Genomic DNA, 56257 nt, shown 5'->3' with positions numbered 1-56257 from the left:
GGGAGCTCGTCGCGGCGCTGGCCGCCGAGGGGCGGCCGGTGCGGGCGCTGGTCCGCACGCCGCGGGAGATCCCCGGCGCGGAGACGGCCGTGGGCGACCTGAACCGCCCGGACACGCTCACGGACGCGCTGGCGGGTGTCCGTGGGATGTTCCTGCTGCCCGGCTACGAGGACCTGGCCGGCACCCTCGCGCTGGCCGCACGGGCGGGCGTCCGGCGGGTGGTGCTGCTGTCCGGGGGCGCCGCGGCCGGCGGCGACCTCGGCAACGCCGTCGCCCGATACATGATCGAGTCCGAGCAGGCCGTGCGCGCGTCCGGACTGGCCTGGACGTTCCTCCGCTGCGGCGCCTTCATGTCCAACGCGCTGCGCTGGCGGCCCCAGCTGTCCGCGGGCGACGAGGTGCGGGTGCCGTTCCCCACGGTGCGAACCGCGTCGGTGGACCCGTACGACATCGCCGCGGTCGCGGCGCGGGCCCTGCTGGACGACGGCCATGAGGGTGCCGTCCACGCCGTCACCGGGCCGGAGCCCCTGCTGCCCGAGGAGCAGGTCGCCGTTCTCGGCCGGGTGCTCGGCCGGGACCTGTGCTGTGTGGGCCTGACGGACGCCGAGGCGCGCCGCGACATGGAGGCGGCCATGCCGGCGCCCTACGTCGACGCGTTCTTCAGCTTCTACGCCGACGGCACCCTGGACGAGTCGCAGGTCCTGCCCACGGTCGAGGAGGTCACCGGCCGGGCGCCCCGCACCTTCGAGCAGTGGTGCCGCGTCCACGCCGGCGAGTTCACCCCTCCCGCCGCCGAGTGACCGGCTTCCTGACGAGCCCCCGTTCGCCGTCCCGTCAGGAAGCCGTCACGGCTTCGGTCCCGCCGCTCAGTAGCGGTCGAGGATGAGCTGGGTCTTCAGGATGTCGCCGTGGTACAGCCAGCCGTGTGCGTCGGCGGTCGCGATGGCGTCCGTGTGGAGTTGCGCGGCGTCGGCGTACGTGTCGGTCTTGAACGACAGTTCGACGACGTAGTCGGTGCCGGTCCCGGCTGCGTTCTTGACCGGCAGCACCTCGATGCTCGCGTCGTCGGAGGACTCCCAGGCCCCCGACCAGACCTGCGAGGTCACCGGACCGTGGGCGCCGGACGCCCCCAGGGTGTCCGAGCCCCAGTTCTTGCCCAGCCAGTCGTCGAGCTTGCCGGGGATCTCGTTGACCAGCCAGGAACGGCCGGTGGAGGCGGACGGCATCGATGTGCCCGAGTAACCGCTGCCGCTGTGGCTCTTCTCGTTGCTGAAGCTCAGGGTCTGCTTGGCGTAGCCCCAGTCGACCTCGGCGTCGTCATTGGTGTCGCTGCTGTCGAAGCCCTCGGCGTTGGCCTCGTCGAGCGCCGCGTCGATGTCGCCGCCGGTCACCGGGAAGCGCTTCTTGTAGCTCTCCTCGAAATCCGAGCCGGACTTGTGGCGCAGCCGGACGTCCCAGCCCTCGGCGTCGAGGTCCTGGGCGGAGGTGTCGAAGTACTCGTAGGAGCGTGCCTTGGCCGAGCCGGTGATGCCGAAGGCCGCCTTCACGGCCGCGATGGGGTTGTGCGAGGCGTCGAGCGCCGCCGTCGTGAGGTCGATCTTCACCTCGTAGGTCGGCACCGCGTCGGCGTCGGCGGCGGCCGGCGTCGCCGGGACCAGGACGGCGAGGGAGACGGTGAGCGACGCGGCGACGCCCACCGCGGAGGCGGTGAGCGAGCGGCGAGCCCGCAGTGTGATGGCCATGGCGGAAAGGTTCCGCCGTCCGGTGATCGGCGCGTGATCGCCCGGGGTGGCGTGGATGAAGCGGAGACGTCGGGCAGCCGCCGCGGTGACGACAACGGCGGTTCCGGGCCGTGTTGCGGGACCCGGAACCGCCGTCATGACGGGCTGTCACATCGTTACTGGGGGCGCACGTTGTGGTTGCCGGTGAACAGGTTGCCCGGGTCGTACTGGGACTTGACGGCGGCCAGCCGCTTGCGGGTCTCGGCCGGGTAGACGGAGGCGACGTCCTCGTCGGCCACGGACGAGAGGAAGTTGGCGTAGGCGCCGTTGACGTGCGGTGCGAGCCGGGCCCAGTGTGCGTCCAGCACCGGGCGCGCGGCCGCGAGGACCGGCGGAGGGCCGCCGATGGTGGTGACGATCATCAACTCGGCCTGGCGATGGGCGTAGGCGGTGGCGTCGGCGGGCACCCGCGACACCGCGCCGCCCAGGCTCCGCACCGACAGGATCGGCGATCCCTGCGCCGCCCCGATCTCGGCGAGGACCCGCAGCGCCGCGGACACCGACTCCTGGTCGACGAACGCGCTGCGGGTGACGAGCCCGATGCCGGGCGGCGGGACAAGGCCGTCCACGAGTGTCGCGGCGTAGGGCACCAGCGCGACTCCGTCGGCGTTCACCGTGCCGAGCCGCCGGATCGGGTCGATCGCCAGCGCGGCGCGCTCCGGGTCGTCGCCGTCGAAGGTGACCCGCACCTCGACCGGTGCGTCGGGGCCGCCGGCGAACGGGTTGGCGAAGTCCACGACGGAGGTGAGTTCCTCGGGCGCGGTGCGCAGGTACTCCGCCCAGCCCTGGAGCACGGTGGCCGCCTCCGCCCCGGGGAAGGAGACCGTGCCGTGGAAGACGTCCGTGGTCGGGTGCGCCCGGAACTCGAAGGCGGTGACGATGCCGAGGTTGCCGCCGCCGCCGCGCACCGCCCAGAAGAGCTCCGGGTTCTCGTCGGCGCTCGCGTTCAGCAGTGACCCGTCGGCGGTGACCACCTCCACGGCCAGCAGGTTGTCCAGCGCCAGGCCGTACTTCCTGACCTTCCAGCCGATGCCGCCGCTGAGCGTCAGGCCGCCGACGCCGACGCCCTTGGTGTCGCCCGAGGAGATGCCCAGCCCGTGCGGGGCCAGCGCGGTGGCGACCTCGCCCCAGGTGGCGCCGCCGCCGATGCGGACGCGGTGGTGTTCGGCGTCGACGACCTCCACGCCCGCGAGCGCGCGCAGATCGATCACCACACCGCCGTCGTTGGTGCCGAAACCCGGGAAGCCGTGGCCGCCGCCGCGCACGGCGAGCGGCAGTCCCGTGCCCGCGGCGAACCTGACCGCCGCCTGGACGTCGGCGGCGCTCTTGGGCCGCAGGACGAAGGCGGGGCTCCCCGCCGCCAGGACCGTGCGGCTCGCGCCCTCGTATTCGGGGAGGCCCGGTTCGATGATGTCGCCGTTGAAGCCACGGCGAAGGTGTTGCAGGTTTTCCAGCGGAGAGCTCACAACGTTCCTTCCACACACTGCCGATCATGGTGCTGAACGCGTTCAGCGTCGTGACGACATGGAGACGCTGGGGCTCCGGCCCGTGTGACACAGGGTGTGCGTGATGAACACCACCGTGGCGGGATGTCACAAACCGGCGGCCCCGGCGCTCGGGGGTGAGGCGTGGCGGTGCGAGGCCGTCAGGGTTTCCGGTCGTCGACCAGGCCCCGGCCGGACTGCCCGGCCGCCGGGTCCGCGGCCGTCCAGGAGGCGAGGATGCGCAGGGCGTCGTGCGAGGGGCTGCCGGGCTCGGCGGTGAGGACCATCAGCCGCTGGCCGGAGCCGTCGGGGCTGGCCCAGGTGTCGCAGTCCAGTGTGAGGTCGCCGACCACCCGGTGCGTGTAGTGCTTGGTCCCGTAACTGGCGGTGTTGACGCGGTGTTCGGCCCACCAGACGCGGAAGTCCGTGTCCTGCACGGCGAGTTCGCCGACAAGACGGGCGAGCTCCGGGTCGTCGGGATCGGCGGCGGCCTCCATGCGCAACGCGGCGACGGCGTCCCGGGCGTCGTGCTCCCACTGCCGGTGCATCCCGCGCATGACGGGGTCGGTGAACAGCAGGCGCACGTAGTTGCGGCGGTGCGCCGGGACCTGGGCGAAGTCGACGTACAGGGCAGCCGCGGCGGCGTTCCACTCCACGACGTCCATGCGCTTGCCCAGAACGATCGCGGGGGTCTGCGTGAGCTGGTCGAGGAGGCGTTTCATGGCGGGCCTGACCCGCTGCGGGGGCCGCCGCCGGCGCGGCCGGGCGTCGGCCTTGCCGGCGAGTTCGTACAGGTACCGCTGCTGGTCCTCGTCGAGGCGCAGCGCACGCGCGAGGGTCGCGAGCACCGAGGCGGAGGCCTTGACGCGGCCCTGCTCCAGCCGCGTGTAGTAGTCGACGCTGATCGCCGCGACCTGGGCGACCTCCTCGCGGCGCAGACCGGCGACCTTGCGATGGGTCTCCGTCTCGGGCAGGCCGAGGTCCGCCGGCGCCAGCTGGGCTCGGCGGGCCTTGAGGAACGCGCCGAGGGCGCCGGGATCACGTGCGGAGACCATGCGTCCATTGTGCTGCCGATCTCCCGCCGGACCGGGGCGTGTGAGGGGGCAGGATCCTTCCCAGGCAGAAACGTGCGGCTTTTCCCGGTCGGCGAACCGGCGGACGGTGGAGTCAAGCCCGGCACAGCGCCCGGCCCGGAGCCCGCCGCGACGGCGCGGCACCCGGACATCGCACCGAAACGGAGCATTCCCGTGACGAAGACCGCCATCACCTTCGACAGCGCCGGCATCACCCTCGCCGGCCACCTCTACCTCCCCGACACCGCGGCGGCCGGCCCCCGCCCGGCCGTCGTCGTCGGGCATCCCGGCACCAGCGTGAAGGAACAGACCGCGGGCCTGTACGCGAGCCTCCTGGCCGAGCGGGGCTTCGTCACGTTGGCGTTCGACGCGGCCTACCAGGGCGAGAGCGGCGGTGAGCCGCGAGGCCTGGAGGACCCGGCCCACCGGGTCGAGGACATCAAGGCCGCCGTCTCGTACCTCACCACCCGCAGCGAGGTCGACGCGGAGCGTATCGGCGCCCTCGGCATCTGCGCCTCGGGCGGGTACGTGCTCCCGGCCACGGCGAGCGACCTGCGCATCAAGGCGGTGGGCACGGTCAGTGCCGTCGACGTCGCCCGGCAGTTCCGCCTGGGTGCGGACGGGACGCAGGATCCGGCCGTCTTCGGCGCCATGCTGGCCGCCGCGGCCCAGGCCCGTACCGCCGAGGCGCGGGGCGAGCGGCCGCCGGTTCTCACGCTCTTCCCGGAGACCGCCGAGCAGGCCGGCGAGCTGGGCGGCGAGCACGCGGTCGAGGGCTTCGACTACTACCGGACCCCGCGTGCCCAGCACCCCCGCGCGGCCGGCTTCTTCACCTGGCCGAGCATCGACAAGATGGCGACCTTCGACGCCTTCGCCTCCGTCCCGCTGATCGGCCCGCGCCCTCTGCTGATGATCGCCGGCACCCGTGCCGTCACCTCGTGGATGAGTGTCGAGGCGTTGCAGCGCGCCACGGGCCCGAAGCGGCTCCACTGGATCGAGGGCGCCAGCCACGTCGACCTCTACGACCGCAAGCAGTACGTCGACCCCGCGGTGGAGACCCTCGCCGAGTTCTTCACGCAGCACCTCGCCGCGGCGGAGTGAAAAGCGCTGTCGGCGCCCCGGGACTCCCTGGGAAGCTCGGCCCCATGGCCTCACCAGAACTGAGCGAGACGGACTACCTCCGGGAGATCGAGCGCCTCGCCGAACGGGTCGCCGTGGAGGCCGCGAACGCGGGGTGGCCGGGCGCCCCGGACGGCGCGGACGACACGTCGCCTCTGCGGCGCAGCGTCGCCGCGCTCACGCGGGCCCTTCGCAGGTACCACTTCGACGGCGACGGCTGCCTGGACCCGGACCGGCCCCCGGTGCGGCTCGTCGGAGCCTGTGTACTGAGGCCCGGCGTCATGCCGGCCGGTTCGGAGCAGGGTTATGCGGAGGTGTGCGCGCGCCTGGGCGTCGAGCCGCGGCCGGAGGGCTGGGCGCTGTGGCACACCTGGGCCGACGGAGCCCTGAAGGTGACCATGGTCGTGTCGGCCGTGGACACCACCGAAGGGCTGCTCGCCAACTGGGCCCGGGGAAGGGCGGTCGACCCCGTGACCCCGCTCCCCTCGCAGATCGCCCTGATCCACAGCGGCTGGGTGGGCCCCATGACGTTCTCGCCACGAGGCGTCCGGAGAACGGGACGTGGCGGCCGCCCGCTGGCGTAGTGGCGCTGTCAGCGGGGGAACCAGCGGTGGACGGCCGCTTGCAGGGCGGTGAGGTCGGAGGGGCCGGGGCGGGTGGAGGCGCAGGCCCAGGCGACGTAGCCGTCGGGGCGGACGAGGAGGCCGCCGAGGTCGTCCGGGCCGTCCTGGGCGACGACGAGGTGGACGGACGCCGCGGCGTCCGCCAAGGCCGGGCCGAGCGAACGGTTCTCGGTGAGGTCGATCAGCAGGGGCCGCCCGTCCCGCGCGAGTTCGGCGAGCCGGACCTTCTCCGTCCCGGTGACGACGTCCAGTTCCGGCGCGAAGCGGCCGACGGCGGGATGCGGATCGGTGATGCCCATGTCGTAGCGGACGTCGGTGCCGGCGACGAGCTCGGCGAGGTGCTGGACGACGTCCCGGTGACCGAGCAGCTCGCTGAAGAGCTCGCGCAGGGAGGTGGTGTCGCTTCCCGGCGCGGTGAGGGCGGACTGCGCGGCGGCGTTGAGCACCATCCGGCGCGCGGCCTGGCGCCGCTCGGTGTCGTAGGTGTCCAGCAGGTCCGCCGGTGCGGTTCCGCGGAGTCCGGCGGCGAGTTTCCAGCCGAGGTTGACGGCGTCCTGCAGGCCGAGGTTGAGGCCGGGGCCGCCGCCGGCGGCGTAGACGTGGGCCGCGTCGCCGATCAGGAAGACCCGGCGGTCGCGAAACCGTTCGGCGACCCGGGTGTTGCCGCCGCTCAGCCGCCGCAGGACGTACGGCCCCGGCCCTTCCGGGGGGCCGAGCGGCACGTCGACGCCCAGGACCCGATGGATGCTCGACTCCATCTCGGCCAGCGTCATCGGCTCCTCCGCCACGGCGCCGTCCGGGTCGTCCGCGACAGCCCCGCCGTCGGGATCGGCGCCTGCCGCGGGCCCCGGCTCGTCCCACTCCGTGGTACTGACCAGGGCGGGCCGGCCCGGGAACGGCGCGTAGGTGAATCCGCCGTGCTCGGTGCGGTGCGGCAGGAAGGGCAGGACCGGCCGTTCGTGGCCGGGGACGGTGAGCGCACCGGACACCGGGTCGATCCACTCGGCCGGGACCGTGGCGTGGGCCGTCCGGTTGACCCGCCGGTCGTAACTGACGCCGGGGAAGCCGATCCCGGACATCTTGCGGATCACGCTGTGCGCGCCGTCGGCGCCGACCACGTAACGGGCCCGGAGCCGCCGCTCTCCGTCGGGACCGGTGACGTCGAGCGTCACGCCGTCCTCGTCCTGGCTGACGGCGTCCACCTGGTGGCCGCGGCGCAGATCGCCGCCGAGCGCGCGGGCGCGTTCCTCCAGGACCTCGACGATGCGCTGTTGGGGGACGGCCAGGCCGTGGACCGGGCTGGCCTCCAGCAGACCGAGGTCGAGGGCCATGGCGGCGAACATGAAGTAGGCCGAGTTCGGCCGCGGGGGTTCGGGGCTGCCGCTGAGCGGCTCGTGCAGGCCGCGGTGGTCGACCATCCGCACGACCTGTCCGAGCAGGCCGTTCGCCTTGGGTTCCGCACTGGGTCGGTGGAGTCGTTCCAGCACGATCGGGCGGACGCCGGCCAGGCTGAGCTCACAGGCGAGCATCAGCCCGTTCGGGCCGCCTCCCACGATGATCACGTCGGCTGTCATGGCCGGTTCTCCTTGGCGTCGAACGGGTGCGGACGGCAGCGTGGACGGGTCGTCGCGTGCCGGTGGTGACGGGACCGGGCCCGCGGTGACGGGCGCGGGCCGGCTGCGATCACGGGGAGAGGCCGGGCGGGCCGGCGGTCACGGTTGGGGCAGACCAGCGGAGAGCTGTTCGAAGACCTGGGCAACGACCGTGCCGAGGGGCGCGGGGTCGTCGGCACGCAGGCTGTGCTCGACGGCCACCCCGGTGCCGGTCGCGACGACGGCCGCCACGAGCTTGGGGTAGACATCGCGTTCGGCGTCGGTTCCGGTGCGGCGCGCGACGGCTCGCGCGAGTTCGTGCTGCGCCGCGGCATTGGTCCTGACGATCTCGCCGGCCAGGGCGGGTTCGGCCAGCATCAGCCGCACCCCCGCGCGCCACCGGTCGCTCTGCGACGAGGACTCCGGCGACGGCGAGAACTGGCCCAGCACGGCGTGCAGCAACGCGTCCCACAGCGGTTCGCCGGCCGGCCGGGCGAGGAGGTCGTCGGCGACGCTGAGCATGCGCTCGAGGTGGGCGGCTGCGATCGCCTCCGCCTTGCTGCCGAAGTAGTTGCGGAAGGTGCGGACCGAGACGTCGGCCTCGGCGGCGATCTGCTCGACGGTGACAGCGGCCCAGCCGTGCATGACGCACAGCCGGATCGCCGCCTGGCTGAGCGCGACCCGCGTCTGCCGCTTCTTGCGTTCACGGAGTCCGGGCTGCTCGGACGGACGGACCTGCTCTGCCGGGGTCATACCGGCACCCTAGGAGAATATTGCTGAACCGGCAAGATTGCCGGAACGGCAATTTCCGTGACCCCATCGTCCGGACGACGCGGGGACACAGCCGCGCATGTCGGCACGCAACCGCACGCAACGCCCGAGCTGAGGCGACGTCAGACAGGCCTCGGCCTCGGCGAGTTCGGGCTTCTTCTTGTAGCGGCCATCTAGTGGTCACCCGGCGGGTGCCGGACGTCGAGCAGTCTTTCCCTGCCCTCCCCCGCCCGTCCCTGTCGGTGCTCCCGCACGCCTGCGACAGCGCGCCCGCGAAGGGAACTACCTGACGCGCGACGACCTCCCGTTCCACTACGCGCTGGCCGACGCCTTCACGTGTGCGACGCCTACCACTGCTCCGTCATGGGCCCGACGCACCGAACCGGTACATGCACATGACCGGGACGATCGACCCGGACGGCCTCGCCGGCGGCCCCGCGCTGGACAACGGCGCCGCCAAGAACACCTACTCGTGGACGACGTACCCCGAGCGTCTCGAGGCGGCCGGCGTGAGCTGGAAGATCTACCACGAGCCGTCGTCCGGCCCCGGCGGCGGCCCCACCGGGCTGGCCGTGATCGCCAACATGCGGCAGTGCCAGGCGGCGAAGCCGGGCAGCCCGCTCATCCCCGGCGGCAACCTCCCGGTGGGCCTGGGCTTCCGGGTGCCGTGCGTGATCATCTCGCCGTGGACGGTGGGCGGCTGGGTCGCCTCCGAGACGTTCGACCACACCTCCGTGCTGCAGTTCCTGGAGCGGGTGACCGGTGTGGCGGAGCCGAACATCAGCGAGTGGCGCCGCCGCGTCACCGGTGACCTGACCTCGGCGCTGCGTATGTCCGAGCCGCGCCGGAGCGCCCCCGATCTGCCACAGACCGGGTCGCGCTACAACCTCGCCCAGTACCAGGCCGCGCATCTGCCGCTGCCGACGGTGCCGGCCCGGCAGACCGCGCCCCGCCAGGAGCGCGGCCACCGCCCCCGCACCTGACGCGGGGCCCCGCCCGCCCGGCGGTCCTTCCGGGACGTGCCGGGCGGGTGCCGGGACCGCACGGTCCCTCCCGGGCGCAGGCGCGCTCGGTCTGCGGCGAGACGGCAGGGCCGCCGCGCCGCGTTACGGCTAATTCACGTGCCGCACGAGCTCCCCGTTGTTACCCTCGGGCCATGATCACGCCTTCGCCTCAGCGCCGCATGATGCCCCGTCGACGGGGCTGCTGAGCACGGACGCGTTACGAATCCGAGGCCCCGGGGACGGGGCCTCGGCGTGTGGATACGTCACCGGCCCCGCCGCCCGGCAGGAGGACCGATGACCGCACGACGCCACTTCATCACCACGACCATTCCGTACGTCAACGCCCGCCCGCATCTCGGCTTCGCGCTGGAGCTGGTCCAGGCCGACGCCCTGGCCCGCCACCACCGCCACCGGGGCGGACAGGTGCGGCTGCTGAGCGGCACCGATGACAACTCGCTCAAGAACGTACTGGCCGCCGAGGCGGCGGGCGTCGACGTGCAGTCGTTCGTCGACCGCAACGCCGACGCGTTCGCCGCGCTGCGCGACCCTCTCGCGCTCTCCCTCGACGACTTCATCCGCACCAGCAGCGACCCCCGCCACCGCATCGGGGTCGAACGGCTGTGGCGCCGCTGCACCGCGGCCGGCGACCTGTACCGCAAGGAGTACGAGGGCCTCTACTGCGTGGGCTGCGAGCAGTTCTACACGCCCGGCGAGCTGAGCGACGGGCTGTGTCCCGAGCACGGCACCGAGCCGCAGCTCGTCGCGGAGGAGAACTGGTTCTTCCGGCTGTCCCGCTACGGCGACCGCCTCCACCGGCTGATCTCCAGCGGCGAGCTGCGCGTCGAGCCCGCCGTCCGCCGCAACGAGGTCCTGGCCTTGATCGAGAGCGGACTGCACGACTTCTCCGTCTCCCGCTCCCATGCCCGCGCCCGCGGCTGGGGCATCCCCGTCCCCGACGACCCGGACCAGGTCGTCTACGTGTGGTGGGACGCGCTCGGCAACTACGTCACCAGCCTGGGGTACGGCACCGGCGACCCCGCCTACGAACGGTGGTGGGCGGACGGCGGGCGCCGGACCCATCTGGTCGGCAAGGGCGTGGTCCGCTTCCACGCCGTGTACTGGCCGGCGATGCTGCTGTCGGCCGGGCTGCCGCTGCCCACCGACGTCCTGGTGCACGATTACCTCACCGTCGGCGGCCGCAAGATCAGCAAGTCCGGCGGTGCCACCGTCGACCCGGCCGTGCTGGCGGCGGAGTACGGCACGGACGCGGTGCGGTGGTGGCTGCTGCGGGACGTGCCGCGGGTCGGGGACGCCGACTTCACCCCCGAGCGGCTCGCGGCCCGCGCCGACGCGGACTTCGCCGGCGGGCTGGGCAACCTCGTCCACCGGGTGGTGACCATGGTCCATCGCTTCCGCGGCGGGACGGTCCCGGTGTCCGGCCCGGCGGCGGCGGTCGCGCCGGCGCTGACGGAGGTCTGCGCGGATGTTCCCTCCCTGGTCGACGCGGCGTTGGCGGACTTCGACCTCCGCCGTGCCACTCGCGCGGTGTGGAGTGTCGTGGAGGAGGCGAACCGGTGCGTCGACGCGGTCCGGCCGTGGGAGTCGGCGCGGGCGGAACGGCACGGCGACGCGGAGGCCGGGGCACGGCTGGACGGTGTGCTCCTCGCGCTGGTCACGGCGTGCCGTGTGCTCGCGGACGAGCTGCGGCCCTTCGTGCCGGATGCGGCGGCGCGGATCGCCGCGCAGCTGACGCCGGTGGACGGACGGTTGCCGGTGGCCCGGCCGCTGTTCCCGCGCCTGCGGGAGGAGGTCGGTTAGGAGGCCGGCCGGGCGGGAGGCCGGTCGGGAGGCGGCCGGTCGGGGGGCGCCGGCCCGCCCTGCGGGTCAGCCGGCCTTGCGCCAGGCCAGGGTGGCGGGCCGCACCGCGCCGGGCCCGAACTTGGCGTTCACCTTGTCCATCACCGGTTCCGCGCGCAGCCGGGACTCCCGCACCCGGTCCAGGCTGATCTGCCCGCCCGCGGTGCCGGCCGCGGCGAGCCGGTCGGCGGTGACCGTGATGCCGCGGATGCGCGCCCGCTGCAGGTGCAGGGCTTCGAACATGGTGTAGAGGCCGACGCGCAGGTCGTCGGTGTGATGGGAGGGTTCGGGCAGCCGCCGGGTGCGGTTGAGGGTGGAGCCGCCGGCGAGCGCGACCTCCAGGGTGAGCCCGGTCGCGATCTGGCCGCGCTTGCGCAGCCGGTCGCCGAGGACCACCGCGGTCTCCAGCAGCGCGGCGCGCATCACGTCCGGGTCGAGCGTGTCGGCGTCGAACACCCGCCGCTCGCTGGTGGTGCTGGGCAGACCGGTGGGGGTGACGGGCCGCGGGTCGATGCCGCGGGCCCGGTCGCGCACCAGCCGCCCGGCCCGGCCGCCGAGGATCCGCTGGACCGTCGCCTCCGGAACCGCGGCCAGCGCGCCGATGGTGCGCAGGCCGAAGGAGGTCAGCTGGCGAGCCTGGACCGGGCCGATGCCGTGCAGCATCTCGACCGGCAGCGGGTCGAGGAAGCCGCGGACCTGCCCGGGGGCGACGACGGTGACCGGCACCGGCCCCTTGGAGGCGATCGCGGCGACCGTCCAGGTGGGGCCCACGCCGATGCGGACGTCGACGTCGAGATGAGCCAGCGCGCGGACCCGGATCCGCTGCGCCAGATCGTACGGGGACGCGTCCCAGTACCGCAGGGCGCCGGCGACGTCGACCAGCGCGGCGGACGGCGGCAGCACCTGGAGAACCGGCGAGATGTCGCAGATCAGCGCCAGCAGCGCACGGTACGAGGCCTCGTCCGTCCCCGGCCGGCAGCGCACATGCAGCACGTGCGCGCCTGCCGGTCCGGCCTGCCGCGATGTCGTCACCAGCCACCTCCCGCGTCCCCCTCACCCTACTCGAACATAATTCGAACACGCGACCCCCGCCACGCCGCCGGCCCCCACACCCCGCAGCCCGCCGGCCCCCGCTTCGACGCCTGCCCGCCGAGGCGACAGAGGCCGGAGAGCGCCCCTCCCCCTCATGGCACGAGCCGCACGAATCAGGGGTACGGGAGGCGGGGCCGGTCAGCCTCGGACCGGTCCTGGGCCTGACGTGCATGCGGGCGCCGGCCGCCTGCCCGGACACGCTCGCCGACCCGAGGCCCGGGGACGGGCCGGATGGGCGACAACGCCCGCCGTCGGCGGGAAACCCCACGTCGGCGGCGCGAGCCGCGGGCATACTGATCACCGTGCGTGTGGCAATCATGACGGCGGGTTCGCGGGGCGATGTCGCGCCGTACACCGGGCTGGGGCACGGGCTCGTCCAGGCGGGACACGAGGTGACGATCGTGACGCACGAGCGGTTCGCTCCGCTCGTGCGCGCGGCGGGCGTCGGCTTCCACCCCGTCCCGGTCGACCCCCGCGCCGAGTTGGCGTCGCAGGCCGGCCGGGGGCTGCACCGCAGCCGGAGCCCGGCGGGCAAGTTCACCCGGCTCGTCCGGCTGGCCCGCTCGCTGGTCGGTGATCTCGCCGAAGCCCTCGCCGACGCGGCCGGCGACTGCGAACTGCTGCTGCTCAACGGCGCGGTGGCGCCGCTCGGCCAGGTGATCGCGGAGGGGCGCGGCGTGCCGAGCATGGGCGTCTACCTGCAACCGCTGGCCGGCACACGGGAGTTCGCCTCACCGATGCTCGGCGCGGGCTCCTGGGGCACACCCGCCAACCGCCTGTCCGCGGCCGCCGTCAACGGGTGCCTCGACCTCGTCTTCCCCGGCGCCTGCCGCGCGTTGCGCTCCCGGTTCGGGCTGCCGCGCCAGGGCGTCCGCGCCCACCGGCGGACGATGGAGCGGGCGGACTGGCCGGTCTTCCACGGTTTCAGCCCCCGTGTGGTGCCGCGCCCCGCCGACTGGCGCGCGGGTCTGAACGTCACCGGATACTGGTGGCCGCAGCACGCCCCCGGCGCGCAACTGCCGCAGGCCGTCGAGGACTTCCTCGCCACCGGACCGCCGCCGGTCTACGTGGGGCTGGGCAGTGCGACGGTCCCGGACCCTGGGAAGCTGAGCGCCACCGTGGTGCGGGCGCTGCGGGCGGCCGGGGTGCGCGGCGTGATCCAGCAGGGCTGGAGCGGACTGCGCGCGGACGGCGACGAAATGCTGGTGGTCGGGGACGTCCCGCACGACCTGCTCTTCCGGCGGATGGCGGCGGTCGTCCACCACTCGGGCGCCGGGACGACGGCAGCGGGCCTGCGGGCCGGAGTGCCCGCGGTGCCGGTCCCGATCCAGTTAGACGCCGCCTTCTGGGCCCGGCGGCTGACGTCCCTCGGCGTCGCACCCCGGTCGCTCCCGCTGCGCTCCCTGACCACCGGCGCTCTGGCCACGGCCCTCCGCCGGGCGATCGACGACCCCTCGTACGCCCTCCGGGCACGCGCCCTCGCGGAACGGATCCGCGCGGAGGACGGCGTGCGGCCGGTGCGCGAGGCGATCGACCGCATGGCGGCGGACGCCGGTTCAGCGCGGACCGCCAGGCGCCGCTGAGACCTCGGAACATGAGGATCCAGAGAGGCACCCGCGCTGTTCTGCCGGCGGTGAACACCGGCCGGACCGGGCTCGACGATCACTACGGTCCAGTCTCATGACGACGATGACGACGCGTACGGTCGAGTACTCCGCCGACGGTCTGACGATGATCGGGCACCTCGCGCTCCCGGCCGGTGCCGACCGGCGGCCCGGGGTGCTGCTCGGGCCGGAGGGCATGGGGCTCAGCGACGTCGAGCGCCGCCGGGCCGATGCGCTCGCCGAACTGGGGTACGTGGCGCTGGCCTTCGACCTTCACGGCGGGCGCTATTTGGGTGACCCCGAGGAGATGCTGGCCCGTTGCATGCCGCTGCTCGCTGACCCCGACCGGATGCGGGGCATCGGCCATGCGGCGCTCGACGTGTTGCGCGCCGAACCGCGGACCGACCCCGACCGGATCGCCGCCGTCGGTTACGGCACCGGGGGCGCCATCGCGCTGGAGCTCGGGCGTGATGGGGTCAGCCTGCGCGCGATCGGCACAGTGAACGCAACGACCACGGGCCGACCGGGCGAGACGGCGCGCATTCGCTGCCCGGTGTGGGCAGGAGTCGGGTCGGAGGACCCGATCATGACGCCGGCGCAACGGGACACGTTCACCGCTGAGATGCAGGCCGCGGGCGTCGACTGGCGCCTCGTGGTCTACGGCGGCGCGTTGCACGCCTTCCACCACCCGCCGGTCGACCACCCCACAGTCCCCGGCGTCGGCTACCACCCACGGCACGCACAGCGAGCCTGGCGCGATGTCGTCGGCCTGCTCGCCGAATGCCTGCCCGTGACGGAGTGATCCGGTCAGTCCAGGCTCGGGCGCCCGCTGACCGCCACGAGACCCGAGCTCCCTTGCGGCTGAAGACGATGGCCGACGGCCGCAGGACCGGGCCTCGGCTGCGGGTGTGTGCGCAGGTGGCGCTGCACGCCGTCAAGGCGCCGGCCGGCCGGCTGCCCGCCAGGGTCACCGCTGCCCGATGCGACACCCACAGGCCAGAGCCTTGCTCTCGGTGGACGATCTCGGTCAGGATCCGCCTGTGATCCACGTTCTCCCCCTGACGCTGCTGCTCGTGCCCGTTCTGCTGAACCGCCGCGTCTGGGCTGTACTCCGCGCGCACCGCGCGTCGTTGACGCGCTGGACGCACCCGCTCACCCCGGCCGCCCTCTGGGCGCGGTTCCGGTTCGACCCGGCCGCGTACGGACTGCCGCCCCGGGACGAACTCGACGCCAGGCGGTCGGGACCGCCGCTGCCGGTCTACCGCCGCAAGGAAATGCACGCGCTCGCGGATGCGTGCCGGGAGAAGGACTGGCGTCCGGCCGCGGCCTACGTGGAGGCGGCGGGCCACGACTGGGACGAGCGGTGGTCGCGCGTCGAGCTGCTCCAGGAGATCTCGCGCTCCGGCAGCGCCTGGGTCGACGCGTGGCGCCTGGCCGAGCCCGGCAACTGCGACGCCGCCACGCTGCACGCGCTGCTGCTGGTGCACCAGGCGTGGGAGGTCCGCGGCAGCGGCTACGCCTCCCAGGTACCGGCACCTCGCATGGCGCAGTTCAGGGCGCTGCTGCCCGCGGCGATCGAGGCGGCGCGGCAGGCGGTTCCGCTGGGGCGGGAGAACCCGGGCCCATGGGTCGTGATGATCACCGCGGCCCGCGGTGCCCAGTACTCACCGCGCACGTTCGACGAGCTGTGGTCCGGTCTGGTCGCCCGGGCACCGCACCACTACGTGGCCCACTGGCAGGCCCTGCAGTTCTGGTGCGCCAAGTGGGCGGGTTCGGACGCCGCGATGCTCGAGTTCGCCAAGCGGGCCGTCGAGCGCGCTCCCGAGGGCAGCCCGCTGGCCGCGACGTACGTCCACGCGCTCCGCGAGCTCGAAGCGCGCCACGGCCGGGTCGGGTTCTCCCGCGAGGCCAGGGCGCTGCTCCGGCGGGTCGCGGTGTCGCTGCGTTCCGTCCCGGCCGGCGACGAACGCCTGCCGCCGCTGCGCCATCTGCTGGCGTACTACCTGGGCGACGCCGGCCTGCACGACGCGGCACTGGAGCAGTTCCGGCTGATCGGGCGCTGGTGCGGTGCGGAGCCGTGGACCGACGCGCCCCAGCCCCTTGCGGCGTTCGAACTGGCCAGGGCGACGGCCGCCCGCAAGGCCAAGGGGGCACGGACGAGGAAGGGCCGGGGGCCCGGAGGAGCGGGCAGCGACGTGGATCGTTCGGCGGACGCGGTGGCCTGACGTCCCCTTCCACCCCCTCCCATGGGCGGACCATCCGTGATCCCGGACGGCGTCCCTCGGCACCGCGACCCAACGCCCGCCAATCTTCCAGCTTCATGCCGTGAATTTGCCGTCCTTGCACAGAACCTTGCGAGGTTCCGTAGCGGTCTGTACGGTCGGGGCGCCCGGTTCCCCCCACCTCCCTGAAGGAGTCTCAGATGCGGGCGTTCCTCAGAACTTCGCGTGGCCCAGGCCGCGCCGGGCGCGGGTCAGCGGCGATCGCCCTGGCGGCAGCCGGAGCGCTCTGCTTGTCCGCCGGGTCGGCGGCCGCCGCGTCCCCCGGCGTCCGAAGCGCCGGCATCCCCCGGGCGAACGTGCCCGCGACCGCCGCGCCGGCCACCGTCTCCCCCGCCGCCACCGCCGCAGGCGCAACCGTCCCCTTCACGATCTACGAGGCCGAGGCCGGCACCACCGCGGGCGGCGCCACCGTCACCTCGCTGACCTCGGCTCCGGCGACGCAGTACTCCAGCCCCGCCCTCGAAGCGTCCGGCCACTCCTACGTGCACCTGGGCGGCACCGGAAGCTCCGTGCAGTGGACGAACACCACCGGCGCGCCGATCAGCTTCCTCAACGTCCGCGCCAGCATCCCGGACTCCCCTTCCGGCGGCGGTATCACCGCGACGCTGGACCTGTACGTCAACGGCGTCTTCCGGCAGGCCCTCAACCTCAACTCCAAACAGACCTGGGTGTACGAGGGCAACAACAACTACAACACCAGCGACAACCAGAACCCGGCCGACGGTGACCCGCGGGTGTTCTGGGACGAGTCCCACACCTTCGTCACCGGATCACCGATCCCGGCAGGAGCCACGTTCTCCCTCAAGAAGGACACCGCCAACAGCGCGGCCTCCTACGACGTGGACTCCGTCGACGTGGAGAACCCGCCGGCGCCGCTCCCCCAGCCGGCCAACTCCATCTCCATCACGAGCTGCGGCGCGGTCGCCGACAACAACCCGACCAACGGCGCGGCCGACAGCCAGTCCGTGGACAGCCGCGCCGCGATCCAGAACTGCGTCAACCAGGCGCAGTCGCAGGGCAAGACCCTGTGGATCCCGCAGGGCACCTTCTACGTGAAGGGCACCGCCGGCCTGACCGCGCAGGGGATCACCATCGCGGGCGCGGGCCTGTGGTACAGCACCATCTACCGCGACGTGCCGGTCCCCAACAGCACACCGCTGGCGGCCCTGTTCGACGTGACCTCGTGCACCGTGCAGAACTTCCACATCGACGCCGACGCGGTCAGCCGCAGCACCGTCGGCGGCGACGGCGGCGCGATGGACACCACCGGCACCAACTGGGTGGCCGACGGCATCTGGACCCAGCACACCATGTCCGGGTTCTGGGCGTCCGGCACCGGCGGCACCGTCCGCAACAGCCGGCTGACGGCGATCTGGGCGGACGGCATCAACGTCAACAACGTGTCGCTCGGCGCCGACACGGGCAACAACCTGACGGTCAGCAACAACTTCGTCCGCGGCACCGGGGACGACGCCATCGCCGTCAACTCCGTGCACTACAACACCAACGGCGACGGCTCACAGACGTTCTACAACCCGATGACGAACATCACCGTCACGAACAACACCTCGATCGCGCCCTGGGGCGGCAAGGGTGTGGCGGTCTACGGCGGCAGCGGCCACCTCGTCTCGGGCAACTACATCGCCGACACCGCCCGTTACATCGGCCTGGGCGTCGGGCGGTTCGGGGTCAACGGCAGCGATCTGCTGTCCGCGACGATCTCCGGCAACACCGTCGTCCGCTCGGGTGGCAACGCCTACAGCCAGGGCCAGCCCGCGATGCACATCGGCAACGGCGGCGACGGGCAGAACACCGGCGTGGTCGACAAGGTGACGGCCACCGGCAACACGGTCGTGGACTCGCTCTACGACGGCATCGCCTTCTCCACCTCGACCGACTCGCTGCTGCAGAACAACACCGTCACCGGCCCGGGGCGCAACGGCATCGCGATCTCACCGCCGTTCTACCCGGCGCCGACCGGCTCGGCGGCCGTCACCGGCAACACCGTCAGCGGTCTGCAGGCCGGCGCGACCGCCTACGTCAACAACTCCAGCGGCTTCACCGCGACGCTCAGCGGCAACAACTGGGAGGCCTCCGCACCGGAAGGCCCCTACGGCGGCAGCGCCGCGACGGTGCCCGGCACCGTGCAGGCGGAGAACTACGACACCGGTGGACAGGGCGTGGCGTACAACGTCTCCGCCGTCAACGGGAACGCCAACGGCTACCGTGCCGACGGCGTCGACCTGGAGTCCACCTCGGACAGCGGCGGTGGCTACGACCTCGGCTGGACCGGCGGCGGGCAGTGGTTCCGCTACACCGTCGACGTCGCCACGGCCGGCACCTACACCGTCGGCCTGCGGGTGGCCGCCCCCGCGGCGGTTCCGGGGGCGCTGCACCTGTCGAACGCGGCCGGAGCCGATCTGACGGGCGCCGTGGCCCTGCCCGCGACCGGCGACTGGCAGAGCTGGACGACGGTCACCGCCCAGGTCACGCTGCCCGCGGGACGCCAGACCCTCACGCTGAACCAGGACAGCGGCGGCTGGAACGCCAACTACCTGACGTTCACCGCAGCTGGCCAGGGGAACGTCGACCTGGCCGCCGGACGGCCGACGAGCGAGTCGAGCCACACGGACGTGTATGCGTCGTCGAACGCCACGGACGGCAACCCGTCCTCGTACTGGGAGAGCGCCAACAACGCCTTCCCGCAATGGATCCAGGCCGACCTCGGCGCGGCGCACAGCGCGTCCAGGATCGTGCTGCGACTGCCGGCGGCCTGGGGCGCGCGCAGCCAGACCCTGGCGGTGCTGGGAAGCACCGACGGCGCGACGTTCTCCACCGTCAGGTCCGCGGCCGCCTACACCTTCGACCCGGCCTCCGGGAACACCGTCACGATCACCTTCCCGGCCACGACGCAGCGGTACTTCCGGCTGAACATCACCGCCAACAGCGCCTGGCCGGCGGGCCAGATCGCGGAGTTCCAGATCTGGACCACCTGACCGCCACAACTGGTTCGACCCGCCCTGAGCGACCACCTCCCTCACCATGGCCTCCCCGGCTGTGGACGGCCCGGCTCCCCCACCTCGGGAGCCGGGCCGTCCAGCGACTCGGCCCTTCGCCGGTTCGGTCGCTCCGGCCGCGAGGCCGTTCACCGTGGTCCCAGCCGCCACTTGGGTACGACGAAGTTCCGTCCCCGGCATTGACAGAGAACTGTCAGGAGGGTTTCCTTTCAATCCCCCACACCCGCCACTTCGAAAGAGGTGACGCACCATGATCCGCAAACGTTTCCGGCTCACCCTGGCGTCGCTCGGCGTCGCGGCCGCGACGCTGGTCGCCGCCGCGACGGTCGGCGCTTCGCACTCCGCCGCGGCCCCGGCCGCCGCTGCCGTGTCCGGGCCGACCGCCTCGCAGTTGCTCGCCAAGACGTCGGCCTGCACGCCGGCGTCGAACGGCAAGTACGCGACGGACGACGGCGGTCCGGCCACGGTGTCGATCTGCAAGAGCGGGTCGGCGTACTTCTGGACGTCCGACATGGACATCGACTGCGACGGCATCACGACCACACACTGCAACCCGTCCACCGATCCCTGGTACCAGGCGCAGACGTCCTTCACCACGTCCACCGGTTCGTGGTTCACCTCGGACGTGACGCACTACTTCGTCATCCCGCTGCCGAGCAGCCGCTTCGACTACCAGTCGGCGGGCATCTCGCCGGGCAGCGTGGCCGCGGTCGTCTACAACGGCAAGGTGGCGTACGCCGTCTTCGCCGACGAGGGCCCGGACGACATCATCGGCGAGGGCTCCTACGCCCTGGCCACCGCGCTCGGCATCGACCCCGACCCCGACACGGGCGGCACCGACGGTCCGGTGACATTCATCGTCTTCCCCGGCCAGGTGCCGAACCCGGTGGAGAACAACACCACGATCGACTCCGTCGGTTCCGCGGCGGCCAACGCGTGGGTCGGGGGCTCCGGGACCAGCGGCGGCACCACCGGAGGCAGCACGGGCGGGACGACGCCCCCGCCGTCCGGCACCGGACGGATCGTCGGCTACGGCGGCAAGTGCGTGGACGTCGCCGGAGCGAGCAGCGCCAACGGCACGGCGGTGCAACTGTACGACTGCAACGGCACCAACGCGCAGAACTGGACGGTGGGTTCGGACGGCACGATCAGGGCGCTGGGCAAGTGCCTCGACGTCACGAGCGCCGGCACGGCCAACGGCACCAAACTCCAGCTGTGGGACTGCAACGGGTCCGGAGCGCAGCAGTGGGTCGCCGAGTCCGACGGGCACCTGAAGAACCCCGGCTCCGGCCGTTACGTGGACGCCACGAACGGCAGCTCGGCCAACGGCACGCGGCTGCAGATCTGGGACCGCAACAGCAGTGCCTGGCAGCTCTGGCAGCTCCCCTCCTGACCCGCGCCTCCCCTCCGCCCACCGCTCCCCCCGAATCCCGGGGCCGCCCGCCCACCATCCGCGGGCGGCCCCGTCCGGCCACCCGGCCCCGGTGTGCGGCGCTCGGAGCTCAGGTGGCGCCGTCTTCTCGGGGGTGCGGGGCGCCGAGTCTGGTGAAGGTGGCGGTGAGGCCGCGCTTGAGGCGGCGGGCGAGGGGACGTTCCACCAGGCGGTGCACGAGGTAGCTGAGCAGTAGTGCGGCGGCGATCAGTGCGAGCACCAGCAGGCGCGGGTCCGCCCGGTCGCGAAGGTAGCGGATCGCCGTGGTCCCGGCTGCGTAGTGCATCAGGTAGAAGGGGTACGTGAGCGAGCCTGCCGTGGCGAGCCACTTCCACTGCAGCCGGTCGGTGAAGCCGAGCGCCACCGCCACCATGATCAGCAGGAACACCGTGAAGAGGAGGAACGCCCCGCGCCAGCCGGAGACCTGCTCGACGTGCTGGACGCGCCGCCCGAGCTCGTCGGAGGCCATCACCCAGGACATGCCGAGGATGCCCCACAGCAGCAGGTCGGGCCCGAACCTGTGCATCAGGTAGAGCGCAAGACCGGCGATGAAGTACCAGGTCGAGTCGCGGTCGGCGAGCAACTGCAGCGCAGGGAAACCGGACACCGGCGCGAGCGCGGCCAGGGTGCCCCAGACACAGCAGAAGACGACCACCTTCCGGTACGTCAGGCCGGTGGCGACCACGGCCAGGAAGACCAGATAGAAGCGCAGCTCCGACCAGAGCGTCCAGTAGACGCCGTCCACGTTCGCGATGTGGGCGCCCGACTGCAGCATCGACAGGTTGAAGAGCGTCTGGCGTGCCGACGGACGTGGCCACGCGGCGGGCAGCGCGGTGAGGACGACGCTGGTGAACACGACGGCGAACCAGTACGCCGGGTAGAGCCGGATCACCCGGGAGACGAAGAAGTCCCTGGGCCGGCGGCCCCAGCAGGACATGCAGATGACGAACCCGCTGATCACGAAGAAGATCTCGACGCCGATCCAGCCGTAGGCGGTGATCCCGAAGACGCTCGGCATGATGTGGGACACCGGACGGCCCCAGATCAGGTTGTGCGGCTGGTTGACGCGGTATGTGCCGGTGTAGTGGTGGAGTGCCACCATCAGGGCGGCGCACAGGCGCAGGACGTCGATCGCGTACAGGCGCGGACGGCGTTCGCCCTTGATGGGGGCTGCGGGCGGTTCCGCGCCGGCGGGCCCGGTGGCCCGGCGCCAGGGCGGGACCGCGGCGCTCGCGGGGGCGGTGTCCCATGCGGTGACGGCTCCGGTCGCCGACGTGTTCCTGGTCGCGTTCCCGCTGGCCGCGGCCGGCACGGCCTCCAGGCCCGGGTCGTGTCCGGGCCCACCGCCCGACCAGGGACCCGGACTGGACCAGGACCCTGTGGCCGCCCCCGCACCACCGAGCTCGGCCGCCCGGTGCGACCCGCCCTCCGCACCGGTCCCCGCGTGCCTCATCTGCCGTCCTTGCCGTAGCGCCCGCGGCCCCCATCGTTCTCCCCGAGCCGCCGGGCATCCTGTAACAGGGCTACAAAGTACGTGAGCGCCCCGCACGCGAAAGCGGCCAAATCGGCTCAACCGCCCGCCCGCAGCCCAGAGTTGCCCGCCCGCTCACCTCCGGTCCCAGAACCGTTCACACCCCCGCCACCCGATCCCCATCAGGGCCGGCCTACCCCGTCGGCAGGTCGCGGCTACGCCCCTTCGTCGCGGACTGAGTAAACCGCTACGCCGGGGGTTTGACGCCGAGGACCTGGAGCATGGCCAGGGTGGCGGGGGTCGGGTTGAAGCGGCTCCAGGCCAGGTACTCGACACGGCGGGGGCCGTCGTCCACGGGGATCAGGACCAGGTCGGGATCGCCCGCGGCCATCGGGCCGACGTAGGCCGACGGCATGAGGGCCACGCCGAGGCCGCGGGCGATCAAGCGGGTCATCAGCTCCACGACGCCCGCCTGGTAGGCCACGTCCCGGACAAGCCCCTTGGCGCTGAACGCCTGGTCGGACTGGGCGCGCGCGGGCGTCCCCGCCATGAAGTCCACGAACGTCTCCCCGGCGATCTCCTCCAGGGTGACCCGCGACGCGCTCGCGAGCCGGTGGCCGGCCGGGACGACCAGGACGTGCCGGTCGTGGTCGAGGACCAGCGTCTCCACTCCCGTCGGCCGTTCACCCTCCGGCAGGCCGAGGAAGGCGATGTCGAGGTCGCCCTCCCGGATCGCCGCGGCCAGGTCGTCGCTGCGTCCCGATCGCAGGACCACGTGGACCTGCGGATGCCGGGCGCGGTACCGCTGGAGCACCTCGGGCAGGTCGACGGCGGCTGCCGTCACGATCACACCGACCGCGAGCCGGCCCCGCACCACGCCGGTCGCGGCGGCGGCATCGGCCACGGCCCGGTCGGCGGCGGCCAGGCACTCACGGGCACCGGCCACGAACGCGGCCCCGGCACTGGTGAGTTCGACCCGACGGCTGGACCGGGCGAAGAGCTGGAGGCCGAGCTCGCGTTCCAGACCGGCGATCCGGTGGCTGAGCGACGACTGCACGACCGAGCAGCGCTCGGCGGCACGGGTGAAGTTCCGGGTCTCGGCGAGGGCGACGGCGTAGCGCATCTGCTGCAGGTCCACGGAACCATCGTCATCGTTCATGCATGGCATGGCAAGGATGCTTTGCCTACATACATGGGCCGGGCTGAGACTTCCCGGCATGCAGACCTCGACCGGACCGTCGCCGAGACCGCCGCGGACCACGTCCGCCCGGGCGGCGACGGTCGCACTGACGGCGCTGGCCCCCGCCTCCTGGGGCACCACGTACGCCGTGACCACCCACCTGCTCCCGCCCGGACATCCACTGTTCGCCGGGCTGATGCGAGCCCTGCCGGCAGGGCTTGTCGGCCTGGCGATCGCCCGGGTGCTGCCGCGCGGCACCTGGTGGTGGAAGTCGGCCGTGCTGGGCTTCCTCAACATCGGCGCGCTGTTCCCGCTGCTGTTCCTGGCGGCCGAACGGCTCCCCGGCGGCGTCGCCGCCACCCTCAGCGCGACCCAGCCGCTGCTCGTCGCCGGACTGGCCATCGCGGTCCTGCACGACCGGCCGACCGCCTGGCGCTGGACCTGGGGCGTGCTCGGCCTGCTCGGTGTCGGGCTCGTCGTCCTCGGGCCCGAGGCGCGTCTTGACACCGCCGGAGTGCTCGCCGGCCTGGGCGGAACGGCCGCCATGGCCTGCGGAGTCGTCCTCACCAAACGCTGGGGGCGTCCGCCGGGAGTGACTCCTCTGGCTCTGGCGGCCTGGCAGTTGACGGCCGGCGGCCTCCTGCTGCTTCCGCTGGCCCTGCTCGGCGAAGGGGTACCGCGACGGATCGACGGCGGGGCGGTCGGCGGCTGCCTGTGGCTGGGCAGCATGGGCGGACTGATCGCGTACACCATGTGGTTCCGCGGGATCGGACGGTTGCCGGTGGGCGCGTCCGCGCCGCTGGTGCTGCTCTCCCCGCTGGTCGCAACCGTCGTCGGCCTCACGTTCGGCGAGTCGCTGAACCCGCTGCAGACCGTGGGATTCCTCCTCGCGCTGGCCGCGTTGCTCGCCGCTCAGCTCAACTCCCCCCGTCTGCCGGGCCGGAACGGGAACCCCCGCGGCCGCCGGGGCGGAGTGGAGCCGGACCGCATCGCGCCCGTCACGCCCGAAAGCCGCACATCGACGCACGGCAGATCACCACGCGAAGCGCCGGCCGGTGCGGGACCGGCCGGCGCGGACAACGGAAAGGAACGGATCCGATGACGACGGGTCCCACGGAAAAGAAACCGATGAACAAGCGCAGGACCGTCGCGGTCCTCGGGGCCACCGGCATGGTGGGCAGCCGGGTGGTCGACGAGATCGCGGCTCGCGGGCATCGCGTGCTCGCCCTCTCCCGCAGGCCTGCGGACGGGAGCCCGCTCGTGACACCGGTCGCGGTCGACGCCTCCGACAGCCGCGCCCTGCGCGACGCGCTGGAGGGCCGGGCCGTCCACGGCGCCTCGGTTTCCACCACCGCACGGGCCGCTGCCGCGGACGCCACCGCGAGGGTCGCCACCCCCCAGGCCACCGACCGGCATGCCGCCCCGCCGAACCCCGTCGTCCCGGACCCCATCGTCCCGGCCCCCATCGTCCCGGACGCCGTCGTCGTGACGGTCCGGACCCTCCCGCCCGACCCGGACTTCCTGGTGGCCACCACCCGGACGGTGCTGGACTGCGCCGCCCGGCACGGCATGCGCGTCCTGGTGGTCGGCGGCGCCGGAGCCCTGCGCAGCCCCGACGATCCGGCTCTGCTCGCCGCCGACGACCCGCGCTACGTTCCGCCGGAGTACCGGACCGTCGCCGAGGCCGGGATCGCCCAACTGCGGGCCTGCCAGGCTCACGGGGAGGCGGACTGGGTGTACCTGAGCCCGCCGGCCGACCTGCGGCCCGGTGAACGGACCGGCCGCTACCGGCGCGGCGCCGGCACGCTGCTCACCACGGCCGGCGGCCGCTCGTGGATCAGTGCCGAGGACCTGGCCGTCGCCGTGGCCGACGAACTCGTCACCCCGGGCGTCGCCCCCGGCGGCGACCGGCACTTCACGGTCGTCCACCGGGAATCGCGGGAGGATCCGGGCGGGCATCCGCACCTGGCCTGACGCACCTCGCCTGACACAACGCGCCTAACACAACGCGCCCGGACCGTCCGCGCCCGTTGCAGGGCCGCCGACTGCCCTGCAACGCGGCCTTCCGCTGCCTCCGGGGCCACCTACCGTCGTGCCACCGGCATCCTGCCGGACCTGAGGGAGGGACGTCCGCATGCGCATCAAGCCCCTGTACACCGCCGCCGCGGTCTCGGCCGCCGGTGCCGCCGCGGCTCTGGCACTGTCCGCCGCCCCGGCGTCGGCCTACGGCCCGTCGTACTGCAACACCTCCACGTGCAGCCTGTCGGCTTCGGCCGGCTCCGGCGGCATCTACTTCGAGATGCCGCGGCTGACGCCGGTGAGCATGGTCTGCTGGACCGACAACCAGTGGTGGGACGGCACGAACCGCTGGTTCAAGGTCAACACGGTGTACGGCACCGGCTACATGATCGCCACACAGGTGTCGAACCAGACCAGGGTCGGCCACTGCTGATGAGCGACCCGACTGCGCCCCGCCACCGTCATGGGTGGCGGGGCGCGGTCGCGCGGCGGGCCGGAACAGCGATCACGGGCGGGGGCGTTAGGCCTGCGTGGACGGGTGCGCCGGACGCCCTCGTCCGAGGGGGACCATGGAGGCATGTGACGCACGTCACCTATCCTATGGAAATGAAAACCAGCACCATATTGCTGAGGTGGACATGGCACGCAACGACCTCCGCCCCATCACCAAGCTGCGGTCGACCGCAGGTACCGGCTACACCTACGTGACCCGCAAGAGCCGCCGAAATGACCCGGATCGTCTTACCCTGCGTAAGTACGACCCCGTAGCCGGTCGCCACGTAGAGTTCCGAGAGGAGCGCTGAACGCTATGAAGTCCGGAATCCACCCCGATTACCATCCCGTCGTCTTCCGGGACCGGGCCGGTGACTTCGCCTTCCTCACGAGGTCCACGCTCACCAGCGAGCGGACCGTCGAGTGGGAGGACGGCAACACCTACCCCGTGATCGACGTCGAGATCTCCTCCGCCAGCCACCCGTTCTACACGGGCAGCCAGCGGGTCGTGGACACCGCGGGCCGCGTGGAGCGCTTCCAGCGCCGGTACGGCGGCAAGGACCAGCAGAAGAAGAAGTAACACCCTGCGTACAAGGGGTGGGGCGAGCACGCCGCTCGCTCCACCCCTTCGTGCTCTCCGCGCGTCGTTGCCGGGGGGACGCGCCCGGGCCGGCGGGATCGCTCCCCCGGTCGCGTCGCCGCGCCCGGTTCAGAACGTCCAGCGCGTGTGCGTGTACACACCGTCGTCCCGGCCGAAGCCGTACGCCGTTCCGGGCGCGACCGCGAAGACGGCCACGTCCCCCTTGCGGATCGCGTCGTCGATCCCGTGGAAGGAACCCTCGGCCGAGGTGATGTGCGCGCCGTACTTCGCCGTGTAGGCGGCGATCATCCGCTCCTTGACGGCCGGGTCGGTCACCTCCCGGGCGGTGCCCTCGACCACCAGGTCCAGCCCCTCGGTGAGCGAGTTCCGCCCGGTGGTCAGCGCGCAGTGCGCGTCGCCGGCGAGGTTCTTCGCCTTCTGCTCGCCGGCTCCGGTGGAGAAGTACAGCACCCCCTCGTGCCAGGCGGCGAGCACGGGCGTGATGTGCAGCCGGCCGTCGGGCCGCACGGTGGACAGCCAGAAGATCTCGGCGGACTCCAGGTGCCGCTCCGCGTCCCCCCACGCGGTGGCGGTGACGTCCGCGGCACCAGGGCGGGGATTGAGCGCGGAGCTGTAGCGGCGGTCGAGTTCGGTGACGGGTTGCTGTGCGGTCCTCTGGGTCGACATGGCGGACTCCTTCCTCTGCCCATAACGACACCCGAGGGGCCCGGAAGTCATCGCCCGGCCGGGTGAGTCACCCGGACGACGCACACGGCGGCAGCGTCCGCCCGGCCGCCCGGTCACATCCCGGACGCGAGTCAGGTGTGCTGCGGGGTCCGGGACAGGTGCCGGGTGAACCAGTCGGCCGCGAGGGTGCTGACGCTCTCCAGCGTCCCGGGTTCCTCGAAGAGGTGGGTGGCGCCGGGCACGACGGCGAGACGGTTCTCGCAGCGCAGCCGCAGCTGCGCCTGCCGGTTGAGATCGAGGACCTGGATGTCGCGGCCGCCGACGATCAGCAGTGTCGGCGGGCGGACGTGCGGCAGCCGGTCTCCCGCGAGATCCGGCCGTCCGCCGCGGGAGACGACCGCGGCCACGTCGGTACCGGGTTCGGCGGCCGCCCACAGCGCGGCGCCAGCGCCGGTGCTGGCACCGAAGTAGCCCACCGTGCGGCCGTCGGCCTCGGGCCTGGTGCGCAGCCATGCGGTGGCCTCGGCGAGGCGTCCGGCGAGAAGGGCGGTGTCGAACACATTGGCACGGTCGCGCGCCTCGTCGTCGGTGAGCAGGTCGAAGAGCAGCGTTCCCAGGCCGGCCTCGTTGAGCGCGGCGGCGACCATGCGGTTGCGCGGGCTGTGCCGGCTGCTCCCGCTGCCGTGGGCGAACAGCACGATGCCGGCCGCGGTGGCGGGAACGGTGAGATCGCCGGAGAGCCGGCCTCCGGTGGCGGGGATGACGACTGGTTCCTCCCGCGCCTCCGGCGGGAGCGGCGTCTCCCCCTGCCACGCCGTGGCCGAGCGATGGACCGCGGCCGCCGGCTCCCCCGGGACGTCCGCTCCGGCTGCTCCGGCTGCTCCGTTTTCGCGGTCACGCTCCGCCGACCGTGCCAGGCACGCGGTGACCTCCGCGTCCGAGGTCTGGGTGAAGTCGTCGTAGAACTGGCCGATCGCGGCGAAGCCGCGCGGCGTCTCGACGGTGACGTAGTCGTCGGCGGCGCCGGCGAGCCGCTCCCGCCAGTCCACCGGAGCCACCGGAACCGCGAGGACGACCCGGCGCGCACCCCGCTCACGGGCGATCCGGCAGGCCGCGCGGGCGGTGGAGCCGGTCGCGATGCCGTCGTCCACGACGACCGCCGTCCGGCCGTCCAGCGGCGCGGGCGGGCTGCTGCCGCGGTAGCGCCGGGCCCGCATGCGCAGGACGCCCCGCTCGTGCTCCTCGACGGCGGCGACGTCCGCGGCTCCGACCTGGGCGCCCTGCACGACGTCGTCGTTGATCACCCGGGCACCGCCCTCGCCGATGGCGCCCATGCCGAGCTCGGGCTGGTACGGGACGCCCAGCTTGCGCACGACGCACACGTCCAGGGGTGCGTGCAGGGCCTCGGCCACCTGCTCGGCGACGGGCACACCGCCCCGGGGAAGGCCGAGGACGATCACGTCGTCCCCGGCGAGGTGCCCGCAGCGTGCCGCGAGCCTGCGTCCGGCGTCCTCTCGATCGTGGAACACGACGTTCGCCTCGGTTCGGGTCCAGCTCCCCCCTGCGGTGAGGACCTCGCGCCCGCGGCGGTCCGTACCCGGACGGGCCGGTCCCTCCTCCATCAATACCTCGCCGCGCCACCACCCGGAAATCGGCCGGCGTCCCGGCCGCGCTGGGCAGCGGGCGGGGACGTCAGTCGCGCGGCAGGAGCGGGCCCAGGGGGCCCAGGTCGAGGTTGAGGTCCTCGGGCGACAGCCCGTAGCGGTCGCACAGGGTGTTCATGCGGTCCTGGAGGAGCATCAGGGTCAGGCCGATGCGTTCCTCCTGGTCCTCGGTGAGGGTGTTCTCGTCGACGCGGCGCAGGGCCTGCCGTTCCATGAGCTCGCGCAGCAGTTCCACCACCGTCAGCACGAGCTTCATCAGGTCACGCTCGACGGTGTCGTGGTCGATCTCCACACGGCCGCGGCGTCCGGCCGGAGCTGTCGTCATCGCGGGTCCTCCTCCCAGGGCGAGGGCAGTTGCGGCCCGATCGAGGCGATGAGCGCGCTCAGATGGATCCGGACCAGGTCCACGTCGGCGATCCGCAGCGTCAGTTCACCGGCCAGCACCACCCCGCCGGCCAGCAGCCGGTCGAGCAGGTCGACCAGGGCGACCTGCCGCTGGGCGAGCGGCTCGGGCACGGAGGGCAGGCGGTCGGGGCCCGCGACGGTGGTCATGGGGCCTCCGTCGCACCGGTGCCGGCGAAGGAGTAGGGCGCCCAGGGGCCGGTCATCTCCACCCGGACGCGCGTCTCGCCCGCGACGAGCGTGCGGGCACGCTCGGCGAAGGCATGCGCGTCGGCGGCCGGCACCAGATAGGAGGCGTTCAGGACGTTGACCCCGTCCCTGCGGGACAGCCGGGGGTCCTGCGGCCGGTGCACCCGGCGGTCCTCGGCGAGGCGGGAGAGTTCGGCGTCGAGCCGGTCCGCGAGGTCGCTGCTCTGCTGCAGGACGCCGTCCTGGGTCTGCCGCTGCCGGAGCCGCTGCCGCAGGTAGTCGCGCCCCGACACCGTCCCGCCCGCACCTCCGCGGGCGGCGGCCGGCCCGGCGGGGGCCGCACCGGGACCGGCGGGACCGACCGGGGCCGCCTGCGCCGCGGGCGTGGTGTACACCTTCACCCCCCACTCGATCCGGCCGTCCAGCCGGTCCAGCTCCGCCCGCAGACGGTCGTGCCCGGTGCGCAGCATGCGCCGCACGCCGTCCTCGTCGCGGTAGACCGTGGCGAGGCGCAACGGCAGGGCGCAGCCGGCGGACGACGCGGCGGCCACCACCTCGTGGTGGGCGCGGGCGACCCGCTCCAGCCACTCGAGGTCCTCCAACTGCGCCTGCAGCGCCACTTCGTCGAACCCGGCGGCCGGAACCCGGCTCACCAGGGCGGCGAGTTCGCCCTCCGCCACCGGGAACACCGGGGCACCGGTGACGCCCTGACCGTACGAGGCCACGGCCGTCCCCGGCTCCCGCCCGGTCACGGCGTAGGCGTACAGCAGCTCGGTCATCCGCCTTCGACCTCCTCGTGCCGGCTCTCCTCGTGCCGGCTCTCCTCGTGCCGGCTCTCCTCGTGCCGGTCCTCGTGTCCTTCCTCGACCTCGGCCGCCGCGCCGTGCCCGTCCTCCAGCTCGGCGATCCTGCGCCGCAACCGCTGGTTCTCCTGGTCGAGTCCGCGCTTGCGGGCGCCGGACGAGAGCGACGGATCGTCCTCCCACCAGTCGATGCCCATCTCCTTCGCCTTGTCGACGGAGGCCACCAGCAGCCGCAGTTTGATGGTGAGCAGCTCGATGTCGAGCAGGTTGATCCGGATGTCGCCGGCGATCACGATGCCCTTGTCCAGCACGCGTTCGAGGATGTCGGCGAGATTGGTGGTACCGGAGCCGTACGGTTCCGGGTACCGCGCGGCGGTGGTCATCGCGCTTTCCTGTCCTCGGCGGGCACGTCCTCGAGTTCGTCCTCGGCCGGCTCGTCGTCGTAGCCGTCCTCGTCCTCGACCGGCTCGCCCTCGTCCTCGTACTCGTCGAGCGGCTCGCCCTCGTCGTCGACGGGCTCGTCGTCCTCGGCCGGTTCGCCGTCGTCGAGCGCCTCGTCGCCGGCGGCGTCGTCGTCCTCGTACGCGCCGTCCTCGCCGGCCTCGCCGTCCTCCCCGTCCTCCCCGTCCTCGTAGGCGCCTTCCTCGTCGTAGCCGTCCTCGGCCTCGCCGTCGGGCGCGTCCTCGGCCGCGTAGGCCTCGTCGCCGCCGTCCTGTGCGGCCTCTTCCTCTTCGCGCTCGACCGCCTCGTCGTGATCGACGACGACCTCGCCGTCCTGGATCTCGCCGCGCCAGGCGCCGGTGGCCTCGCCGCGCATGCTCACATGGCGGGCGAAGTGCTTGAGGTCCAGCCGGACCCGGCGGCCCTGGGCGCGCCAGATGTTGCCCGTCTTCTCGAAGAGGCCCTTCGGGTGGTACTCGACCAGGAGCAGCACACGGGTGAGGTTCTCGCCGAGCGGGTGGAAGGTGACGACTCCCTTGGTCGTGCCCTTCGCGCCTTCCGAGGTCCAGGCGATCCGCTCGTCCGGGATCTGCTCGGTGACCTTGGCCTGCCAGCTGCGGCTCGACCAGAAGATCTTCAGGTTCCAGTCCGAGGTGGTGTCATCCTTGGGACTCACCCCGCGCACGCCCTTGGCGAACTCGCTGAACTCCTGCAGCTGCGTCCACTGGTTGTACGCCTCGCGGACGGGGACGCCGACGTCGACGTACTCCAGGATGACGGTCGGCTTCGAACTCGCCTTGCCCTTGCGCTTCTTCGAGCCGGTCAGTCCCTTGAGTGCTCCGGTGACGTTCTCCTTCAGCCGGCCCGCGCCCTCCTCGACGACGCCGCGCAGGAATCCGCCCTTCTCGCCCTTCAGCTTGTTGGTGAGGGCCTTCCGGCCGCCCGCCAGCGCGATGCCGGAGAGCCCGGGGCCCTCGCCGTCGGCCATGTCGTTGAGCTTCGTGGTGGCCGATCCGAGGGTGCTGCCGAGTCCGACGAGCAGGCGCTGGGCCTGCGCCGCGAGGTAGCCCTCCAGCTCTTCCCGCAGCCGGTCGACCGCCGGGTTGCCGCCTTCTTCGTCGCCGCCCGTAACGGCCTTGCGCAGAGTGTCAGTCACGGTCGGCCTCCCGCTTGGACGTGCCGCGCCGCGCAGCGTTGCCGCTGGCCGCCGTCTTGCCCGCCTGCCGGCGGCCCGCGGTCTCCTTGCGGGCCGCGGTCTTGCGGGCCGGTGCCTTGGCCGCCGTCTTGCGGGCGGGCGCCTTGGCGGCGGTCTTGCGGGCCGTGCCGCCGGCCGTCTTGCCCGCACTTCCGCCGGACTTCGCGGACGTGCTCTTGGCGGCGGTCTTCTTGGCGGTCCGCGCGGGCTTGGCCGCGCCCTGGCCGCCACCGGTCTGCCGCTTGGCGGTGCCGGCCGCCCTGCGGGCCGTGCCGCTCCGGCCGCCCTGTTTCCTGTCATCACGCGCCTCGTCGTCGTCGCGCGGTTCGTCGTCACGCGCGTCGTCGTCCCGCGCCTCGTCGGCGTCTTCGTCCGCCGCGGCTGCCGTGTCGTCGTCGTCCTCGAACTCGTCGTCGTCCTCGACGTCGTCGGCGTCCTTGCGGCCGCCCCGGCCCGGGATGGCCTTGTCCAGGCGGCCCTGCAGGTCGGCGGTCCGGGAGTGCAGACGGTCGGCTATGCCGTTGAGCTGACGGGTCGTCAGTGCGGAGGCCGCGGCCTTGCCCGCCCCTCCGAGGTCCTTGCGCAGCTCGGAACCGATCTGTTCCAGGTGCGGGTTGTCGCGGAGCTGCGTGGTGAGGTACTGCCGCAGCGCGGCGGGGGTGATGTTGAACTTCTTGCCCAGCACCATGGAACCGAGGCCCAGTGCCAGTCGCGCCTTCTTCGTCCTGCCCAGCAGGTACCCGCCGCCTACGGCGAGTGCCAGGCCCACGCGTTGGTTCATGTCGGAGTCGTCTCCTCTGTCTGTCGTCTGCGGATCTCGTCGAGCCGGTCCAGGAGCTCGTCCTCGAGCCTGTCGAACTCGGCTTCCGAGATCTCGCCGCTCTGCAGGCGGCGTTCGAGTGCGGCGAGTTCGCTCTGGATCACCGCGGGGTCGTAGAACTGCCGCTCGGCTTCCGCGGTCACCTGCCGGAGCACCCACCCGGTCGCCCGGGCCGGCGCCATCGGCAGGAGCAGCAGTGATCCGATGAGTCCCATGTCCGGCTCCGGGGTCAGACCGCCGGGGCGGCCGAGGCCGTGGCCGGCTCGACGAAGCTGTACGGCGGGAGCGGGCCGTTGACCGTCAGCTCCAGGTGCGGGTGGTCCCGCGCCAGCTCGTCGACCGCGGTCAGGAACTGCCCGGCCGACTCGGCGGTCAGCAGGAAGGACAGGTCCGCGATCCAGGCTTGGCTGCCCGGACCGGACTGCACGGCTTCCGCGTGACCCGCCAGCTTCTCCCGGACGAGTTCCGCGTCCCGCTTCTCACGGGCGTTGACCGCGGCCGCGACCATCTCGCCGAGTCGCAGCTTGTCCTCGTGGGTGCCGCCGCCGGCCGTCCGCTGCGCGTCGCTGACGGCGCGGATCTCCGGCTCCTCGGCGAGCACCTGGTGGATGACGGCGTCGGTGCGGTGGACGGCCTTCAGGTTGTACTCGGCCTTGCCCTCCAGCGCGGACAGCCGCTCCCGCCAGTGCTCGGCGCGCTCGTCGAGCACCTTGCCGACGGCGCCGTCGTCGTCGGCGAGGCTCCCGAAGCGCATCGGCAGGACCGGGCCGTTGGACGCCGCCGCGTCGACGACCCGCTGATGGGCCATCAGGTCACGGCGCTTGGGCCGGATCCCCGCCGGCGCCTCGGCCACCACTGCGGCCAGATCGTCGTGCTTCACCACGCGGACCGGCCTGGCCGGGTCGCCGACGCCTGTGAGGTCCTCGGGCAGGTCCAGATCGTCCGCCCGTGCGATCGCGTAGACGTAGGTGGTCACTCGTCGTCCTCCTTGCTGCTGCTGCTGCGGCGGCGCGCGGAGGCGGATGAGGAGGTCCGGCGGCGCGGCGCCGACTCCTTGTCGTCGTCGCCCGTCTTGCTGCGGAAGGCCTCGGAGACGGTCTCCGCCGCTCCGGCCAGCGCTCCCTTGGTCTTGCCGCGGGCGCCCGATTCGGTCACGCTGCCTACGATGTCCGGCAGCCCCGGGTCCTTGTTGGGCCCGGACTCCAGGTCGAGGCGGTTGCAGGCCTCGGCGAAGCGCAGATAGGTGTCCACACTGGCCACCACCACGCGGACGTCGATCTTGAGGATCTCGATCCCCACCAGTGAGACGCGCACGAAGGCATCGATCACCAGACCTCGGTCGAGGATGAGTTCGAGCACGTCGTACAGGCTGCCGGAGCCGCCGCCTCCGCTGCGGCTGGGGCCGTTCTGTGTGGCTATTGCCGTCGTCATGTCGGGCGTGCCTCCCTTGATCTGTGGCGCGGGGACGGGCCTGCGCCCTGAGCCGTAGGTCAGGTGCGGTCGCTCCTGCCGCGCTCGTATCGGCGGACACGCCGGTAACCGGTGAGCGTGCCCTGGTCGTCGACGGTGACCTCGTAGGAGGCCAGCAGACTCGCGGTGTCCGGCACGCGCTCGAGCTCGAGCACCTCGACCGTCAACGCCCAGCCGTCGCCGCCCTCGTTGCGGGCCAGCGACGACACTCCTTCCGCTGTCACACCGGTCAGTTCGGCCAGTTGGTCGCGCGCCGCGCGGACCACGTCCATCGGGCCGAGTGCCGTGTCCGTCGATTCCTTTTTGTCGCTGTGAGTTGTGCTGTCCTTCTCGGCCATGGCGACCTCGGTGTCTCGCGTTACCGCTGCCCCTGGGATCAAACCCTTGTGCGACAACTGGGTGGACTGGGTGGAGGTGACGGGTCGTCGGCGCCTGTCAGACCTCGGCGGCTTCGTCACCCGTCCGCCCGGCTTCCCCGTCACAAGGTCTTCACGCACGTGAAGACCGGCTGGCAGGCGCGGCGACGGGCGTGCGCCCCGGGGACCGCGGGCAACTCCCGTGCGTGCCACGGCCGATGCGCCGAAGGCCACCGCCGGATGTGGCCCGGGTCATAGATGTCGTTTCGGCAACGGGCAGTTGAGCTTCGCCTCGGCCTTCGGGCGGGCGCGGCCTACGTCTCCCGGGGGGACGTCGCCGTGCGGCGCTGGGACGGCACGGGTAGCCGCACGGCTCGGGATGGCCGGAAAATGCCCCCCGGAGGGGGCATCGACGACAGGGGTGTGCGGCGCGGACGTCGTACTGATGGCCGGTGCGCGTGACCTGGTGATGCGGACGGAGGGCGTGCCCCCGCCGGGCGGCTCGCGCGCGGAGTCGAGTCCGGTGACGCCGGACGACGGTCGGTCGACGAGGACGTGCGCGGGCCGCCTGCGACGGCACCGGACCCGAACTCGGGGCCCTGGCATTGCCGGAGGCGGGACATCCGCTCGTGGCGGCCGAGTGAGAGGTGCTGCGCGAGAGGTGCTGCTACTCCCCCCGGAAGACGTCGAAGCGGCCGACCCCGCTGCTGCCGGGGACGGCCTTCACCGCGGGGCTGATCGCGGGCCTGCACAGCCCGGCGGACGTCGGAGCCGCGGGACGTCTCGCGTCGTCCGCGGCCGCGTCCACCGTCGGGCGCCTCGGCGGCCGCCCCGACCTGTCACGTGTGCGGGGAGGGGACCGACGAGGCGCGTCTTGGGGCCGGAGCGGCGCCGGGCCGGGCGGTCAGCGCTCCTCTTCCTCCTCGATGGGGGGCTTGGGAACCTCTCGCAGCTGCTGCGCCAGGCCGTGCTTGCCGCCGACGCGCGCCTGCGCGGCGCGCTGCCCCTCGCTGAGGCCGAGGTCGGAGGCCGCGTCCAGCCGGACGGAGTGGGCCACGTCGGAGCGGTTCCCGTAGCTCTCGGGCGGGAGCGCCCGCAGCGCGGCGACGACGTCGCCGGAGGCGCCGGCCGCTGCGGCCGCGTCCACCAGGTCGTCCTTGCCGGCCGGGAACGTCACGTCCTTGATCGCTTCCAGGACGTCGGGTACGCCGGGGTGGGTCATCAGGCCCCCTTCATCGCGCGGAGCCGGCCCGGCGCCGTCGGCGCCGAACCCACACTTGCACCACTGCTAACCGTGCTGGACCGGCACAAACACCTGTCGCGAACCCGCTCGCCCGGATACCCGCGCAGGGCCACCGTCGGTGAGCGGCCGCGACGCCATGTGCTCGGCCTTCGAGGAGTCGTTCATCCGGGGGCGGGGTCCCGGCACGCAGACCCGGGGTTCAGTCCTGGCCCCGCACGACCGTGCTGTCGTCCTCCTCGGGGTAGCGCCAGGCTTCGGGGCCCGTCCGCCCCGCCCGAGCGGGCAGGCACGTGCGGGGCCGGCCTATGACCGGCTGGGCGGTGGTGATGCGGCTCGGAGGGCGGTGGGCGGCCGGCCGGCCGCCGATTTTCTCGTGGTACACGATTCCTCATTCGTCTCTGGCGCGGATCGGATGCGCGGGGGCGCGTACCGGAGCGCGAGGGCGCGTACCGGACGTGCCGCGGGAACGGTTCCTCAGGATCTGACGATGGCCACGATGAGCAGGACGACGGCCACCGCGACCACGGCGGCGACGATCCCGAGGGTCCATGCCTTCGCTCCGGCCGGCTTGCTCGCGGGCTCCTGCGCGGGCTCAGGGGTCTGCCCCCACTGCTTGCCTTGGGTCTGGTCCCAGTGCGGCACCGGGTCGGGAACGGTCTCTCGATCGGACATGGCGCCTTCCTCCTCGTCTCGGCTGCCCGCTACGGCGTGCACTCACTGGCGGCGCTCGGTGCCGCCGTGGCGCTGTACGGGCCTTGGTGCGCGCTTTCCCTGGGGAAGCGGCAGCATGCCGCGAGGGGAACGGCCGGGAAGCCCGGCGTCAGACGTAGTCCTTGGACTGCCGGGGCTCGACCGGTTCGTCGTCCATGCCCTCGCCGGGCGAGGTCAATCCCTTGGGCAGGGGCGTTCCCTCGTCGACGACCCTGCGCCCGTCGTCGTCCCGCTCGTCCCGGTCCTTCCGCCTGTCGCGGTCGTCGCGGTCCTCGCGGCCGGTCCGGGCTGCGTCCTGTTCATGCTTGCGCTCGGTCACTCACGGCCTCCGTGTGTCGGTGAATCCTCATCTGTTCGCCTCACCGATACGGTCAGGCCGAAACACATCGGATACAACGGTCGCACCGGCGCACGGCTGCCGGGGACGGCGCGGTGGCGGTGGCGGATCCGGTTCCGGCTCCGGTTCCGGGTCCGCGGAGACAGCGCGGTGCCGTACGTTCCCGGTATGACAATCCTGCATCTCGCCGACGGGCGCGCGCTGGAGTACCTGGTGGCCGGCCCCGCGGACGGGACACCTCTGGTGCTGCACAACGGCACCCCGTCCGCCGCGCTGTTCTTCGAGCCGATGGTCGAGGCCGCCCACCGGCACGGGCTGCGACTGGTGGCCTACAGCCGGCCCGGCTACGCGCTCTCGACACCGCAGCCCGGCCGCAAGGTCGCCGCGGTGGCCGCCGACGTCGCGGCGCTCCTGGACGAACTCGGGGCCGACCGCTTCCTGACCGCCGGCTGGTCCGGTGGCGGGCCGCACGCCCTGGCCTGCGCGGCGCTGCTGCCGGGGCGCTGCCTGGGTGCGGCGACGATCGCCGGTGTCGCCCCGTACCTCGCCGACGGACTGGACTGGCTCAGTGGCATGGGCGCGGAGAACATCGAGGAGTTCGCGGCCGCCGGCGCCGGGGAGGCGCCGCTGACCGCCTTCCTTGAGGCGCAGGTGCCGGTCCTGGCGGAGGTGGAGGGTGCCCAGATCGCCGCGGCACTGGGCGACCTGGTGTCCGAGGTGGACCGCCGGGCCCTCACCGACACGTTCGCCGACTACACGGCGGCCCTCTTCCGCGCTTCCGTCTCGGCCGGTGTCGCCGGCTGGCGGGACGACGACCTCGCGTTCGTCTCCGACTGGGGATTCGACCTCGGCGGGGTCAAGACGCCGGTGTCCCTGTGGCAGGGAGCCGAGGACCGCATGGTGCCGTTCGCCCACGGCCGCTGGCTGGCCGGGCGGCTGCCGCTGGCGACGGCGCACCTCGAACCGGACGAAGGACATCTGTCGCTGCTGCTCAACGCCTTCGACGCCATCGTGGCCGAGTTGACGGCGTACCTGGGCTGAGACGGTCCGTCACGACGGCCCGCCGTCGCAAGAGCGGCGGGCCGTCACCGGCTCGTGGGCGCGGGACGAACGGAGACCTCGCCGCGTCAGAAGGCGGCGATCCCCCTCGGCGTGCCGTTCCCTGTCGGGCCGTCGTAGCCGGGGACGGCGTTGCACTGGTAGTCGCCGCCGCAGTCAGGGCCGTTGGCGCCGCCGACGACGTCGTTGAGGTCCGCGGCGTGCGTGTAGAAGGAAGACGCGTCCGGGTAGCGGCCCGGGTTGCCCGCCAGGCCGATCACGCCCGCCAGGAAGGGGGAGGACGCGCTGGTACCGCCCACGATGGTCCAGCCCGGGTCGATGGCGGTGGCGGCCACGTGGCCGCCTCCCCCGCCGTTGGGGTTGGTGAAGTAGACGGCGGGACCGGTCTGCGGGTCGGCGACGGCCGAGACGTCGGCGGTCGTCCGCCCGGGGCAGTTCTCGTCCGTCTGCCAGGCCGGCTTGTCGATCCACGCCGAACAGCCGCTGCCCGCGCGGCTCCAGGCGGTCTCGGTCCAGCCGCGCGCGCCGGCCGAGCGGGACAGCGAGGTGCCGCCGACGGCGATGACGCTCGTATACACCGCGGGTACGCTGGGGACGGTGTAACCCGAGTCGCCGGACGACGCCAGGATCGCCACGCCCGGGTGGGCGTAGTCGGCCGCGTGGGCGGCGACGCCGTTGTACTCCGTGGCCCCGTAGCTGTTGGACACCTCGTCGGCGCCGAGGGCCACGGCCGTGTCGACCGAGGCCGCCAGGTCGCCGACCGCGGGCGAGTCGGCGCCTACCAGCAGGATGTGGCAGGACGGGCAGGCGGCCGAGACCATGTCGAGGTCGAGGGCGATCTCGATGCCCCAGCCCTCGTCGGGTTGCGGGGTGGCCTGTCCCCGCTGATCGACCTGCCGGAAACAGCCGTTGGCCGTGGTGCACGCGGGCAGCCCGTAGGTGGCACGGTAGACGGCCAGGTCGGACTCGGCGCCGGCGTAGCTTCCGGCGTCGACGATGGCCACGGTCTGGTCGTCACCGCCGGTGAGGGGCAGTTGGTAGGCGGCGTGCAGATCGGACGGGCTCAGGCCGTCGGGCAGATCCGCCGGGTCCGCGCCCGCCGCGGTCCTGGCCGCCCTGCCGCGCGGGCCGGTTCCGCCGTGCACGTCGGTGCGGACCTGCGCGAGGCAGCGGGCGAAGCCGGGAGTCGCCGCGCCGCACACGTCGACGGTGTCGGCGGCGCGGGTGCCCGCCGCCGAAGCGAAGCCCGGGACCGAACTGGACCTGTTCGTCACGCTGTTCGCGCTGGTGGCCGCCTGCACGGGCCGTAACGGCGACGTGTCCGCGGCCGCCTGGGCCGTGGCGGGGAGCAACGCGCCCAATGCGGCGGTCAGACCGATGACCGCGGTGGTCAAGCGCTGTGCGCGCCTTGTCCGTTGGGATGACATGGTGGGATCTCCTCCTGTCCGCGCGGGCCCGCGGTGGCGGGCCCGCGCGAGGGAAGCCGTCGGGATGGGGGAAGGAGGACTCGACGCGGCCGCGTCAGTACCGGCTCGCGGGCGCCGCCGCCACGGTGTACGCGTCGGTGATGGTCTGCCGGAGCGAACCGCCCAACGTGTCCTTCGCAGTGACCTCGAGAACGGGCGAAGCAGCCGCGGCCGAGGCGGGGTTGGCCCACAGCGCCACGTAGTGCCCCTGTGTCCCGGCGGCGGTCGCGGTGCGCCAGGTCGTGCCGCCGTCGAAGGACACCCGGACGGTCAGCGACGTGACCGGCGCGGTCGAGCCCTTGCCGCCGTAGGAGATGTGGCCGACGTCCACCGTCATCGCCTGCACAGCCGAACTGCCGGTGTCGGTGAGGTCGGCGGCCAGGTCGCAGCTCATGGTCAGCGCGGGCAGGATCTGGCAGGGGGTGTCGGCGCTCGCGCCGTCGCAGGAGTCCGACGCGGGCAGCGCGCTCGCCGGGTCCGGCGTGGCCGGGCTCTTCACCGTCAGGTCGGTGACGGTGTGGGTGGACTGACTCACGCTCGGGTCGCCGCCGGCATCGGTGGTGAGCACCACCCGGTACGTCGCGGCGCCCGTCGGCACCCCGGTGAGGACCGCCCCGGCGTACGGGTTCGAGGCCACCGGCTCCCCGTCGACGTAGGCCGTCAGGCTCGCGTTCCGGAATCCGAACCCGGAGTGGTCGGGGTCGCTGTCCCCGGCGGTCTGGTAGTTCAGCGAGGCCACCGGGCCTGCCGTGCACATCAGGCACCAGGAGTTGGTGTCGTCCGTGTGGTGCAGGCCGAGGGTGGGTGCGAGGGGGCCGTGGAACCAGTCGACGGCGTACGTCCGGCCCGCGGCGAAGGCGCGCGCGTCGCCGTGCATCATGGCCGCGGGTCCCGAGACGGTCTCGGACCAGAGGCTTCCCGGGTAGGTCTGCACGTACTCGGTGAGTCGTGCGGGGAACGTGAGGAACGAGTATCCCGAGACCTCGTCGGTGCCCGACGGATAGCCGCTGTCGTAGGGGCCGGCCAGCAGCGAGCCGGTCGTGTCCGCGGCCGCCGGATCGGTGGAGAAGCTGTGGTGCACGGTCGCCGTCCGGCTCGGGTCCACGGCGTACGCCTGGTCGGCGTCGATGTGGTCGGCGCTGAACGCGACGTCGTAGCGGTAGGCGTCGGCCGGGTCGGTGGCGACGGTGTCGAACCGGGTCCGGTACTGGAGCCTGCCGATACTCGGTGCGGACGCCGGGGCGACCGCGATGTGGGCGGTGCCGCTCCAGGTCGACACGCCCATGCTCGCGGCAGCCTGCCCGGTGGCGTCGACGCGTTCCACGTCCAGGGCGGTGACCTCGCGGACCGAGGGGCGCGGCGTGGTGAGGCTGACGGTGGCGGTGGCCGTCCGGGCGTCGAGGGCGACCGTGGGTCCGGTCCCGGTGTCCGGCACGGTGACGTCCGGCGCCGTCACCTGGCGCAGATCGGTGAGGTCACCGTCGTCGTTCCAGGTGGGAAAGACCGTCGCGACGGTGTAGTTGCCGGCCGGCACGGCGATCCGGCCGAGGCCGCCGGCGACCGGCATGTCGGCGGCCTCACGCGCGAGGGAGTCGTTGTTCATCACGAACGCGTCCGTGTCGGCCGGAGCGCCGAGCGCGTCGGTGGCCGTGACCTGCAGGATGTGCAGGGGGTAGTGCGGGGTGACGACGCGAGGCCCGGCCGCGTCGGTGACGGCCGCGCGGGTGCCGCCCGCGGTCATGTCGGCGAGTCCGTCGGTCAGCGGTGTGCTGCCGGGGCGGCGTCCTGCCGCCACGTCGGCGGCGATGCGCTGGTGCAGCCGGGCGGCGAACGCCCTGCCCGCGCCGGGCGCCAGATAGCCCTGGGCGGTCGTGCCGGCCACCGACGTCAGGGTGACGCCGGGAGGCGCGGTGGGAGCGGTTCCGGCCGAGAACGCGAGCGTGACGGGTATCCGGGCCTCGTCCGCCGGGCCGGTGCGCGCCAGCGCCGTCACGTCGAACAACGAGGGATCCAGCCCCCTGCCCAGGTACGGCAGGGCGTCGACCGGCACCACGTAGTGGTCGGCGTCCGCCCCCGGCTGCCAGGAGACGACGCCGTCGTCCTGCGCACCGGCCGGCTGCAGCAGATAGGACGTACGGCCTGTGGCGTCCTTGCGGACGGTGACCTTCTGCCCCGTCACCAGAGTCAGTGACGAGGCGTCCGCTGGGGCGTGCGACGACGGCCCGCCGGACACCGTTGCGGACACCGCTTCCGGCGTGTGCGCAGCGGCCGACGTCGTGGCCGCCGCAGTCGCCGAGCCGGGCAGAGTTACGGCAGCGGTCACGGCAAGGGCGGCCGCCAGTAAGCCTCGATACCGGTGCCGGCGGGGGCCGGGCGTGAGGATCGGCATTGCGTACCTCCTGAAAAGGGTCGCGGCAGCCCCGGGTACGAGCGGCCGCTCGGGAAGTCCCACCCTTAACAACTCCCGCTTGGGCCCATCTGGTTGACAACGAATTGGTGTCACCCTGGCGAGGGGCACGTCGCTGCGTCCGGCGACGCGAGGGCCCGGGGCGCGGAGGCGCCGGCCTCAGCGGGCGTGGCGCGGTTTTCCGCGCACCGTTTCAGCGGCCCTCGCCACCCCGCAGCACCCGCCGGACGACTGCGGCGGCCCGTGCGGGATCGGCTCGCAGCCACGCCCCGAGGTGGTCACGCACGGCCCCGGCGACGGCGGAGCGCACTTGGGTGCCGCCCAGGACACCGCGCGTGGCGCCCTCGAACTCCGGGGTGTCGAGCTTCACCGACACCACGGCGGTCAGGCCGACGCCGATGGCCTCCGGGCTCAGGTCGGGAGCGGTCTCCGGCAGCAGCCCCTGCTGACGGGCGTAGGCGGTGAGTGCCGCCGCCAGACCGTCGCGCAGGCCCAGAAGGTGTGTGCCGGCCTTCGTGGCTCGGCTGTTGGCGAAGCCGTGAATCCGCTCCTCCGGATCGTCACGCCACCGCAGAGCCACCTCCACCGTCCCGGCCGACCGCTCGTCCTCCACTTCGAAGCCGAAGATCTCCGGCTGGGCGGGCCCGCCCGCCCCGGCATCGAGGAACGCGACGAACTCCCGCGCGCCGCCCGGGAAGTGCAGGCGGAGGGAGAGCGGGCCGTCGGCGGGGCGCTCGTCGGTCAGCGTCAGGTCCAGACGGCGATTGAGGAGGGCCACTTCGCGCAGCCGGTCGGCGAGCTCGTCGAAGGCGCAGTGCGGATCAGGGAAGATCTCGGGATCGGGCCAGAAGGTGATGGTGGTGCCGTCACCGGTCGCCGGACCCCCGGCCACGGCCGGCTCGGTCGCGACGCCGCGCGCGTACTCCCGGACCTCCCGCGCTCCCCCGCTCTCCACCTCGGCCGTCATGCGGGTCGACAGGGCGTTGGCGACGAAGGGACCGAGGCCGATCGAGCTGACGAGCACGCGTCGGCGGCCATCGGCCCGTGACCAGACGTAGTCGCATGTCAGCAGGTCCTCCAGCGCGATCCCATCGCCGCTCCCGGACCCGGCCATGGGCACACCGCCTCCGTCATCGGCGACGCACACACCGCCGTCAGCCCTCAGCGTGACGGTCACCCGACTCGCGCGGCCGTCCAGGACCTCGTCGACGGACCGTCCGATCACCTGGAACACCATGGTGTGCAGACCGCGTTGTGTGGTCGTGCCCACGTACATCCCGGGTCGCTTCCGTACGATCTGCGGCCACTCCAGGACCGTGATGTGACTGGCGTCGTACCGGAACGCGTTCTCCCCCACGACATCTCCCCTCGACAGCCTCAAGAGCCAGCCCCCAGCCTAGGGAAATCACGAGAAAACACCAGGTCAGAGCCTATGTTGCGAAGCCGTGAGCGGGTCCGTGCGGCCCTGCCGCACCCGGCCCGGGCACGGGCGTCCCGGATCCGGGGCTGCGCCTCGTCCCTCCCCCGCCCAGGCCCGGGACGACCCCTTTCCCGCCGCCGTGACGGCCCTGTTTTCCGGAGATTCCGGCCGCGCCCTGGGGTGTCGCACGACGGCGCCGTTCGGGGCCGCACCGTGTCGTTCGGGCACCAGCACCGGGCCGTGTCAGGGACCTGCGGTCAGGAAGTCCGCCATGGCGTTGACGAACTCCGGTGCGGCGACGGCGCTTCCGTGGTCGCCGGGGACGAGCGTCAGGGTGCTCTGCGGCAGGGCGTCGGCCAACTGATGTGCGGAGGCGGCGCGTTCGTCGTCGGCGCCCATAAGGAGGAGCGTCGGGACCTGGACGGCGCCGAGCGACTCCACCGGCGTGTCGACGATCGAGTCCAGCACATGCAGCAGGGCCACCGGGTCCTCACCGCGGGCCAGCATCGCTTGGGCGGCCCGGTCCTCCGCCGAACCCGGTTCGACCGATTCCGGGGTGGCGAAGATCCGCCGCAGGAACGTCCCCGCCCCTCCCCCGGTTCCGATCACTTCACGCAGCCCCTGACCGCCGACGACAGCACGCCGCGGTGCTGCGCCACGCACCAGCATCCGCACGACGATCCGTGCCCCCAGAGAGTATCCGCCGAGGTCGTAGTCCTCCAGGCCCAGGTGCTCGACGAGCGCGAGGGCGTCGTCGGTGAGCACGTCGGGCGGGTAGGCGGAGGCCTCCTGGGGCTTGGCGCTCAGGCCGTGGCCGCGGAAGTCCGGGAGGATCACGCGGTGCTCCCGCGCGGCCGGCGTCCCGACCTGGCCGCGGGCCAGCCACAGCGTCCCGTCGCCGGTGATGCCGTGCAGGAGGACCAGCGGTCTTCCCGTCCCCACCTCCCGGTACGCCAGGCGCACACCGTCACGGGCGGGGAAGTACGACACCTCGGGGCTCGGCACGTGCGGGAGCGTACACCCGGGTCGCCGTGACCCTGGCCGCACTGAGGCGGTGCTGGCGGTGCCGCGCCGGGGCGTCAGGAGCGGCGCAGGGCGGGCAGCGGGATGCGGACGAAGACCAGCGTGCTGTACGGCGACGACGTGCCCGTCTCGTAGAGCAGGCCGAGGGTGCCGGCGTCGACGAGCGTGAGATCGCTGTAGCCCGCCGGGAGTTGGGAGAGTGTGATCGCCGTGGCCCAGGTCCGGCCCTCGTCGTCGCTGACGCGCAACGCCATCGCCGCCCGGACGGAGGGGTCGGAGGGTCCGGCGAACACCAGTGGGCCGCCGGGCGTTTGCAGGACGCTGCCCTGCACCACGGGACCGGCCAGGGCGGGTTGCGGCGCGTACGGCCGCACGAGTGTTGCGCCGCCGTCCCTGCTCCAGGCGTCGACCCGCGGGGCAGGGGCCGTGCCGTTCTGGTTGCGGGCGTTGAAGTAGACCTTTCCGTCCGGGAGTTGGGCAGCCGTGGACTCGTTGGCGTTGACGACGCCGTCGGGGGTGTCGTCGGTGAAGCCGATGCGCCAGGTCCTACCGCCGTCGTCGCTGAGCAGGCAGTGCCCGCCGTAGTACTTCGCCTCGGTGCCGGTGTCCGAGGACCCGGGCGGCGGTGGGGTGGAGTGGTTCGCCGGGACGACGAGCCGGCCGCGATGCGGGCCGGCGGTGAGGGCGATGGCGTGTCCGGGGCCGGTGGCGTACCAGCGCCATTCCGGCCGCTTCGCCCGGGCGGTGATCTCACTCGGCGGGCTGAAGGTGCGGCCGTCGTCGGTGCTGCGCTGCACCCACACCCGGCGTCCGTCGCCCGCCCGCACCTGGCCGGCCATGATGGCGGCCTCGGTCGCCTCCGCGGCGTTGGTGCAGGTGAGCAGGACGAGATCGCCGGTGTGAGGGTCCACGACGGGGCTGGGATTTCCCTGGGTGCCGGTGCCGTCCCCCGCCACCACGACCGGTGGCCCCCACGTGCGGCCGCCGTCCCGGGAGCGCTTGGCGACGACCACGATCCTGCCGGTGTCCGAACTGCCGGCCCGGGCCTCGGCGAACGCCACGAGGGTGCCGCGACGGGTACGGATCAGCGCGGGGATGCGGAAGGAGGCGTAGCCCTCGGTACCCGAGGTGTAGGGAACGGACTCCTCGAACGGAGCTGCCGGTGCCGGGGAGTTGGGGGCGGCGGGCTCGGAGTGCCCTGCCGGGACGCCGCCGCCCGGGCCGGATCGCGGTGACCCCGCGGGGTGCGGCCCCGCGGGTTCCGCCGCGACCGCCCGGGCGGACTGCCCGGCCCACGCGAGGATCCCGGCGGCGAACGGAACGGCGACGAACCGACGGCGGTCGAACGGCATGGCTGCCTCCTGGTGTTGCGCTCAGTAGGTGCTGCGGCCCCCACGCGCCGGCCCCCTGTGTGCTGGGGTCCCGGCGTGCTCTGGTCGCTGCGTGCTCGGTCCTTGCGTGCTCGGGTCCTTGCCTGCTTGGCCCGTCCGGTGCCCCGGCCCGTCCGGGTTCCTCGGCCCGTCCGGGTGCCCCGGCCGGTACAGGTTCCTCGACCCGTACGGGTTCCTCGGCCCGTACCTGACGCCCGCGCGCCCCGAGAAGCCCGGAGCCGCGCCCGCCCTCGCCTCTCAGCCCACCCGGCTCAGCCCCGCCGACTCGACGAGAGCGCTCACGCGCCGCGCCTCGTCCGCCGTCAGCGGCAGCAGCGGCTCCTGCGCCCGTGCGCAGGCGATCACCCCGCGGGAGGCGAGCGCGGCCTTGAACGCTCCGAGGGCCGCCGAGATGGGTCCCACCCTGCCGCGGTCGGCGACGTCGATGATCCCGAACAGGGCGGTGAGCCGCCGCTGTTCCTCGCGTGCGGCCGCGAAGTCCCCCGCGCGGGCGGCTTCGTAGAGCCGCACGTACCCGTGCGGGTCGACGTTGCCGAGGCCCGGCACGATCCCGTCGGCACCGCGCGCCATCGCCAGGTCGGCGAGCGTCTCGGACCCGGTCAGGCACGTCGCGCCGCTGCCCGCCGTACCGTTCATGACCTTCTGGAAGCCCTCCAGGTCTCCCGAGGAGTCCTTGACCGCCGTGATGACCTTGGCCTGGGCCAGTTCGCCGACCAGCGCCGACGGCAGCTTGACGTGGACGTTCGACGGGATGTCGTAGGCGACGACGGGTAGTTCGAGCCGGGCGTGCAGCAACTCGTAGTGCGCCCGTACCTCCGCCTCGCCGATCCCGACGTAGAAGGGCGCGGTCACCACCACCGCGTCCGCGCCGAGCTCCTGCGCCCGGCGGGCGTGGTCGAGCACCCGTCGTGTGCCGGTGTCGATCGCCCCCGCCAGCACCGGCACCTGACCGGCGGCGGTGGCGACCACCGTGCGCAGGGCGGTGTCCCGGTCGTCGTCGGAGAGCTGGGCGATCTCCCCTGTCGAGCCGCCGACGAAGAGGCCGTGCACGCCCGCGCCGAGCAGGAAGCCGGTGAGGCGTTCCAGCGACGCGGTGTCCACCTCCCCGTCGTCGGTCAGCGGGGTGCACAGGGGCGGGATGACTCCGTGGAACATCAGACCTTCTCACTGGTGGGGAACGAGGTGGTGCTCGCCGGGCGGTCGGCGCGACGGGCGTCCGCGGCCCGCTGCACACGCGCGGGCACATCGAACGCGATCAGCAGGACCACGACGGCGGTGACGGCGAGGGACAGCACCGCGATGGCGGTGCCGAGACTGAGCGGCTGGGCGAGCTTGGCGCCGAGGACCGGTGCGGCCGCACCGCCCAGCGCGCCCACGTTGTAGCTGAAGCCGAGGGCGGCGGCGCGCAGTTCCACCGGGTAGTGGTCGCTGACGTACTTGGGCAGGACGCCCGACGCGCCCGAACTCGTGCCGACGAGCAGGAAGAGCAGCACCCACAGCGCGACCGTGTGGCCCTCGCCGAGCGCGAAGACCGGATACACGAAGACGAGGGACGCCACGAGCATGGCGACGTACGCGCGCCGGGTGCCGAACCGGTCGCCGAGGTAGCCGACCACGACGCTGCCGACGGCGTAGCCGAATCCCGCGTAGAGCAGCGCGTCGGAGACCTGGGCGGGGTCGTAGTGCAGGTCCGTCTTGAGGTAGGTGGGCAGCAGCGACTGCAGTGGCCAGGAGTACAGGAACGCGCAGAACACGGTGACCATCAGGGCCACGACGACCGGCCACAGGTGCTGGGCGAAGCCGACGGCGAGCACCACGAAACAGGCGGCGATGACCGCCACCAGCGACAGGGTGACCGCGAGCGACTCGCCGCGCAGCACGACGAGCAGGGCGACGGCCGCGACCACGCACACCGGCAGGTTCCACAGTCCGGCGCGCCCGGCGAACAGCCGCCCGGTGGCGCTGACCTGTGGCTTCCCGGCCTTTCTTGCCTCCTGCCAGTCGGTGGCCTCCGGCAGCCGCCGGCGCAGGTAGATGGCGAGGACCACGGGCAGGACCCCGATCCAGAACAGCACCCGCCAGCTCGTGTGGGGCACCACCCAGGCGTACGTCTTGGCGGCCAGCACGCTGCCCAGCGGATAGCCGGAGAGCAGCATGCCGCTGGCGGTGTTGCGTATCCGCTGCGGCCAGCTCTCGATGATGTACGTGGCGCTGGCGCTGTACTCGCCCGCCATGCCCAGGCCGACGATCATGCGGAACGCGAAGAGCGACCAGTATCCCCAGGCGAAACCGCACAGGACCGAGCCGACGGCGTACAGGCAGATGCTCAGCACCATCGCCGGCCGCCGCCCGAAGCGGTCGCCGAGCGCGCCGAGGGCCAGGCCGCCGAACCAGCGCGACACGAAGGCCGCGGAGACCAGGGTCGCCGCCCGGATCGTGGAAAGGTGGAAATCCTTGCTGATCTCGGTGAGAACCAGGGTGATCAGGACGAAGTCGAAGCCGTCCATGCCGTACCCGAGCCAGGCGGCGGTGAACGCCTTCCAGTCCTGTCGGGCCAGGGTCGCGCGCCACCGCAGCGGCGGGGCGGGTGAGTTGCTCATGCGGCTCGCATCCTCGAGAGCAGGTGGGCGGGAAGGTAGGACGTAGGATGTCCGACGTCCTACCGTGGCGGTAACCTAGGCTCCATGCCAGCGCAGCGCAAGCCCCCCGCCACGGTGTCGCCGGTGCCGGAGAGGCTGCGGCCGCCTTCGGTCCAGGACCGGATCGTCGACATGGTCGTCGCGATGGACCTCGACCCGGGCGACCCCCTGCCGCCGGAGCCCGAGCTGATGCGCACGCTCGGCGTCAGCCGCAACTCGGTGCGGGAGGCGCTCAAGGGCCTGCAGGCGCTCGGCATCGTGGACGTCCGGCACGGCTACGGCACCTACGTGGGCACCGGGGCGCTGCGCTCGCTCGCACCCGGCCTGCTGTTCCACTCCCGTCTGGGGGTGCGCCGCGAGAACCCGCGGGCGCTGCTGGACATCGTCGAGGTGCGGGCACTGCTGGAGAGCGGGCTGATCCGCCGGGCCGCCCGCGAACTGAGCCGGGCGGATCTGGACCGGCTGCGGGACGAGCTGGAGGCGCTCGCCGCCGGCGGTGACGAGGGCCGGGCCGGCCACGACCGCCGCTTCCACGAGCTGCTGTACGAACCACTCGGCAACGAGCTGGCGCTCCAGCTCATCGCGCTGTTCTGGGACGTCTACCGGCAGCTCGAGGCCGACATGGCCAAGCCGCGCACCGACCACGAGCACGTGGTGCGGCAGCACGGCCAGGTACTGGCCGCCCTCGAGGCCCGAGACCCCGACGCGGCGGCCGCCAGCATCGCCGAGCACTTCGCCGACATCTCGGCCCGCATCGGCCAATGGGCCGCCACCCGGACCACCTCGCCCCAGACCTGACCGCCGTCCCGGGCGAGGAAGGGCGGTACCCGGCATGCGCGTGCTGACGTGGAACCTGTGGTGGCGCTTCGGTCCGTGGCAGGAACGGCGCGAGGCCATTCTCACGGTGCTGGACGAGCTGCGGCCCGACATCGTCGGCCTGCAGGAGGTGTGGGCCGCCGATGGGGAGGACCTGGCCGGGTGGCTGGCGTCCCGCCTCGGCATGCACGGGACGTTCGCGCCGTCCCGCGCGCCGCAGTCCTGGCAACGGCGTCTGGGTGACGCGCATGTCGGCATCGGCAACGCCGTACTGAGCCGGTGGCCGATCACCGAGCACGCGACCCTGGAGCTGCCGTCCGGCCCGGGCGAGGATGACGGCCGCGCCGCCCTCTACGCCCGTGTCGACGCTCCTCGGCACCAGGTGCCGTTCTTCACCGCGCACCTCTCCGCGGCTCTCGACGCGTCGGCGTTGCGCTGCCGGCAGGTCCGGGCGCTCGCCGGGTTCGTCGCGGCGCGCTGCGGTGGCACCGGCTTCCCGCCCGTGGTCACCGGGGACTTCAACGCGTGGCCGGACTCCGACGAGGTGCGGCTGTTCGGCGGGTACAAGACGGCCCCCGCGGTTCCCGGCAGGGTCCTCTTCGACGCCTGGGAGTACGCGGACCCCGCGCAGCCGTCAGCGACCTGGAGCCCGGCCAATCCCCATGTCGCGGCGGGCTTCGAACCCGGCGTTCGCGTCGACTACATCCACGTCGGGCCGCCCCCCGCCGACGGCCTCGGCTCCGTCCTGGCCGTCCGCCGCGCCGGCGACACCCCCGTCGCCGGCACCTGGCCCTCCGACCACTTCGCCGTCCTCGCCGACCTCCGAGTCCCGACGCCACCGCCGGCCTGACAGCTCTGGGCCGCATCCAAGCAGACGGCAGCGACAGGCCGGCCACGTAGCGGGGCGCCGTGGTCCGTCGGACGTCTCCGCTGTCCGCGGCACGCGCCGACACGCCGTCAGCGGGGCTGGTAAAGCACCGGCGTGGGAAGGTCGGGGTTGGAGGCTGGGTGTCGAGGTGGTGGAGGGTGTGGGGTGCGGCTGGTGCTGACGACGGACACGCACGTGCCCAAGCGGGCGCGCCGGTTGCCGGACGAGCTGCTGGCCGCGATGGACGCGGCCGATGTCGTGTTCCACGCGGGCGACTGGGTGGACGAGGCCACGCTCGACCTGTTCGAGGCCCGGGCCCGCCGGCTGGTCGCGGTGTACGGCAACAACGACGGGCCGGGGCTGCGGGCCCGCCTGCCGGAGATCGCGCGCGTCGAGTTCGCGGGCGTGCGGTTCGCGGTGGTGCACGAGACCGGGCCGGCCCGGGGGCGTGAGGAGCGCTGCGCGGAGCTGTACGGCGACGCCGACGTCCTGGTCTTCGGGCACAGCCACATCCCGTGGGACACCACGGCCGGCTGCGGCCTGCGGCTGCTCAACCCCGGCTCGCCCACCGACCGCAGGCGGCAGCCCCACTGCACGTACATGACCGCGACGGCGCGCAACGGCGCGCTCTCCGACGTCCGTTTGCACCGCCTTCCGCCCCGCACGCCGGCCGCGCAGCCAAGCGCCGGCGGACGCCGCGCGGGCGACTCCGGTACGGCGGGCCCGGGCCCCGACCGTGCCCGATGAGCCGGGCGAGGACGCCGGAGGGCCGCCTCCCGGCCGTACACGGCACCGCATTTCCACAGACCCCACACCTCACCTGCCGCAACTTCCGCTTCGAGGACCGCCCGGAGGGGTAGCGATGGGTGACGTGGACGACGCAAGGGACAAGAACGACTCGCAGCACCCGAAGACGCCCGGGCATTCGCGCGAACCGGACGCCACCCCGCAGCCCCGGGCCGCCCGGCCGGGCGACCTCACCACCGCCCAGGACGCTCAGGTCATCGTCGTGGGCGCGGGACCGGCCGGCTCCAGCACGGCCTTCCACCTCGCCCGCGCCGGCGTGGACGTCCTGCTGCTGGAGAAGGACGAGTTCCCCCGGGAGAAGGTCTGCGGCGACGGCCTCACACCACGCGCCGTCCACCAGCTCGTACGGATGGGCGTCGACATCACCGGCGAGGGCTGGCACCGCTCCCGTGGCATGCGCTGGGTCTGCGGCGACCGTGACGTCCTCATCGACTGGCCGGTGCTGGCCCGCTTCCCCGACTTCGGACTCACCCGGACGCGCCACGACTTCGACGAGATCCTCGTCCGGCACGCCCAGGCGGCCGGTGCCCGCCTGCACACCGGTGTCAAGGTGACCGCCCCGCTCACCGACCGCGCCGGGCGCGTCGTGGGCGTGCGGGCCGCCGCGGGACCCGACGGCGAACCGGTGGTGCACCGCGCACCGCTGGTCGTCGCGGCCGACGGCGCCTCGGCGCGGCTGGCGGTCTCCCTGGGCGCGCACCGCGACCAGAACCGTCCGATGGCCACCGCGGTCCGCCGCTACTATCGCAGCCCGCTGCGCTCGAGCGAGGAGTATCTGGAGCTGTGGGCCGACGTGCGGCACCCCGCCACCGGTCACCGGCTGCCCGGCTACGGCTGGATCTTCCCGATGGGCGACGGCCGGGTGAACGTCGGTCTCGGCCTGCTGACGCGCCGTCACCAGCGCTCGGCCGACCTGCGCGGGTCCATGAACGCGTGGCTGGCCCAGACACCGCCGGAATGGGGACTGGACGACGCGGGCGCGGACGGCCCGGTGCGCAGCGCGGCGCTGCCGATGGGCCTCAACCGCCGTCCGCAGTACGGGCGGGGGCTGCTGCTCGTGGGTGACAGCGCGGGCTCGATCAGCCCCTGGAGCGGCGAGGGCATCTGCCAGGCGATGGAGTCGGGCGAGGCCGCGGCCGAGGTGGCCGCGCTGGCCCTGACCCGTCCCGAGGGACCGGGCCGCGAGCGGGTACTTCGGGGATATCCGGACGAGCTGAACCGCCGGTGGGGCCGCTACTACCGGCTGGGCAACTTCGCCGCGACGTACGTCCTGAGCCGCGCGGGCTTCGCACCCCTGCTCAACCACTACATCACCGGCCGTCCCGCGCTCATCGGGGGGCTGGCCCGGCTGCTGACGAACCTGACGGACGAGCCGTCCCGGGACGGGATCGACCACGTCCTGAACACGCTGGTCCGGCTCACTCCGGCGCCGATCGGCCGACGACGCCGCTGATTCCGTCAGACCGCCGGAGGTGTCCAGCCGGGGTCGCGGCCGAGGACGGCGACGATGCGGTCCAGCGTCGGCGCGTCCTCGGCGGCCGGCACGACCGGCGCGAAGGCCGCGCGGTCCGTCCGGCCGGCGTCGTCGCCCTGGCGCACGGCGAGGGCGATCGGAACCGTGGCGCTCAGCACCTCTGCCTCACCCCGGGCCGCGGCCGCGAAGCCGTGGTTCTGGCCGGTCATGTGTGCCGGCAGCTGCCGCAGATCCCAGTGCCCGCAGGGGATCGGCACGCCGAGCGCCACCTGGTCGACCGACGTCACTAGGGCCGTCGCCACTGCCGTCGCTTCCCGGTGCCGCGCCCGAAGATCGCTCATCCGCCGACCTGGCCCGGCCGCCGGGCCGTCGTCCTTCGGTTCTCCGGCCGTTGACGCGTCGACCCGCCCGGTGCCGCGGCGGGGGACGGACTCCCCCGCCGCGCCGGCCAACTCTCAGTAGCGGGCGCCCTCCGGCGCCGGGATCGCGTCGAGCTCGGCGAGGTCTTCCGCGGACAGGCGGACGTCAGCGGCGCTTACGTTGTCGGCGAGGTACTTCGGGGTCTTCGTGCCCGGGATCGGGACGACGTGCGGCCCCTGCGCGAGCAGCCAGGCGAGCGCGACCTGTGCCGGGGTGAACCCGGTCCGCTCGGCGACCTCGCGGACCTTGCCCGCGATGGCCAGGTTGGCCCGCAGGTTCTCCTGCTGGAAGCGCGGCAGGCGGCGGCGCTGGTCGTTCTGCGGGAGTTCGTCGAAGGACGCGAACCGTCCGACCAGGAAGCCGCGGCCCAGCGGGGAGTACGGCAGGAGGCCGATGCCCTGCTCCACGCAGTACGGCAGGACCTCGGCCTGCACGTCACGCGTCCACAGCGAGAACTCGGACTGCACGGTGGTGACCGGGTGGATGGCCTGGGCACGCTTGATCTGCTCGACGCTCACCTCGGACAGGCCGATGTGGCCGGCCTTGCCGGCCTGCACGGCCTCGGCCAGGGCGCCCCAGGTCTCCTCGAGCGGCACTTCGGGGTCCACGCGGTGAAGCTGGTACAGCTCGATGTGGTCGGTGCCCAGACGGCGGAGGCTGTCGTCGATGGCCGAACGGACGTGCTCGGGACGGCCGTTGGGCTTCACGAGCGGGGAGCCGCCGGGGCCGCCGGTCGGGTCGATGGCCTCCATGCCCACCTTGGTGGCGATCACCGCACGGTCGCGCCGGCCGGCCAGGGCCCGGCCGACGAGTTCCTCGTTGGTGTAGGGGCCGTAGACGTCGGCGGTGTCGATCAGGGTCACCCCCAGGTCGAGCGCCTGGTGGATCACGGAGATGGACGTCGCTTCGTCACGCGGGGTCGCCATGTCGTAGGCGAAGGTCATGCCCATGGCGCCCAGACCGATGACGCCGACCTCGGGGCCGTTGATGCCGAGGGTGGTGTTGCGCATGGTGTGCTCTGCTCTCGTACCGGTTCGGAGGGCTGCCTGATCGCGGTGATCACAGCCCGTGCGGAGTCGCCGCCGGATCGACGGATCCTGTGCGGCTCCCCCACCGTCGCGCGTGACGGGGCCGAGTGGCAGGTCGAGCGGTACCGGGGAGCGGCGTTCCAGGGAGTGACACGGCCCCCCAGAGCCGGTCCGCTCCGCGACGAAGGGCTGGCATGCTGGAAAGGTGACCCCTGACCAGCACAGCAACGACATGGCGCGGTTCCTGCGGGCGCGCAGGACGCAGCTCACGCCTGCCGAGGTGGGCCTGCCGACGGGTCCGGGGGTGCGCCGCACCCCGGGGCTGCGCCGCGAGGAACTCGCCACGCTCGCCGGCGTCAGTATCGACTACTACACCCGGCTGGAACGCGGCAGGGAGACGCACCCGAGCCCCGCGGTCGTCGACTCGCTGGCCCGCGCGCTGCGGCTGGAGGGGGACGAGCACGAGCATCTGCGGCAGCTCGCCGCGCGGGCCGCGCGGATCGCCCCGGAGCCGCCGACGGCGCCGAGCCGTACCGTGCGGCCCGGCATCAGGCTGATGCTGGAGAACCTGCGGCCGAGCCCCGCCTACGTGCTCAGCCGCACCCTGGACGTCCTCGCCGCCAACCCCGGCGGTCTGGCGCTGTACGCCGGCATCGACGACTGGCCGGCCAAGCAGCGCAACCTCGCCCGGTACTACTTCCTCCACCCGGCCGCCCGGGACGTGTTCCCCGACTGGGAGGGCCAGATCCGCGGGTGCGTGGCCCGGCTGCGGGCGCTGGCGGGCACCGACCCGGACGCCCCGGACCTCGCCCAGCTCGTCGGCGAGCTGCTGCTCAAGAGTTCCGACTTCGCCCACCTGTGGGAGCGTTACGACGTCCGCGCCCACCGCGCGGGGACCAAGCGCTTCCGTCACCCCCAGGTCGGCGATCTGACGCTGGGCTATCAGCCCATGCAGCTCGAGGACACCCCGGGCCACCGTCTGGTCGTCTACTACGCCGAGGCGGGCAGCGCCGACCACGACGCCATGGTGCTTCTCGACCTACTCGGCACCCAGAACGCACCCGCGGCGGCGGACGGCGGCACGGGCTCGGTGAGCGGGACCGGCACGGACGCCCAGCGGAAGCACTAGCGGGAGGGCGGCCCCGGCCGTCCGACCGCTGCGGCCACTCATGAGCGCTGGACCACAGACATAAGTAGACGGTCGGTCGTATATTGGTGATATGGGCCGTACCAGCAACGCACGCGAGAGGATCCTCGGCGCCGCTCAGTCCCTCATGGCGCAGCGAGGCTACTCCGCCCTGGGCACCGCCGAGATCTGCAAGGAAGCCGGCGTCCCGAAGGGCAGCTTCTACTACTTCTTCGACTCCAAGGAGGCGCTCGGCCTGGCCGTGCTCGACGAGCACTGGGAGGCCCAGCGCGCGGACTGGGACCGTGTCCTGAGCGCGGACGCCGCCCCGCTCGAACGTCTGCGGAGTCTCTTCGAGGAGACGGAGGCGGGCCAGCAGGCCGGCCAGCGGAGCTGCGGCACCGTCACCGGCTGCATGTTCGGCAATCTGACGCTGGAGCTGAGCAACCAGGCGGAGCCGATCCGCGCGCGCCTGCAGCACATTTTCGAGGCGCAGGTCGACATGGTGCACGAGGTGGTCTCCGAGGCAGCACGGCGCGGCGAGATCGCCGTCTCGGACCCCCGCGAGGCCGCCCGAGCGATCGTGGCCCAGCTCGAGGGCCAGGTCCTCTTCGCCAAGCTCTACAACGACAGTGAGCAGCTCGGCGTGCTCTGGCGGAACTGCCTCGCCATCCTGGGCGCCCACGCGGCGGGCGCGGGCACGGCGGCCTGACCGCGCCGCCCGGCCCCCGCCCCACACCCGCAACCCCCTCTCGCCGGGCCGTCCTGACGCCTGCCCGCACTGAGAGGCCCAGCCTCCCACCTGGGAGGAAGCAGGTCCTGGGCGGACCCCTCCGGAACTTTGACTTCACGTCGCGAGGGTGCGTTACTTCTATTAGTTGACCGGTCGGCTAGTACCGGGAAACGCCACCGCACCAACCCACACGACGAAGGTCACCATGAACTCTCAGAACCAGAAGGTCGCAGTCATCACCGGCGCATCGCAGGGCATCGGCGCGGGACTGGTCGAGGCCTACCGCAAGGCCGGCTGGGCCGTGGTCGCCACGTCCCGCACGATCGCCCCCTCGGGCGACGCGGACCTCGTGACGGTCCAGGGCGACATCGCCGACCCGGCCACCGCCGACCGCGTCGTCTCCGCCGCCGTCGAGCGGTTCGGGCGCGTCGACACCCTGGTCAACAACGCCGGCGTCTTCGTCGCCAAGCCGTTCACCGACTACACCGCGGACGACTACGCCACCGTGACGGGTATCAACCTCACCGGCGTCTTCCACATCACGCAGCTGGCGATCGGTCGGATGCTCACCCAGGGAGGCGGTCACGTCGTCAACGTCACCACCAGCCTGGTCGACAACGCCGACTCCCGCGTCCCGTCGGTGCTGGCCTCGCTGACCAAGGGCGGCCTGCAGTCCGCCACGAAGTCCCTGGCCATCGAGTACGCGACCCGCGGCGTCCGCGTGAACGCCGTGTCCCCGGGCACCATCAAGACCCCGATGCACCCCGCCGAGACCCACGAGGTCCGCCG

The 56257-nt window shown here is 73.0% G+C and carries 55 protein-coding genes and 1 pseudogene (1 of these 56 cut by a window edge); 23 read left to right on the top strand and 33 right to left on the bottom strand.

Going from position 1 to position 56257, the window contains the following annotated elements; translation table 11 throughout:
* Positions 1–800, top strand: partial view of an NAD(P)H-binding protein gene (locus tag K7862_RS28335; RefSeq protein WP_222967473.1) — the 3' portion only. The gene continues 37 nt to the left of window position 1, outside the view; only the last 800 of its 837 coding nucleotides appear in the window; its start codon lies off the left edge, out of view; it ends in the stop codon at positions 798–800.
* A gap of 66 nt (positions 801–866) precedes the next feature.
* Here K7862_RS28335 and K7862_RS28330 read toward each other — a convergent pair whose 3' ends face one another.
* The 3 genes from K7862_RS28330 to K7862_RS28320 form a co-directional block, all read right to left on the bottom strand.
* Positions 867–1742: a hypothetical protein gene (locus tag K7862_RS28330; RefSeq protein WP_222967472.1), complete on the bottom strand. Its 876-nt coding sequence runs from the start codon at positions 1740–1742 to the stop codon at positions 867–869.
* Positions 1743–1897: 155 nt separating this feature from the next.
* A complete protein-coding gene (locus K7862_RS28325; RefSeq protein ID WP_222967470.1) occupies positions 1898–3247 on the bottom strand; it encodes an FAD-binding oxidoreductase in 1350 nt (449 codons plus the stop codon).
* Between the two features lie 179 nt (positions 3248–3426).
* Positions 3427–4320, bottom strand: coding sequence for a helix-turn-helix domain-containing protein (locus K7862_RS28320; RefSeq protein ID WP_222967468.1), 894 nt, complete (start codon positions 4318–4320; stop codon positions 3427–3429).
* Positions 4321–4512: 192 nt separating this feature from the next.
* Here K7862_RS28320 and K7862_RS28315 point away from each other — a divergent pair, with 192 nt between their 5' ends.
* Together K7862_RS28315 and K7862_RS28310 are read left to right on the top strand one after the other, a co-directional pair.
* Complete coding sequence (locus K7862_RS28315) at positions 4513–5439, top strand: alpha/beta hydrolase (RefSeq protein WP_222967466.1); 927 nt, start codon at positions 4513–4515, stop codon at positions 5437–5439.
* A gap of 44 nt (positions 5440–5483) precedes the next feature.
* Entirely contained in the window at positions 5484–6041 is a 558-nt protein-coding gene (locus K7862_RS28310) for a hypothetical protein (RefSeq protein ID WP_222967464.1), read from the top strand.
* Positions 6042–6049: 8 nt separating this feature from the next.
* Here the strand turns inward: K7862_RS28310 and K7862_RS28305 are convergent, their stop codons facing one another.
* Both K7862_RS28305 and K7862_RS28300 read right to left on the bottom strand, forming a co-directional pair.
* Entirely contained in the window at positions 6050–7654 is a 1605-nt protein-coding gene (locus K7862_RS28305; protein WP_222967463.1) for an FAD-dependent monooxygenase, read from the bottom strand.
* A gap of 138 nt (positions 7655–7792) precedes the next feature.
* A complete protein-coding gene (locus K7862_RS28300; RefSeq protein ID WP_222967461.1) occupies positions 7793–8425 on the bottom strand; it encodes an acyl-CoA-like ligand-binding transcription factor in 633 nt (210 codons plus the stop codon).
* Between the two features lie 413 nt (positions 8426–8838).
* Between K7862_RS28300 and K7862_RS28295 the strand changes: the two are divergent.
* Together K7862_RS28295 and metG are read left to right on the top strand one after the other, a co-directional pair.
* Positions 8839–9426, top strand: a pseudogene (locus tag K7862_RS28295) (alkaline phosphatase family protein); the annotation flags it as partial.
* 315 nt (positions 9427–9741) lie between these two features.
* Positions 9742–11265: a methionine--tRNA ligase gene (gene metG, locus K7862_RS28290; protein WP_222967459.1), complete on the top strand. Its 1524-nt coding sequence runs from the start codon at positions 9742–9744 to the stop codon at positions 11263–11265.
* Between the two features lie 66 nt (positions 11266–11331).
* Here metG and K7862_RS28285 read toward each other — a convergent pair whose 3' ends face one another.
* Positions 11332–12336, bottom strand: coding sequence for a DNA polymerase Y family protein (locus K7862_RS28285; RefSeq protein ID WP_222967457.1), 1005 nt, complete (start codon positions 12334–12336; stop codon positions 11332–11334).
* Positions 12337–12713: 377 nt separating this feature from the next.
* Between K7862_RS28285 and K7862_RS28280 the strand changes: the two genes are divergently transcribed.
* The 5 genes from K7862_RS28280 to K7862_RS37875 all read left to right on the top strand — a co-directional run bounded on the left by K7862_RS28280 (position 12714) and on the right by K7862_RS37875 (position 20692).
* Entirely contained in the window at positions 12714–13979 is a 1266-nt protein-coding gene (locus tag K7862_RS28280) for a glycosyltransferase (protein ID WP_222967481.1), read from the top strand.
* A 97-nt stretch (positions 13980–14076) separates the two neighbouring features.
* Entirely contained in the window at positions 14077–14802 is a 726-nt protein-coding gene (locus tag K7862_RS28275) for a dienelactone hydrolase family protein (protein WP_222967455.1), read from the top strand.
* A gap of 238 nt (positions 14803–15040) precedes the next feature.
* Positions 15041–16225 (top strand): hypothetical protein, encoded by a 1185-nt coding sequence (locus tag K7862_RS28270; RefSeq protein ID WP_222967452.1) that lies wholly within the window; start codon positions 15041–15043, stop codon positions 16223–16225.
* Between the two features lie 353 nt (positions 16226–16578).
* Positions 16579–19278 carry a galactose-binding domain-containing protein gene (locus tag K7862_RS28265; RefSeq protein ID WP_308012230.1) on the top strand — a complete coding sequence of 900 codons (2700 nt, stop codon included), beginning with the start codon at positions 16579–16581 and terminating at the stop codon, positions 19276–19278.
* Between the two features lie 271 nt (positions 19279–19549).
* Entirely contained in the window at positions 19550–20692 is a 1143-nt protein-coding gene (locus K7862_RS37875; protein ID WP_262413949.1) for an RICIN domain-containing protein, read from the top strand.
* Positions 20693–20801: 109 nt separating this feature from the next.
* On the opposite strand, the gene K7862_RS28255 is transcribed toward K7862_RS37875, so the two are convergent.
* Positions 20802–22184: an acyltransferase family protein gene (locus K7862_RS28255; RefSeq protein WP_222967450.1), complete on the bottom strand. Its 1383-nt coding sequence runs from the start codon at positions 22182–22184 to the stop codon at positions 20802–20804.
* Between the two features lie 265 nt (positions 22185–22449).
* Positions 22450–23340, bottom strand: coding sequence for a LysR family transcriptional regulator (locus K7862_RS28250; RefSeq protein WP_222967479.1), 891 nt, complete (start codon positions 23338–23340; stop codon positions 22450–22452).
* Positions 23341–23419: 79 nt separating this feature from the next.
* Between K7862_RS28250 and K7862_RS28245 the strand changes: the two genes are divergently transcribed.
* From K7862_RS28245 to K7862_RS28225, 5 genes are all read left to right on the top strand, one after another.
* On the top strand, positions 23420–24484 hold the full coding sequence (locus tag K7862_RS28245) for an EamA family transporter (protein WP_222967448.1): 1065 nt from the start codon (positions 23420–23422) through the stop codon (positions 24482–24484).
* 26 nt (positions 24485–24510) lie between these two features.
* The gene (locus tag K7862_RS28240; RefSeq protein WP_222967445.1) at positions 24511–25356 is read left to right on the top strand and encodes an NAD(P)-dependent oxidoreductase; all 846 of its coding nucleotides are present in this window, start codon (positions 24511–24513) and stop codon (positions 25354–25356) included.
* Between the two features lie 160 nt (positions 25357–25516).
* Positions 25517–25834: a hypothetical protein gene (locus K7862_RS28235; protein WP_222967443.1), complete on the top strand. Its 318-nt coding sequence runs from the start codon at positions 25517–25519 to the stop codon at positions 25832–25834.
* A gap of 205 nt (positions 25835–26039) precedes the next feature.
* Positions 26040–26204: a 50S ribosomal protein L33 gene (rpmG, locus tag K7862_RS28230; protein WP_222967441.1), complete on the top strand. Its 165-nt coding sequence runs from the start codon at positions 26040–26042 to the stop codon at positions 26202–26204.
* A gap of 5 nt (positions 26205–26209) precedes the next feature.
* A complete protein-coding gene (locus tag K7862_RS28225; protein WP_222967440.1) occupies positions 26210–26473 on the top strand; it encodes a type B 50S ribosomal protein L31 in 264 nt (87 codons plus the stop codon).
* A gap of 129 nt (positions 26474–26602) precedes the next feature.
* Here the strand turns inward: K7862_RS28225 and K7862_RS28220 are convergent, their stop codons facing one another.
* From K7862_RS28220 to K7862_RS28150, 16 genes are all read right to left on the bottom strand, one after another.
* Entirely contained in the window at positions 26603–27160 is a 558-nt protein-coding gene (locus K7862_RS28220) for a pyridoxamine 5'-phosphate oxidase family protein (protein ID WP_222967438.1), read from the bottom strand.
* Positions 27161–27291: 131 nt separating this feature from the next.
* Positions 27292–28689, bottom strand: coding sequence for a phosphoribosyltransferase family protein (locus tag K7862_RS28215; protein ID WP_308012229.1), 1398 nt, complete (start codon positions 28687–28689; stop codon positions 27292–27294).
* 163 nt (positions 28690–28852) lie between these two features.
* The gene (locus tag K7862_RS28210; RefSeq protein WP_222967435.1) at positions 28853–29149 is read right to left on the bottom strand and encodes a gas vesicle protein K; all 297 of its coding nucleotides are present in this window, start codon (positions 29147–29149) and stop codon (positions 28853–28855) included.
* Entirely contained in the window at positions 29146–29376 is a 231-nt protein-coding gene (locus K7862_RS28205; RefSeq protein ID WP_222967434.1) for a gas vesicle protein, read from the bottom strand. Before K7862_RS28205 ends, K7862_RS28210 begins: the two co-directional genes overlap by 4 nt.
* Positions 29373–30194, bottom strand: coding sequence for a GvpL/GvpF family gas vesicle protein (locus tag K7862_RS28200; RefSeq protein WP_222967433.1), 822 nt, complete (start codon positions 30192–30194; stop codon positions 29373–29375). The genes K7862_RS28205 and K7862_RS28200 overlap by 4 nt, the downstream gene beginning before the upstream one ends.
* Positions 30191–30601 carry a gas vesicle protein gene (locus K7862_RS28195; RefSeq protein ID WP_222967432.1) on the bottom strand — a complete coding sequence of 137 codons (411 nt, stop codon included), beginning with the start codon at positions 30599–30601 and terminating at the stop codon, positions 30191–30193. The genes K7862_RS28200 and K7862_RS28195 overlap by 4 nt, the downstream gene beginning before the upstream one ends.
* Positions 30598–31815 carry an SRPBCC family protein gene (locus tag K7862_RS28190; protein WP_308012228.1) on the bottom strand — a complete coding sequence of 406 codons (1218 nt, stop codon included), beginning with the start codon at positions 31813–31815 and terminating at the stop codon, positions 30598–30600. Before K7862_RS28190 ends, K7862_RS28195 begins: the two co-directional genes overlap by 4 nt.
* Positions 31808–32635 carry a hypothetical protein gene (locus tag K7862_RS37870; RefSeq protein ID WP_262413947.1) on the bottom strand — a complete coding sequence of 276 codons (828 nt, stop codon included), beginning with the start codon at positions 32633–32635 and terminating at the stop codon, positions 31808–31810. The genes K7862_RS28190 and K7862_RS37870 overlap by 8 nt, the downstream gene beginning before the upstream one ends.
* Positions 32632–32889 (bottom strand): gas vesicle protein GvpG, encoded by a 258-nt coding sequence (locus K7862_RS28185; RefSeq protein ID WP_222967430.1) that lies wholly within the window; start codon positions 32887–32889, stop codon positions 32632–32634. The genes K7862_RS37870 and K7862_RS28185 overlap by 4 nt, the downstream gene beginning before the upstream one ends.
* A 14-nt stretch (positions 32890–32903) precedes the next feature.
* Positions 32904–33650 carry a GvpL/GvpF family gas vesicle protein gene (locus K7862_RS28180; protein WP_222967429.1) on the bottom strand — a complete coding sequence of 249 codons (747 nt, stop codon included), beginning with the start codon at positions 33648–33650 and terminating at the stop codon, positions 32904–32906.
* Complete coding sequence (locus K7862_RS28175; protein WP_222967428.1) at positions 33647–34105, bottom strand: gas vesicle structural protein GvpA; 459 nt, start codon at positions 34103–34105, stop codon at positions 33647–33649. Before K7862_RS28175 ends, K7862_RS28180 begins: the two co-directional genes overlap by 4 nt.
* 59 nt (positions 34106–34164) lie before the next feature.
* Positions 34165–34482: a gas vesicle protein GvpO gene (gvpO, locus tag K7862_RS28170; protein WP_222967426.1), complete on the bottom strand. Its 318-nt coding sequence runs from the start codon at positions 34480–34482 to the stop codon at positions 34165–34167.
* A 922-nt stretch (positions 34483–35404) separates the two neighbouring features.
* A complete protein-coding gene (locus tag K7862_RS28165) occupies positions 35405–35722 on the bottom strand; it encodes a DUF2795 domain-containing protein (RefSeq protein WP_222967423.1) in 318 nt (105 codons plus the stop codon).
* Between the two features lie 220 nt (positions 35723–35942).
* Positions 35943–36125, bottom strand: a complete 183-nt coding sequence (locus K7862_RS28160; RefSeq protein WP_222967421.1) for a hypothetical protein — start codon at positions 36123–36125, stop codon at positions 35943–35945.
* 92 nt (positions 36126–36217) lie between these two features.
* Positions 36218–36415, bottom strand: a complete 198-nt coding sequence (locus tag K7862_RS28155; protein WP_222967420.1) for a hypothetical protein — start codon at positions 36413–36415, stop codon at positions 36218–36220.
* Between the two features lie 148 nt (positions 36416–36563).
* Positions 36564–36773, bottom strand: coding sequence for a hypothetical protein (locus K7862_RS28150; protein WP_222967419.1), 210 nt, complete (start codon positions 36771–36773; stop codon positions 36564–36566).
* 186 nt (positions 36774–36959) lie between these two features.
* On the opposite strand from K7862_RS28150, the gene K7862_RS28145 reads away from it, so the two are divergent.
* The gene (locus tag K7862_RS28145) at positions 36960–37832 is read left to right on the top strand and encodes an alpha/beta fold hydrolase (RefSeq protein ID WP_222967418.1); all 873 of its coding nucleotides are present in this window, start codon (positions 36960–36962) and stop codon (positions 37830–37832) included.
* 86 nt (positions 37833–37918) lie between these two features.
* Here the strand turns inward: K7862_RS28145 and K7862_RS28140 are convergent, their stop codons facing one another.
* The 7 genes from K7862_RS28140 to K7862_RS28110 form a co-directional block, all read right to left on the bottom strand.
* A complete protein-coding gene (locus tag K7862_RS28140) occupies positions 37919–39244 on the bottom strand; it encodes a S53 family peptidase (protein WP_222967417.1) in 1326 nt (441 codons plus the stop codon).
* A 127-nt stretch (positions 39245–39371) separates the two neighbouring features.
* Positions 39372–41495, bottom strand: coding sequence for a hypothetical protein (locus K7862_RS28135; RefSeq protein ID WP_222967416.1), 2124 nt, complete (start codon positions 41493–41495; stop codon positions 39372–39374).
* A gap of 421 nt (positions 41496–41916) precedes the next feature.
* The gene (locus K7862_RS28130) at positions 41917–43080 is read right to left on the bottom strand and encodes an ATP-binding protein (protein ID WP_308012227.1); all 1164 of its coding nucleotides are present in this window, start codon (positions 43078–43080) and stop codon (positions 41917–41919) included.
* A gap of 306 nt (positions 43081–43386) precedes the next feature.
* Entirely contained in the window at positions 43387–44148 is a 762-nt protein-coding gene (locus tag K7862_RS28125) for an alpha/beta fold hydrolase (protein WP_222967415.1), read from the bottom strand.
* Positions 44149–44222: 74 nt separating this feature from the next.
* Complete coding sequence (locus K7862_RS28120; RefSeq protein WP_222967413.1) at positions 44223–45518, bottom strand: sialidase family protein; 1296 nt, start codon at positions 45516–45518, stop codon at positions 44223–44225.
* A 276-nt stretch (positions 45519–45794) separates the two neighbouring features.
* Entirely contained in the window at positions 45795–46712 is a 918-nt protein-coding gene (locus tag K7862_RS28115; RefSeq protein ID WP_222967411.1) for a dihydrodipicolinate synthase family protein, read from the bottom strand.
* Positions 46712–48157 carry a sialate:H+ symport family MFS transporter gene (locus tag K7862_RS28110; protein WP_222967409.1) on the bottom strand — a complete coding sequence of 482 codons (1446 nt, stop codon included), beginning with the start codon at positions 48155–48157 and terminating at the stop codon, positions 46712–46714. The genes K7862_RS28115 and K7862_RS28110 overlap by 1 nt, the downstream gene beginning before the upstream one ends.
* 84 nt (positions 48158–48241) lie before the next feature.
* Here K7862_RS28110 and K7862_RS28105 point away from each other — a divergent pair, with 84 nt between their 5' ends.
* The 4 genes from K7862_RS28105 to K7862_RS28090 all read left to right on the top strand — a co-directional run bounded on the left by K7862_RS28105 (position 48242) and on the right by K7862_RS28090 (position 52140).
* A complete protein-coding gene (locus K7862_RS28105; protein ID WP_222967407.1) occupies positions 48242–48994 on the top strand; it encodes a FadR/GntR family transcriptional regulator in 753 nt (250 codons plus the stop codon).
* Between the two features lie 34 nt (positions 48995–49028).
* On the top strand, positions 49029–49862 hold the full coding sequence (locus tag K7862_RS28100; protein WP_222967405.1) for an endonuclease/exonuclease/phosphatase family protein: 834 nt from the start codon (positions 49029–49031) through the stop codon (positions 49860–49862).
* A 183-nt stretch (positions 49863–50045) separates the two neighbouring features.
* Positions 50046–50627, top strand: a complete 582-nt coding sequence (locus K7862_RS28095) for a metallophosphoesterase family protein (protein ID WP_222967403.1) — start codon at positions 50046–50048, stop codon at positions 50625–50627.
* Positions 50628–50742: 115 nt separating this feature from the next.
* Positions 50743–52140 (top strand): geranylgeranyl reductase family protein, encoded by a 1398-nt coding sequence (locus K7862_RS28090; RefSeq protein WP_222967402.1) that lies wholly within the window; start codon positions 50743–50745, stop codon positions 52138–52140.
* Positions 52141–52145: 5 nt separating this feature from the next.
* Here the strand turns inward: K7862_RS28090 and K7862_RS28085 are convergent, their stop codons facing one another.
* Complete coding sequence (locus K7862_RS28085; RefSeq protein WP_222967401.1) at positions 52146–52502, bottom strand: maleylpyruvate isomerase N-terminal domain-containing protein; 357 nt, start codon at positions 52500–52502, stop codon at positions 52146–52148.
* A gap of 114 nt (positions 52503–52616) precedes the next feature.
* Positions 52617–53591, bottom strand: a complete 975-nt coding sequence (locus tag K7862_RS28080) for an aldo/keto reductase (protein ID WP_222967400.1) — start codon at positions 53589–53591, stop codon at positions 52617–52619.
* A gap of 250 nt (positions 53592–53841) precedes the next feature.
* On the opposite strand from K7862_RS28080, the gene K7862_RS28075 reads away from it, so the two are divergent.
* The 3 genes from K7862_RS28075 to K7862_RS28065 all read left to right on the top strand — a co-directional run.
* Positions 53842–54738, top strand: a complete 897-nt coding sequence (locus K7862_RS28075; RefSeq protein ID WP_222967477.1) for a helix-turn-helix transcriptional regulator — start codon at positions 53842–53844, stop codon at positions 54736–54738.
* 91 nt (positions 54739–54829) lie between these two features.
* A complete protein-coding gene (locus tag K7862_RS28070; RefSeq protein ID WP_222967399.1) occupies positions 54830–55447 on the top strand; it encodes a TetR/AcrR family transcriptional regulator in 618 nt (205 codons plus the stop codon).
* Between the two features lie 226 nt (positions 55448–55673).
* A partial coding sequence (locus K7862_RS28065) for an SDR family NAD(P)-dependent oxidoreductase (protein WP_222967398.1) occupies positions 55674–56257 on the top strand: 584 nt, incomplete at its 3' end.

The sequence above is a fragment of the Actinacidiphila acidipaludis genome (assembly GCF_019890725.1).
GTDB classification, from domain to species: domain Bacteria; phylum Actinomycetota; class Actinomycetes; order Streptomycetales; family Streptomycetaceae; genus Actinacidiphila; species Actinacidiphila acidipaludis.
This window is presented reverse-complemented; position numbering and strand designations above follow the sequence as displayed.

Excerpts from the sequence above, each read along its gene's own strand:
- K7862_RS28330 (WP_222967472.1), bottom strand. The coding sequence starts at position 1,742 with ATGGCCATCACACTGCGGGCTCGCCGCTCGCTCACCGCCTCCGCGGTG.
- K7862_RS28320 (WP_222967468.1), bottom strand. The coding sequence starts at position 4,320 with ATGGTCTCCGCACGTGATCCCGGCGCCCTCGGCGCGTTCCTCAAGGCC.
- K7862_RS28310 (WP_222967464.1), top strand. The coding sequence starts at position 5,484 with ATGGCCTCACCAGAACTGAGCGAGACGGACTACCTCCGGGAGATCGAG.
- K7862_RS28305 (WP_222967463.1), bottom strand. The coding sequence starts at position 7,654 with ATGACAGCCGACGTGATCATCGTGGGAGGCGGCCCGAACGGGCTGATG.
- K7862_RS28300 (WP_222967461.1), bottom strand. The coding sequence starts at position 8,425 with ATGACCCCGGCAGAGCAGGTCCGTCCGTCCGAGCAGCCCGGACTCCGT.
- metG (WP_222967459.1), top strand. The coding sequence starts at position 9,742 with ATGACCGCACGACGCCACTTCATCACCACGACCATTCCGTACGTCAAC.
- K7862_RS28280 (WP_222967481.1), top strand. The coding sequence starts at position 12,714 with ATGACGGCGGGTTCGCGGGGCGATGTCGCGCCGTACACCGGGCTGGGG.
- K7862_RS28275 (WP_222967455.1), top strand. The coding sequence starts at position 14,077 with ATGACGACGATGACGACGCGTACGGTCGAGTACTCCGCCGACGGTCTG.
- K7862_RS37875 (WP_262413949.1), top strand. The coding sequence starts at position 19,550 with ATGATCCGCAAACGTTTCCGGCTCACCCTGGCGTCGCTCGGCGTCGCG.
- K7862_RS28255 (WP_222967450.1), bottom strand. The coding sequence starts at position 22,184 with ATGAGGCACGCGGGGACCGGTGCGGAGGGCGGGTCGCACCGGGCGGCC.
- K7862_RS28245 (WP_222967448.1), top strand. The coding sequence starts at position 23,420 with ATGCAGACCTCGACCGGACCGTCGCCGAGACCGCCGCGGACCACGTCC.
- K7862_RS28240 (WP_222967445.1), top strand. The coding sequence starts at position 24,511 with ATGAACAAGCGCAGGACCGTCGCGGTCCTCGGGGCCACCGGCATGGTG.
- K7862_RS28235 (WP_222967443.1), top strand. The coding sequence starts at position 25,517 with ATGCGCATCAAGCCCCTGTACACCGCCGCCGCGGTCTCGGCCGCCGGT.
- rpmG (WP_222967441.1), top strand. The coding sequence starts at position 26,040 with ATGGCACGCAACGACCTCCGCCCCATCACCAAGCTGCGGTCGACCGCA.
- K7862_RS28225 (WP_222967440.1), top strand. The coding sequence starts at position 26,210 with ATGAAGTCCGGAATCCACCCCGATTACCATCCCGTCGTCTTCCGGGAC.
- K7862_RS28220 (WP_222967438.1), bottom strand. The coding sequence starts at position 27,160 with ATGTCGACCCAGAGGACCGCACAGCAACCCGTCACCGAACTCGACCGC.
- K7862_RS28210 (WP_222967435.1), bottom strand. The coding sequence starts at position 29,149 with ATGACGACAGCTCCGGCCGGACGCCGCGGCCGTGTGGAGATCGACCAC.
- K7862_RS28205 (WP_222967434.1), bottom strand. The coding sequence starts at position 29,376 with ATGACCACCGTCGCGGGCCCCGACCGCCTGCCCTCCGTGCCCGAGCCG.
- K7862_RS28200 (WP_222967433.1), bottom strand. The coding sequence starts at position 30,194 with ATGACCGAGCTGCTGTACGCCTACGCCGTGACCGGGCGGGAGCCGGGG.
- K7862_RS28195 (WP_222967432.1), bottom strand. The coding sequence starts at position 30,601 with ATGACCACCGCCGCGCGGTACCCGGAACCGTACGGCTCCGGTACCACC.
- K7862_RS37870 (WP_262413947.1), bottom strand. The coding sequence starts at position 32,635 with ATGAACCAACGCGTGGGCCTGGCACTCGCCGTAGGCGGCGGGTACCTG.
- K7862_RS28185 (WP_222967430.1), bottom strand. The coding sequence starts at position 32,889 with ATGGGACTCATCGGATCACTGCTGCTCCTGCCGATGGCGCCGGCCCGG.
- K7862_RS28175 (WP_222967428.1), bottom strand. The coding sequence starts at position 34,105 with ATGACGACGGCAATAGCCACACAGAACGGCCCCAGCCGCAGCGGAGGC.
- gvpO (WP_222967426.1), bottom strand. The coding sequence starts at position 34,482 with ATGGCCGAGAAGGACAGCACAACTCACAGCGACAAAAAGGAATCGACG.
- K7862_RS28165 (WP_222967423.1), bottom strand. The coding sequence starts at position 35,722 with ATGACCCACCCCGGCGTACCCGACGTCCTGGAAGCGATCAAGGACGTG.
- K7862_RS28155 (WP_222967420.1), bottom strand. The coding sequence starts at position 36,415 with ATGTCCGATCGAGAGACCGTTCCCGACCCGGTGCCGCACTGGGACCAG.
- K7862_RS28145 (WP_222967418.1), top strand. The coding sequence starts at position 36,960 with ATGACAATCCTGCATCTCGCCGACGGGCGCGCGCTGGAGTACCTGGTG.
- K7862_RS28120 (WP_222967413.1), bottom strand. The coding sequence starts at position 45,518 with ATGCCGTTCGACCGCCGTCGGTTCGTCGCCGTTCCGTTCGCCGCCGGG.
- K7862_RS28115 (WP_222967411.1), bottom strand. The coding sequence starts at position 46,712 with ATGTTCCACGGAGTCATCCCGCCCCTGTGCACCCCGCTGACCGACGAC.
- K7862_RS28110 (WP_222967409.1), bottom strand. The coding sequence starts at position 48,157 with ATGAGCAACTCACCCGCCCCGCCGCTGCGGTGGCGCGCGACCCTGGCC.
- K7862_RS28105 (WP_222967407.1), top strand. The coding sequence starts at position 48,242 with ATGCCAGCGCAGCGCAAGCCCCCCGCCACGGTGTCGCCGGTGCCGGAG.
- K7862_RS28100 (WP_222967405.1), top strand. The coding sequence starts at position 49,029 with ATGCGCGTGCTGACGTGGAACCTGTGGTGGCGCTTCGGTCCGTGGCAG.
- K7862_RS28090 (WP_222967402.1), top strand. The coding sequence starts at position 50,743 with ATGGGTGACGTGGACGACGCAAGGGACAAGAACGACTCGCAGCACCCG.
- K7862_RS28085 (WP_222967401.1), bottom strand. The coding sequence starts at position 52,502 with ATGAGCGATCTTCGGGCGCGGCACCGGGAAGCGACGGCAGTGGCGACG.
- K7862_RS28080 (WP_222967400.1), bottom strand. The coding sequence starts at position 53,591 with ATGCGCAACACCACCCTCGGCATCAACGGCCCCGAGGTCGGCGTCATC.
- K7862_RS28075 (WP_222967477.1), top strand. The coding sequence starts at position 53,842 with ATGGCGCGGTTCCTGCGGGCGCGCAGGACGCAGCTCACGCCTGCCGAG.
- K7862_RS28070 (WP_222967399.1), top strand. The coding sequence starts at position 54,830 with ATGGGCCGTACCAGCAACGCACGCGAGAGGATCCTCGGCGCCGCTCAG.